A 55,652-nucleotide genomic window follows, 5' to 3' on the forward strand; every position below is an offset into this window, starting at 1 on the left:
GCCACCTGGAGATGCCCAACGAAGAATGGACGGCGTTCCTCGCCACCGCGGGGCGCACCTAGCGTTGTCGCCGCAGGGTGAACCGGACCCCGCCAGAGGAGTTGGCGGGGTCCGTCTCCATGTCGGCCCGATCAGGCTATCCGCACCGGTGAGAACACCGCCAGGGCCAAAGGCCCCGGGACCGACCGGCCGGACGCCCGGAATCGGACAGGCTCGTCTGCACCGGGTTCTCGGCCCCGACCGGGTAACTGCTGAGTGTGGACCCCGGCCGGTCCAGTCGGACGCGAGGCCGCCCCCGCCTCGCACGAAGGGCGTAGCATCCTGCTCATGACGCGAGAAGACGGCGACGTGGACGGCCTGGTGCGCAAACGCCTCCGCGCCCTGCGGGTGGCCCAGGGCTGGTCCCTGGAGGAGTTGGCCGAACGCACCCACCTGAGCCAGTCCACGCTCAGCCGCATCGAGAACGGTCAGCGGCGCCTGGCCCTGGACAGTCTCGTGACTCTCGCCCGCGCGTTGGACACCACCCTGGACCAGCTTGTCGAGACCGCCTCCGACGACGTCGTCATCAGTCCGATGGTCGACGGCGCCCACGGTCTGATGCGCTGGCCCATCAAGGCCGATCCCGGGATGACCGTCATGCGGCAACGGCTCACCGAGCCGCCGCCTGACAACCCCGCGCGAATGCGGGCGCACCCGGGAAGGGAGTGGCTGGTGGTCCTCTCCGGCACCGCGGTCCTCATGCTGGGCCACCGGCGTTTCCGGGTCGGGACGAACCAGGCCGCCGAGTTCCCGACGATGCTGCCGCACGCCATCGGGGCCGAGGGCGGACCCTGCGAGATCCTGGGGATCTTCGACCGGGACGCGCGCCGCGGGCACCATCGGGGTGGGGGAGAGGCCGAAGGCACCCCTTCGTGACCTCCCGCGACCGTCGCTCTTGCGTGTGCGGCAGTGAGCACGGCCATTGTCTTGCATTTGGCGAAAGATCCTGTGCTATACGCGCATAACGCGTCTAGCGTGGCCGTATGAACCACACACACCAGGACACGCCCCGCCCCGACGTGCGGCACGGACACCGTCACCACGAGGCCGTCGACTCCCAGACGGAGATCCTCGACCTGGACGCGGAGGTCGTCACCGAGTACACCGACGCCATCACCGCCTGGCTGCCCCTGCGGACCGCTCCGCGCGAGATCGTCGACCTGGGTTGCGGAACCGGAGCCGGGACCTTCGCGCTCCTGGCACGCTTCCCGCAGGCACACGTCACCGCCGTCGACTCCTCGGACGAGCACCTTCAGCGCCTGCGGGAGAGGGCCCGTGCCGAGGGGCTGCAGGAGCGCGTGCGCACCGTGCGGGCCGACCTCGACCAGGAAGAATGGCCCGATCTCGGCACACCGGACCTGGTGTGGGCCTCGGCCTCGATGCACCACATGGCCGAGCCCGACCGCGCCCTGCGCAAGGTGCACGGCCTGCTCGCGCCCGGCGGCCTCTTCGCGGTGGTGGAACTGGCCGGTTTCCCGCGTTTCCTGCCCGAGGGCGCCCCGGAGGAGCGGCCCGGTCTGGAGGAGCGCTGCCACGCCGCGAGTGACCGGATGCATGCCGCGCAGGTGTCCCACCGCGGTGCCGACTGGGGGCCGAAGCTGGTCACCGCCGGGTTCACCCTCCAGGGCGAACGCACGGTCGCCGTGCGCGTGGAGGGTGCGGGGAACGCGTCGGTCGGCGCGTACGCCCTCAGTGGCCTGCGGCGTATCCGGCACGGCGTCGCCCACACACTGTCCGCCGAGGACCTCGCCGCGCTGGACCGGCTGCTCGACACCGGGGGTCCGCACAGCCTCCTGGGCCGCGCGGACCTGGTCATGCGGACCGAGCGCTCTGTCTGGGCTGCTCGACGCGAGAACTGAATCCAGGCCCCTCCGTGTCCCTCCGCGTCCGGCCGGGCACGGAGGGAGTCGACGCCGTCCGGGACAGCGGGGGCGTCGGGCCGACGGGGACGGCCGGCGGAGGTGGCGAACATTCTGTGGGGTGTGGACCGAACGGGGGCGGGACCGTTGGTCCACCGGCTCCGGTTCCGGTGGAACGGCTGAGGCTGGAACCACGCACGCGGGGCGCCCCGCAGGCGGTGACGGCCCGGGGGCGGTGGGCGCGGGCGCCCGTGGCGGCGGGGGTGTTCGGCCGAACACCCCCGCCTGTGCTCAGTCCAGCGAGTACACGCGGACGTAGTCGACCCGCATCTCCTGCGGGAACTGGGTGCTCCCGTCCGGGTAGCCGGGCCAGTTACCGCCCACGGCGACGTTGAGGATCATGAAGAACGGCTGGTCGTACACCCACGGGTTCCCCCCGGTGTCCTGCCAGGTGTAGGTCTGGTAGGCGTTGCCGTCCACCGACCAGGTCACCGAGCCCGGCCGCCAGTCCACGGAGAAGACGTGGAAGGTGTCGGCGAAGGACCACGCCTGCGGGTGCATGTACGAGCCGGTCAGGGGGTTGCCGCCGGAGTATCCGGGCCCGTGGAGGCTGCCGTGCACCAGGTGGGGCTCACGCCCGATGTTCTCCATGATGTCGATCTCGCCGGAGTGCGGCCAGGGGGTCTGCGGGAAGTCCGAGCCCAGCATCCAGAAGGCGGGCCAGATGCCCTGGCCGCGCGGGATCTGGATGCGTGCCTCGATCCGGCCGTACTGGGGTTGGACCTTGTTCTGGGTGGTCATCCGGGCGGAGGTGTAGGAACCGTCCGCTTCCTGGCGGGCGGTGATCACCAGGTTGCCGTTGCCGTCCAGGGCGGAGTTGGCCCGGCTGTCGGTGTAGTTCTGGAGCTCGTTGTTTCCCCAGCCGTGGTTTCCGGTCTCGTGGTTCCAGTTGGCGGGGTCGGGGGCGGCTCCGGGCGGTCCGTCGAACTCGTCCGACCAGACGAGCGCCGCCGCGGCGGCGGACGCGTCCGGTGCCGTCGCCTCGGCGGAGGCGGTCCCGGGGGAGAGGAGGGCGGCCGCGGTGAGCAGGACCGCGGTCGCGGAGGTCAGGGTGCGCATGGCGTGCTCCGGGGGGAGTTGCGGGCGGAGTCGGGTTCCCTGCGGGTCACTTCAGCGGTGTGTTCCGAGTCGGTGACCCCTGGTATTGGAAAGTTACCTTACGTTTAGTTAAGCGGTCGGGCAAGGGGTGGAGCGTGATCTTCTTCGTGGTCACCGCAGATCCGGGGCTCCTGACTCGCCCTCCGTCCGGCGGTCCAGCAGGACCTCGGCCACCGCGCTGTCGGTCACCAGCGTCGACACCAGGCCGCTCCGGAGCGCCGCACCGATCGCCACGGCCTTGGCCTCGTCCCCGGCCCCGGCGACCGCCACCACCTCCGGGACCTCGCGCAGCCGCTCCGCGCTGATGCTGATCACCCGTTCGTCCAGGTCGCTGTGCACCTGCCGCCCCTGCGCGTCGAAGAGCTGGGCGGACAGTTCCGCGCACACGCCCATCCGGCTGTAGCGCTCCCGGTCCCGGGGGGACAGGGCCTGGTAGACGGTCGAGTTGCGCTCGTCCCAGCCGCCGATGGCCACCACCGCGGTCGTCAGCCGGTCGAAGAGCGCGAACGCCGCCGCGATGCCCGGATCGTCCCGCAGTGTCGCCGCGGTCGCGGCGTCCGGCAGGATGAGCGGCGCGTAGATCGGGTACGCCGGGCCGCCCGACAGGTCCGCCACCCGGCGCACCGTCTCCACCGACCCGCCCGCCTCGGTGTGCTCCGAGAGCACCCCGTTCAACTGGACCACCGTGCACCGGGGCAACTCGACCACCTCGGTGCCCATCGCCTGCAGGCTTCGGCTCCAGGCGAGCCCCAGCACCTCGTCCGGGCGCACGATCTCCGCCAGCAGCCGGGCCGTCACCGACCCCAGCGCCCGGCGCGTCTCCAGGGGGTCCTCCAGTGTGTCCACGACGATCGCCCTGCGCAGCCCGAAGGCCTCGCGCAGGCGCTCGGACAGTTCCCCGGCCAACCGCGCCAGAAGCCGGATGTCGATGCGCACGATCCCGCTGGCCCGGGCCGCGTCCAGGTCCCGGGCGATCTTGAACCTGCTCAGCCCGAACTCCTCGGCGATCTCCACCTTCGACCGCCCCTCCAGGTAGAACCTGCGGGCGATCGCGGCGAGCCGCACCATCTCCGCGGGACCGTTCGGGGCCGCTGTCTCACTACGCCGATCGCTCATATGGGCAGGAGTGTACTCGATTGTGCTCAGCCCATTGACACGGTGTTTCGGTTGGGTCTTCAATGAACCGACATATGTGACACAGGTCGCTCAAACGAGCACCTGAATCTTTCGGAAGGGTTCCAACCGTGCGCGCCGCCATCATCACCGAACCGGGCTCCCTCACCGTGGGCGACCGACCAGAGCCCGAACCCGCCCCGGACGGCGTCGTGGTCCGGGTCGGCGCCTGCGGGATCTGCGGAACCGACCTGCACATCGCCGACGGGGAGTTCCCGCCCAGCCCCTACCCGCTGGTGCCCGGCCACGAGTTCGCCGGAACGGTGACCGCCGTCGGCGACAGGGCCCCCGGCCAGCTGCGCCCGGGCGACCGGGTGGCCGTGGACCCCTCGCTGTTCTGCGGGCACTGCGGGTACTGCCGTGCCGGGCGCGGCAACCTGTGCGCCAACTGGGGGGCGATCGGCGACACCGTCGACGGGGCGTTCGCCGAGTACGTGGCGGTCCCCGCCGTCAACTGCCACCGCATCCCCGACTCGATGAGCATGCGCGAGGGCGCACTCGTGGAACCGCTCTCCTGCGCGGTCCACGGCGTCCGGCGCATCGGCGTCGAGGTCGGCGAACGCTTCCTGGTGGTGGGCGCGGGAACCATGGGCCTGCTCCTGCAGCAGCTGCTCCAGCGTTCCGGGGCGCGCGTCACCGTGGTCGACCGCAACACCCGCCGCCTGGCCCTGGCCGCCGACCTGGGCGCCGAGGCCACCTCGACCGACGCCGCCGAAGCCGGCGGCGAGGGCTTCGACGCCGCCGTGGACGTCACCGGCTCCCCCCAGGCCATCGAGGCCGCGTTCACCTCCCTGCGCAGGGGAGGGCGCCTGCTGGTCTTCGGTGTCGCCGACGAGGCCGCCCGGGTCTCGCTGTCGCCGTTCCGCATCTACAACGACGAGATCACCGTCGTGGGCTCCATGGCCGTGCTGAACAGCTACGGCGCGGCGGTCGACCTCCTCGCCTCCGGGGAGCTGCGGACGGCCCCGCTGCTCACCGACGCCCTGCCGCTGGAGAAGTTCCCCGAGGCGCTGGCCATGATGCGCTCGGGCGCCGGGGTGAAGATCCAGGTCGTCCCCGACACCTCCGCCTGAACAGGGAGTGCAGCACTGTGCGCACCACCGTCCCCCGAGTCACCGCCCCCCGCACCACCGCCGCCTCCGCACTGGCCCTCGCCGGGCTGCTGCTCACCGGCTGCGCCGGAGCGGGCGCCACCGGCTCCGACGACGAAACGGTCCGGCTGACCGTCGCCATCGTCTCCAACCCGCAGATGCAGGACGCCGTCTCCCTGCAGTCGCAGTTCCGCGCGGAGCACCCCGGCATCGAGGTCGACTTCGTGTCCCTGCCCGAGAACGAGGCCCGCGCCAAGATCACCACCTCCGTGGCGACCGGCGGGGGAGAGTTCGACGCGGTCATGATCAGTAACTACGAGACCCGCCAGTGGGCCGAGTACGGCTGGCTGGAGAACCTGCAACCCTTCATCGACGCCTCCGCGGACTACGACCACGAGGACTTCATCCCCTCCCTGCGGGAGGACCTGTCCCTGGAGGGCGACATGTACTCGGTTCCCTTCTACGGGGAGTCCTCCTTCCTCGCCTACCGCACGGACCTGTTCGAACAGGCCGGTGTCGAGATGCCCGCCGAACCCACCTGGGACGAGGTCGCCGAGCTCGCCGCCGAACTCGACGGGGTCGAACCCGGCGTCTCCGGGATCTGCCTGCGCGGCCTCGCTGGCTGGGGCGAGGTCCTCAGCCCGTTCAACAGCATCCTCAACACCTTCGGCGGGCGCTGGTACGACCAGGAGTGGAACGCCGAACTCGACTCACCCGAGTTCCGGCGCACGGCCGACTTCTACGTGGACCTGGTCCGCGAGCACGGCCAGCCGGGCGCCGCCAACAGCGGCTTCGGGGACTGCCTGAACCACTACGCCCAGGGGCGGGCCGCCATGTTCTACGACTCCACCTCCATGGTCAGCACCATCGAGGACGACAGCACCGCCACCGTGGCCGGGCTCAACGGCTACGCGCCGGCCCCGGTGGCCGAGAGCGACTACGGCGGCTGGCTCTACGCCTGGACCCTGGGGATCCCCGCCACCTCCGAGCACAAGGACGAGGCCTGGGCCTTCCTGGAGTGGATGACCGACCGGGACTACGTGCGCACGGTCGCCGAGGAGTACGGCTGGCAGCGGGTCCCGCCGGGCAACCGGCTCTCCACCTTCGAGGTCCCCGAGTACCAGGAGGCCGCGCAGGCCTACGCCGAACCCATGCTCCAGGGCATCGAGGGGGCCGACCCGCAGAACCCGGGCACGCGCCCGGTGCCCTACGAGGGCATCGGCTTCCTCGCCATCCCCGAGTTCCAGGACCTGGGCACCAGGGTCAGCCAGCAGCTCAGCGCGGCCGTGGCCGGACGGATCACCGTCGAGGAGGCGCTCGCGCAGAGCCAGGAGTACGCCGAGGTCGTCGGCGACACCTACAAGGAGGAAGGCCGATGAGTACGGCGACAGCACCGCCGCCCGAGGCGCCCGCGAAACCGGCGCGGTCCGCTCCGGCCAGGCGCGGCGGACGCGCCGCCGGATGGGCGCGCCGGGCACCACTGCTGCCCGCGCTGGTGTTCATGCTGGTCGTCACCCAGCTGCCGTTCCTGGCGACCGTCGTGTACTCGCTCCGGTCGTGGAACCTGCTGCGTCCCGACTCCCAGGCATGGGTCGGTCTGGCCAACTACGCGGCGGTCTTCACCGACCGCCAGTTCCTCGGCGCCGCGGCCAACACCGTGCTCATCACCGCGTCCTGCGTGGTGGCGGCGATGCTGCTCGGCCTCGGGCTGGCCCTGCTGCTGGACCGGGGGTTCTGGGGGCAGGGCGTGGTGCGCACGCTCGTCATCACCCCGTTCCTGGTACTGCCGGTGGCCACGGCGCTGCTGTGGAAGCACATCATGTTCGAGCCGGTCTTCGGCCTGGTCAACTTCGTGCTCTCGCCGCTGGGCGTGGACACCTTCGACTGGGTCTCGCAGATGCCGGTGGCGTCGGTGGTGGTCGCACTGGTGTGGCAGTGGACGCCGTTCATGATGCTGCTGGTGCTGGCGGGGCTGCAGAGCCAGAACACCGACGCGTTGGAGGCGGCCCAGGTCGACGGCGCGTCCAAGTGGCAGATCTTCCTCTGGATCACCCTGCCGCACCTGCGCCGCTACATCGAACTGGGGGTGCTGCTGGGGTCGGTGTACGTGGTCAACACCTTCGACACCATCTACATGATGACCCAGGGCGGCCCCGGCACCGCCAGCGCCAACCTGCCCTTCTACGTCTACCAGCGGACCTTCCTCGGGTTCGACATCGGCCAGTCGGCGGCGATGGGCGTCGTGGTGGTGGTCGGCACCATCATCGTGGCGATGCTGGCCCTGCGACTGATCTTCCGCACGTTCATGAACGCACAGGAGGCGCACTCGTGACCGCCCCAGCCCCCGAACACACGGCGGACACGGCTCCGGCCCCCGCCCGGGCGCCGCACCGTCGGCGCCGCTCCGCAGCCGGTGCGGGCGGTCCCGTCCTGACCGCCCTCACCTGGCTCATCGGCCTGCTGTTCGTCTCCCCGGTGCTGTGGCTGGTGCTGACGGCGTTCAAGGAGGAGAACCAGGCCGCGACCGACCCTCCGACGCTCTTCTTCCAACCCACCCTGGACCGGTTCGCCGCGGTGCTGGGGGCGGACTTCCTGCCGTACCTGGGCAACTCTGCGGTCGCCACCCTGGCGTCCACGCTGCTGGTGCTGCTGCTGGGCCTGCCCGCCGCCTACGCGCTGTCGGTGGCCCCGGTCAAACGTACCCAGGACGTGCTGTTCTTCTTCATCTCGACCAAGATGCTGCCGGTCGTGGCTGTCGTGGTGCCGATCTACGTCGCCGCCGCACACCTGTCGATGCTGGACAACGTGTGGACCCTGGTCGTGCTGTACACGGCGATGAACCTGCCCATCGCGGTGTGGATGCTGCGCTCGTTCTTCCTGGAGGTGCCCAAGGCGCTGGTGGAGGCCGCCCGGATGGAGGGCGCGGGACTGCCCCGGGTGCTGTGGTCGGTGATGGTGCCGATCATGGCGCCGGGCATCGCGGCCACCGCCCTGATCTGCATGATCTTCGCGTGGAACGAGTTCTTCTTTGCGGTGAACCTGACCGCGGCCCGGGCCGCCACGGTCCCGGTGTTCCTGACCGGGTTCATCACCAGTGAGGGACTGTTCGTGGCGCAGTTGTCGGCGGCCGTGGTCATGGCCTCGCTGCCCATCGTGGTGATCGGCTGGACGGCCCAGCGCCAGCTGGTGCGCGGGCTCTCCATGGGCGCCGTGAAGTAGGCGCGGCCCCGCCGCCGGGCCCGGTCCCCGCGACCGGGGGCGGGCCGGGAACGGAGCCCGGTGGTGGCCGCCGCGTCCGCGGCGGCCACCACCGGGTCCGCGGACCGGCGTCCGCCTGTTGGACTTGCCTCCGCCCGGCCTCTAACGTGAGCGCCCGACCGGAAGGAAGACCGTGAAGACCTTCACCCTGCCCGGGACGGACATCACCGCCCCCAACGTCGTGCTCGGCCTGATGCGCATCGCCGACAAGTCCGACGACCAGATCCGTGCCCTGGTACGCGCCGCCCGCGAGGCGGGCGTCGACTTCGTCGACCACGCCGACATCTACGGGCCGACGACGCACGCCTGCGAACGCCGCTTCGCCGAGGCGATGCGGCTGACCCCGGCCGAACGCGACGCCCTCACCATCCAGACCAAGGCGGGCATCGTCCCGGAGGGGCCCTACTTCGACCACTCCCACGAACACATCGTCGCCTCGGTCGAGGGCTCGCTGCGCGCCCTGGGCACCGACTACGTCGACCTCCTGCTGCTGCACCGGCCCGACGCGCTCGTCGAACCCGAGGAGGTCGCCCGAGCCTTCGACGACCTGGAGTCGGCCGGGAAGGTGCGCGCCTTCGGGGTCTCCAACCACACGCCCCGCCAGGTCGACCTGCTGCGCCGGTACGTGCGCCAACCGATCGTGGTGAACCAGCTCCAGCTCTCGCTCACCCACGCCCCGATCATCACGCAGGGGCTGGCCGCGAACATGGTCGGCGAACCGCAGTCGGCCACCCTGGACGGCGGCGGGGTGCTCGACCACGCCCGGTTGCACGACATCACCGTGCAGGCATGGTCGCCGTTCCAGGCGGGCTTCTTCAGCGGCGTGTTCCTGGACTCGCCCGAGTACGCCGAGCTCAACGCGGTCATCGACCGCCTCGCCGAGCGGTACGGGGTGCCGCCGACCGCCGTCGCCACCGCGTGGATCACCCGGCACCCCGCCCGGATGCAGGTCGTGCTCGGCACCACCACCCCGGAACGGGTGACCGGGGCGGCCCAGGGGTCGGAGCTCCCCCTGACCCGCCCCGAGTGGTACGAGCTGACCCGCGCCGCGGGCCACCGCGTCCCCTGAACCCGGTGGACCCGGCCCCGGGGCCCGAGCGCTCCGGGAGGGCCCGGAGCCGGGGACGGGGACGGCGCGGAGCCCGGGCGGCCGCGGCCGCCCGGGCCTCACCCGGGAGGGTCGCCCATCTGCCAGGTGCGCAGACGGCCGCACATGCCGAAACGGCGCGGGCCGGGGTGGGGCTCGGGGCGCGCCACCGCCGCCTCGCCCATGATCCCGGGCTCTCCCCGGGCCAGGTCGGTGAGCTGTTCCCGGGTGCGCTCGGTCTCCCGGGCCACACTCTCCTCCCAGATCCGCCGCCAACGGTCCACCTGCGGCCGGACCAGGGCCGCGGCCGAACGGTGGAACGCCTCCAGTGCGGCTGGCCCCTCGGAGCGCACCGCCGAGACGAGGTGGAGGTAGCCGCGCATCGCCAGGTCCCTGCGCGCCCGCGCCGCCTGCGCCAGGTGTTCCTCCGGCGCGTCCCGGGGGAGCCGGACCGCCTCGGCGTACCTGTCGGGGTCGGCCAGTACCTCCGCAGGGAAGGTCAGTACGGCGTCCCCCGCCTCGGGCAGCCCGGAGTTCTGCATCACCACCACGAGTTCCAGCCCGCCGGAGTTGACCAGCCGGTGCACCGTCCCCGGGCCGAACCACAGCAGGGAACCGGGGGAGAGGGCGTCCACGGCCTCCCCCTCGGGGGCGAGGGTGTGCACCTGCCCGGTCCCGGCGGTCACCACATAGGCCTCGGAGGAGGCGGTGTGCAGGTGGGGGGTGCCCCCGCACAGCCCGTCCTCGGCTTCCCAGTCGTACACCCGCAGCCTGCTGACGGCGGTGCTTCCGGGGAAACGCGGTGCTGTCACGGCGTGTGCTCCTTCGCGAGCGCGGCGGCCTCGTCGGGGGTGCAGATCCGGTCGACGAACACCAGCCGGTGGTTCAGGCCGAGGGTGTCGCCGGGGGCGAGGGTGATCTCCTCGGCGAAGGCGGGGGAGGGGCAGAACACGGGGAAGGGCTCGGAGCGCACGAACCACCGCACGGGGACGGCGCCGCTGCTGGTCCCGGCGTAGGCGATGACGGTCGCGCCGCCGTCGATCCCGTCGTGCTGCCCGCTGAAGGCGATCCAGTCGGCTTCGGTTCCCATGACGTCCGCCCCGGTCCGGCCGGTCGCGCTGGTCACCGCACCTCCGGTCCAGGAGCGCGGGCCGCGCCAGAAGAGCCCGGTGTACCCGGCGTTCGGCCGCCCGTGTGTGGTGGGGCTGCCCAGTTCCAGAGCCCGGCCCCGGCGGTTGGTGAGCGAGGTGGAGAAGTCCAGCGCCCACAGGCCCCGGCCGTGGTCCACCGAGTGGAAGCGGTGGCTCCGGGTCTCTTCGACCCACCGCTCCCCGACCGAGCTCACCCAGGTCAGCGATTCGGTGACCGTCACCTCCCCGCCCTGCCCGGTCAGGGTGTCGAACCCTTCGTGGCGCATGCTCCCGACGTTGTCGAGCCACTGGTAGTCCCGGCCGCGTACGAAGGTGGGGCCGCCCCAGAAGTTCTGCCCCGACACGTGGGACCAGGTCATCTGGAGTCCCTTGTGCCAGCGGTGGTCCCAGGGCCGGTAACCGGTCAGGGGGGCTCCGCTCAGGGTGCGCAGCGGGTGGAGGTAGGGCTTGGGGGCCTCGACGGCGGGAGCTTCGGGGCGGGTGACGTAACGGGCGATCCCGACGTCGCCCACCAGCACGGTGAGGGCGTCCTCGTCGCGGACGATCCGCGGGTGGTCAGACATGGGCGGTGGCCTCCGGGCGGGTCAGGGCTGCGGTGGCGGCGGTCGGATCCGCCCCGTACATCGCGTGGTAGAAGGGGTCGTCCGGGGTGAGCTCCGATCGCCGTACGGTGGTGCCGGTCAGCGCGGAGCGGTACATCCCGGCCACGAGCTCGAGTGCTCGGCGGCCGTCGTGGCCGCTGGCCGGCGGGCGCTGCCCGCGGTCCATGGCGTCCAGGAGCGCCGCCAGCTGCCGCCGGTGGGAACTCGGCCGGTCCGCCGGGGGCGGCCACGGCCCGGTGCCCGGGGAGGGTTCGCCGTCCGGGGCGGGCGTCCAGCGCCAGTGCGAGTTGTCGTGGCCGTACAGGTGCTCCAACTCGACGGTGGCGTGTTCGAAGTCGAAGCGCAGGTAGCTGGTCTCCCGGGGGGAGAGCAGGCTGTTGACCACCGACACGGTCGCCCCCGACTCCAGGCGCACGATCGCCATCGACACGTCCTCGGTCCGGGTGGCGCGCGCGGTGGTGCTCATGACGGCGGTCACCTCGGACCAGTCCCCGAGCAGGGAGAACATCAGGTCCATCTGGTGGATGCCGTGGCCCATGCTCGGGCCGCCGCCCTCGGTGTCCCAACGGCCGCGCCAGGGGGCCTCGAAGTAGGCCTCGTCCCGGTACCACAGGGTGTTGCACACACCCACGAGCGGACGCCCCAGCACCCCCCGTTCGACGAGGGAGCGCAGGTGTTCGGCGCCCGACCCGAAGCGCTGCTGGAACACGTAGGAGGCGAAGGGGCCCCGCTCGCCTTCGTGCGCGCGGACCTGGTCGTACTCCGCGAGGGAGAGGGCCGGGGGCTTCTCGCACCAGACCCAGGCGCCGGCGTCCAGGCTCGCGATCACCGTGTCCTTGTGCGCGGCCGGCGGTGTGCACACGACGACCAGGTCCGGGGACTCCGCGCAGAGCATGTCCGCGACGCCGGTGTAGCGGCCGGGCACGCCCCACTCGTCGGCGGTGGTTTCCAGCAGGGCGGCGTCCAGGTCGACCAGGGCGACCAGGCGGGCCCGGCCGTGCTGGTCGGCCAGGGCCGGCAGGTGGCTGCCGCGGCTGATGCCGCCGCAGCCGACCACCGCGACCCGTCGCGGCGGTGCGGGAGACGGGGGTGGTGCGGGGGGAGTGGCCATGGGGAGGCTCCTCGCTCGGAACAATAAAGTGAACGTTCACTTTTTCTGTGCCGTTACGGTAGTGACCATTCGCGAGCAGTGTCAACACTCCCCCAGGCGAGAAGGACGGGCCCATGACAGAGCCGAGCGCGGCGAGGCCGAGACCGACCATGGTGGACGTCGCACGCCAGGCCGGTGTCTCCCACCAGACCGTCTCGCGGTATCTGCGCTCGGGCGGGGCCGGTCTCAAGGAGGCGACCCGTGTCCGCGTCCAGGCGGCGATCACCGAACTCGGCTACCGCCCCAACCTGGTGGCCCGCTCCATGCGCACCCGCAGGACCGGTCGGCTGGCGATCCTGCTGCCGGGGGTGAACTTCCCCAGCCCCAACCGGGTGATCGCCGGTGCGGTGGAGAGCGCGCACGCCGAGGGCTATGTCGTGGAGGTGCTCAGCCTGGAGGGCGGCCCCGCGGCCCGTGCCGAACGGATGGCCGAACTCCGTGACTCCGGGCAGGTGGAGGGCATCCTGGCCCTGGCCCCGGTCGCGGCCGACAGCGGCAGCCGGACCGGCGGGGGACCGGCGGTGGTCGTGTCGGCCGACTACGACGACCGGATGCGGGGGCTCGGCGAGATCGCCGACGGTTCCGCCGTGCGCGAGCTCGTCGAGGGGCTGGCCGGGGCGGGCCACCGCAGGTTCCTGCACGTGTCGGGGCCCCGGGAGTTCGCCTCCGCCCGCGGTCGCAGGCGGTCCTACCTGCGGGCGGTGGAGGAGTTCGGGCTGCAGTCCCACGGGGTGGCCGAGGGCGACTGGTCGGCCGCCTCGGGAACGGAGGCCGTGCGCTCCCTCGCCCCGGACAGCGGTGTCACGGCGGTCGTCGCGGCCAACGACGTGGTGGCCGCCGGCGTGGTGCGCGGGGCGGCCGAACGCGGCTGGCGGGTGCCCGCGGACCTCAGTGTGACCGGCTGGGACAACGACCCGGTGGGCGCCTGTATGCCGCCCTCCCTCACCACGGTCGACGTTGACCTGGAGGCGCTGGGCGCCCGCGCGATGCGGCGCCTGGTCTGCGCCGTCCGGGGTACCGCCCCGCCGCCGGCCGACGGACCGTTCCACCGGGTGCTCTGGCGCGAGTCCACCGGGCCGGTGCCCTCGCGTTCCGACTGACCTCCCCGGCGGCACCCGCGCAGGTCCGCCGCCCGCCTTGTCCGCTCCGCCCCGGGCGGCCGGAAGCCGCCCGGGCACACGCCCCGTTCAGGGCCGACCGTGCTTCAGGGCCGCTCGCGCGGACGGCGGCGTGCTCCGCGTACGGTCGGCACCCGCCGTCCGGGCACGACCGTGTTGGACACGGTGCCGATGCCCTCCACGGTCAGCGTGACCGTGTCGCCCGGCGCCAGCGGGGGCGGGTCCTGGCGTCCGTTCCGCCCCCACAGCTCGGCCAGGCAGCCGCCGTTGCCGCAGGTGCCCGAACCGAGGACGTCGCCGGTGCGCACCCGGGTGCCCCGCGAGGCGTGGGCGAGCATCTCCTCGAAGGTCCAGCCCATGTTGGACAGCAGGTCGCTGCCGACCACCTCGCCGTTGACCTCGGCGGTCAGGGCCAGGCGCAGGAACCCGTCCGCGTCGCGGTAGGGCTCCAGCTCGTCCGCGGTGACCAGCCAGGGGCCCAGGGTGGCGGCCGCGTCCTTGCCCTTGCAGGGGCCGAGCCCCACCTGCATCTCCCGGGACTGCAGGTCGCGTGCCGACCAGTCGTTGAACACGGTGTAGCCGAAGATGTGCTCGCGGGCCCGCTCCGGGGTGAGGTCGCCCCCGGGCGGGCCGACCACGGCCGCCACCTCCAGTTCGTAGTCCAGCACCGAGGACCCCGGCGGGACCGGTACGTCCTCGTGCGCCCCCACCAGTGAGGCCGGGTTGGTGAAGTAGAAGGTGGGAGCGTCGTACCAGGCCTCCGGTACCCCCGCCTGCCCGCTCACACTGCGGCGCACGCCCTCGACGTGCTCCTCGAAGGTGACGAAGTCGCGCACCGACGGCGGCTCCAGCGGCGGGAGCAGCCGGACCGAGGACAGGGGCACCGGCGCCCCCGTCGCGGGGACGGGCGCGCCGCCGACGATGTCGAGCAGGCCGGTGCCCTCCGGGAAGGGCAGGACCTCCTCTCCCTCGACCGCGCCGCAGCGGCGCGCCCCCTCGTGCTCGTAGCTGGCCAGTCTCATGGGGCTCCGATCCGGGTTACAGGGGCGGGGCGATGAAGCAGCCGCGGTCGGGGTCGTTGAAGGACTCCTTGGCGACGAACTCGTCCATCGGGTTGGCGGTGCCCCACTGGTCGGTGACGTCGGGGTCGGAGAAGTCGTACATGTGCGGGTGCCAGGTGTCCTCGTCCAGGCGCTCCAGCTCGGTGGTGTACTCCAGGGTGTTGCCGTGCGGGTCCATGAAGTAGGAGAACGTGTTGTTGCCCGCCATGTGGCGCCCGGGCCCCCAGATCTTGCGGACGCCTCCGCGCAGCAGGCGCCCGGTGCCGCGCATGTACTCGTCGATGCCGCGCATCTCGAACGAGACGTGGTGCAGGGAGGTGTGCGGACCCTGCGCGATGGCGATGCTGTGGTGCGTGGAGTTGCACCGCATGAAGTGCATGACCCTGCCCATACGCGGGTGCATGAGGGTGTCGGAAAGTGCGAAGCCCAGGTGCCTCTCGTACCACAGGCGGGTGCGGTCCAGGTCCGGGGAGTTGAGCACCACGTGGGACAGGCGGACGGGGACGGACTCGGTCTCCTCCACCTTGCGGTGCTTGCGCACGGCCACGTCGGCGGAGACCTCGATGGTGCGCCCGTCCACGTCGAAGAAGCGGACGCCGTAGCCGCCGCCGGGGGTGTCCACGGGTCCGGGCTCGCTCACCATCCGCACACCCGCCTTGACCAGGCGTTCGGAGAGCGCGTCGACGTCGGCGGGCGAGGCGGCACCGAAGGACACCAGGTCGATGCGCTTCTCCTCCGCCCTGCGCAGCCGGACGACGTAGTTCTCGGGGGATCCCTCCGCGGCGAGGAAGGACAGGTCGGTGTCCTTCTCGGCCTCGGTCAGCTTCCACATGTCGGTGAAGAACTTCTGCTGCCTGTCGAAGTCGGGCACGGCGAGTGCGACGTGCCGCAGGTGGGTGATGAGCCGGTCGCTCATGTCTGCTCCTTGTCGGTGGGAGGGGTGGTCAGGTCGAACAGGGCGGCGGCGTTGCCGCCGCCGATCGCGGCGAGGGCGGCCGGGTCCAGCCCGGCTTCGCGCAGCGCCCCCAGGGGCGTGTCGGTGCCCATGTCGAAGGGGTGGTCCGAACCCAGGACGACGCGGTCGGCGCCCGCGGCCCCGACCAGGTGGCGCAGTACCGCCGGGTCGTGGACGAGGGAGTCGAACCACAGCTTCCGCAGGTAGGTGCTGGGCGGTTCCGCGCAGCCGCGGGCGTCGGGGCGCACCCGCCAGCCGTGGTCGGCGCGGCCCAGGTGGGTGGGCAGGTAGCCGCCGCCGTGGGCCGCCACGACCTTCAGGCCGGGGTGCCGGTCCAGCACGCCGGAGAAGATCAGGTGGGACAGGGCGACGGCGTTCTCGGTGGGCTGGCCGACGATGTTGGACAGGTACCAGCGGTCCAGGCGCTCGTCGAGCGTGCAGCCGAAGGGGTGCAGGAACAGCACGGCCCCGGTTTCGGCGGCCCGTGCCCACAGCGGTTCGTAGGCGGGGTCGGACAGTTCCCGGCCGGGGGCGTGGGAGGAGATCTCCACTCCCCTGAGGCCGAGGGACAGGGCGTGGTCGAGCAGTTCCACCGCCAGGTCCGGGTGCTGGAGCGGTACCAGGCCCAGGCCGGTCAGGCGCTCGGGTGCCCGGGCGCAGTGCTCGGCCACGCTCCGGTTGGCGAGCCGGTGCGCCCGTCCGGCCGTCCCGTGGTCCGCCCAGTAGTGGTAGTGGGACGGTGAGGGGCTGACGACCTGCACGTCCACCCCGGCTGCGTCCATGTCGGCCAGCCGGGCGCCGACCTCGGTGAGGCGGGGGAGGCGTTCCCCGATCATGGCGCCGCTGGTCCTGAGGGCCTCCGCGCCGTTGCGCCGGGCGTCCAGGGCCCTGTGTCCGGCGTGTCCGGGCCGGTCGGCGACCTCGGCCTCCACCTCGGGCAGCAGCAGGTGGGCGTGTACGTCGATGATCACGGCAGCTCCGAGACCAGCGCGGAGACCTTGCGCATCATGCCCGGGACGTCGGCGTCGCGTACCCCGTCGAGCTGCCACCGGGCCAGGGTCACCGACGACTCCACCACGGTGCGGGCGCGCTCGAAGCGCCTGTCCATGAAGGCGTCGAACAGGGACTGGTCGACGGTCTCGGCGGCCAGGACCAGTTCGGCCAGGACCAGGGCGTCCTCCAGCCCCTGCGCGGCGCCCTGGGCGAGAGTGGGCGGGCAGGCGTGCGCGGCGTCGCCGATGAGGACCACGCGGCCGCGGTTCCACGGGCGTTCCACCAGCAGGGACTCGAACCAGGTGTAGTTGACCCGGTCTGAGGAGACGATGTCGCTCCGGATCCGGTCCCAGACACCGCCGTAACCCTCGGACAGCGCGGCCATGTGCTCGGCCCGCTCGCGTTCGGTCAGGTCGGTGTGGGCCCGGGCCTCCTCCACCAGGTAGGCGTACATGGTGTCCGGCCCGGTGGGGCAGTAGCCCGCGATGAAGCAGGAGCCCCCGTAGACGAGATCGGTGCGTTCCACCTCGGCGGGTCGGCGGGTGTGGATACGCCAGATGCCCATGCCGTTGGGTTCGGGGCGGGTGTCGATCCCGATCATGCGGCGCACGGTCGAGCGGATCCCGTCCGCCCCCACGACCAGGTCGTAGCGCTCGGATCCGCCGTCGGACAGGTGGACCTCGACCCCGTCGGTCCCCTCGGTCAGGTCGCGCACGGTCAGCCCGTGGCGGATCCGGGCCCCGGCGGCCCGGGCCGCCCCGTCGAGGATCGCGGCCAGTTCGGGGCGGTTCATGCCCACGGTCGCGGGCAGGTCGGGGCCGCCGGTGCGCACGTCGGGGATCTCCGCGAGCAGGGAGCCGTCGGGGGCGCGCATGCCCAGGCTGTCGAAGGCGAAGCCCGCCTCGGCCACCTCCTCCCACACACCGAGCTCGCGCAGCACCCGCAGCGCGTTGCCCTGCACGGTGATGCCCGAACCGAGGGTGTCGGCGTCGGAACGGATCTCGGCGACGTCCACCCGCACGCCCTCGCGGGCGAGCAGGACGGCCAGTGCCAGGCCGGACGTGCCGGCTCCGATGACCAGGACGCTGGTGACGGCTTTCATGGGGGGCACCCTTACTACTTGACGGCGACGGGGTTGACTGGTGAGCCGACCGCTCCGGTGAACGGGATCGGCGCGGCGGTCAGGAAGAACTCGTGGACTCCGTCCGCGGCGCAGTGCGCCGCCAGGGCGTCCAGGTCCCACATCTCACCGATGAGCAGGCCGATGTGCGGGATGGCGACCTGGTGCAGGGGCTGGAAGGCGTCGTCGAACTCGTTCGGGCGCACCTCGAAACCCCAGGTGTCGGTGGCGATCGCCGCGATCTCGGTGGAGTGCAGCCATCCGGCGGCGGTGAAGGACAGCCCGGGCGCGGGTCCGCCGGCGTAGTCGCCCCAGCCCTGCCTGCGGGCGCGGGTGAGCTGGCCGGTCCGCACGCACACGATGTCGCCGCGGCCCACTGCCACGCCCTGGCCCCGGGCCGTGGCCTCCAGGTGTTCGGCGGTGACGGCGAAGCCGTCCGGCAGCTCCCCGTCCTCGCCCAGGGCCCGGCCCACGTCCAACAGCACGCCCCGCCCCGCCACGGGTGCGGCCAGGTGCTCGATCCCGGTGATCCGGTCGCCCGCGGAGGTGACCACCTCGGCCGCGTCCCGGCCGTTCCACGCCCTGCCGTGGTCGAAGATGTGGCCGAGTCCGTCCCACTGGGTGGAGCACTGCAGCGGCATGGACACGACGTCGTCGGCACCGCCGATGCCGTGCGGGAAGCCCTGGGTTCCCCGGGCGGCGTCCACACCGGTGTCGAGCATGGTGTGCACGGGGTTGGTCCGGCGCCGCCAGCCCTTCTGCGGGCCGTTCATGTCGAAGCTCTGGGACAGCGAGAAGCTCACGCCGAGGTTGACCAGCTCCGCGGCCGCGCGCCGCTCGTCCGGGGTGATGAAGTTGACGGTGCCCAGGACGTCGTCCGCTCCCCAGCGGCCCCAGTTGGAGTACGCGGCCGCGGCTTCGGCGACGGCCCCCTCGGGGTCGGTGCGGTCGAGCATCACGCCTCCTCCGCCACGCAGGTGTTGCGCTGGGTGCCCAGGCCGGTGATGGCGCCCTCCATGACGTCGCCGGCGCGCAGCAGCCGTCCCCAGTGCATGCCGTTCCCGGCGGGGCTGCCGGTCAGGACCAGGTCCCCGGGCAGTAGTTCGACGGTCTGGGAGATGTGGGAGACCAGGTGGGTGACGTCGAAGATCATGTCCTTGGTCGACTCGTCCTGCATCACCCGACCGTTGAGGCTCAGGGTGACCTGAAGGTCGCCGGGGTCGGTGACGAACTCGGCGGGGACCAGGTACGGGCCCAGGGGGGTGAAGGTGGGGGCGTTCTTGGCGCGCAGCCAGTCGGTGCCGATCTCGGGCATGTCCCGGCGGAAGACCAGTTCGCGTGCGGTGACGTCGTTGGCGATGGTGTAGGCGGCCACGTGTGCCCGGGCCTGCTCCGGTGAGACCCGGTAGGCGGGTTCGCCGATCACCGCGGCCAGCTCCAGTTCCCAGTCGGGCTTGGTGCACCAGGAGGGGATCACCACGTCGTCGTAGGGGCCGGTCACCGAGGAGGGCAGGCCGATGAACACGTACGGCTGGTCCTCGGCGGCCCGGCGGTCCATCATGGCCGCGACCTCGGCCCGCACCTGCTCGGCGGGGCGCCCGTCCTCGGGTTCGTGGGCGACGGCCAGGTCGATCACGTGGGTGCGGTAGTTGGCCCCCGACTGCAGGATCTGCCTGGGCTGGACGGGGGCGTGCACCCGCAGGTCCGCGAGCCGGTGCCGGGCGCCGGTGCCCTCCGCCGCGAGGTCGCGCAGTACGGGCAGGACCTCGTTCCAGCGCTCGAGCAGCTCACGTGTGTGCGGGTTCGCGCCCGGTGCGCTCCGCAGACCGGGCGCGGTCCGCAGGTCGAGGACGTCCTCCCCGGTGACCAGACCTGGAAAGGGAACGCCGCCGACGGGGGAGAAGGTCCCGAGGGCGAAGGCGGGTGCGGGTGACGGATCTGTTGCCACGGTGTTTCCTTCCGGTGTGATGCCACTAACATCGTTCACTCAGAAGGATTTGTGAAATAGATCTCTCATATGGATGGCATTCGTACGGTGGATAGCCCCGGAAGGGCGTAGGCGTGAACATCGCAAACCTGGACCTCAACCTGCTCGTCGTCCTGCGCGCCCTGCTGGAGGAACGCAACGTCACCAGGGCGGGGGAGCGCATCGGCCTGAGCCAGCCGGCGACCAGCGCCTCCCTGGCGCGGTTGCGCCGCCACTTCTCCGACGAACTCCTGGTACGCAGGGGCAACCGCTACGAGCTGACACCCCTGGGACACGCCCTGCGGGGACCCGCGGCCAACGCCTGCTCGGTCATGGAACGCCTCTTCAGCAGCCGCGCCCACTTCCACCCGGAGACCGAGCAGCGGGACTTCACCCTGCTGGCCTCGGACTACGCCATCACCGTCTTCGGAGCCGCACTCTCCCGCGCGCTGCACACCGAGGCGCCGGGCGTGCGGCTGCACTTCCGCCAGATGCCCCCGACGATCGTGGAGGCCACCGAGAGCGTGCTCGGCAGCGTGGACGGTGTCCTGATGCTGCACGGGGTGATCAGCGGATACCCCGCCGTGGAGCTGTACCGCGACGAATGGGTGTGCCTGGTCGACGCGGACAACGGCACCGTGGGCGAGGAGATCACCATGGAGGACCTGGCGCGGTTGCCGTGGGCCGTCTACCAGCGCCCCTACGACGTCCCGGTCGCCCACCAGCTGGGCATGCTGGGACTGGACCCGCGGGTGGAGGTCTCCGCGCACAGCTTCCGGATGCTTCCCGACCTGGTCCGCGGCACACACCGGGTGGCGCTGGTGCAACGGCGGCTGCTGGGAGCCCCGGCCGAGCACGCCGGGCTGCGCGCCCTGCCCTGCCCCTTCCCCGCGGCCCCGATCAGGGAGGCGCTGTGGTGGCATCCGGTGCACCGGTACGACGCCGCCCACACCTGGCTGCGCGAGACCGCGGCCAGGGTGGCGGCGGAACTGGACCCGGGAGCGGCACAGGCCGCGGAACGGGACTGAACGGGGCCGGCACCCCGATGCCGTCCGGGCGGCGGCCCGGCCCGCGCCGGGCCGCTCCACCCCATCGATGGGCGGGGCCGCGCATCGGCCCGTCCCGGAGCAGGAAGGGCAGGTAGGGACATGGCAGAGCCCTCCGGCGGAGAGTCCGTCATCACCCGGGCAGTCCGGATCCTCGACGCCTTCGGGCCGGAGACGACCGTCCTGAGCCTCAGCGAGGTCAGCCGCCGCGCCCGGCTCCCCCTCGCCACGACGGCCCGACTGGTCAAGGAGATGACGCGGCACGGGCTCCTCGACCGGGACGAGCACCGGCGGGTCCTGATCGGAACCCGCATGTGGGAGCTGGCCGAACGCGCCTCACCCGTCAAGGACCTCCGGGAGGCCGCCCTGCAGCACATGGGCGACCTGCACGCGGTGGTGGGCCACTCCACCCAGCTCGGGGTGCTGGAAGGGGAGGAGGTCCTGTTCGTCGAGCGCCTCACCGCCCCGGGGTCGGTCGTCAACGTCACGAAGATCGCGGGCCGCCTCCCGCTCAACGCCTCCTCGGCCGGTCTGGTCCTGCTGGCCCACGCCCCCGACGGCCTCCGGGAGCGCGTCCTCCGGGGTCCGCTGCGCTCGTACACCCCGCACACCCTCGACCGGGAGGCCGCGCTGCGCGCCGAACTCGCGGAGGTCCGGCGGCGCGGGTTCGCCTTCTGCCCGGGTCACATCCACCCCGAGGCGACGGGTGTCGCCGTGCCGGTGTACCGGGGCCGGCGGGTGGTCGCGGCCCTGGGACTGGTCGTGCCCAACGACGAGGAGGCCTGGGCGTTCAGCCGACCGCTCGTGCTCGCCGGACTTGCGCTGGGCCGGGCCCTGGAGCCGAACGGGGCGCGGACGGGGGAACGGGTCCTGCGCTCCGGACTCCGCTGAGGTGATTCCGGGGCCTCGCCAGGAACCCGCCTGCGGAGCCGGTGTGACCGGCGGCACCACAACCCTTCCACTGAGCGGAAACCCGCTGGTTTCGGCCGGGCGGCCCGTCCGATGCTCGACGGACACCCCCGCCGTCACGAGGAGTTTCCATGGTGATGAAGTCCTCCGCCGCGCCCGCCGCGAACAGCGGTACGGCCGCGGCGCTGTCGCTCAGAGTGGCACGCAGGGCCGAGGTGGCCGACGGCGTCGTCTCCCTGACGCTCACCCGCCCAGACGGGGGCCGGCTGCCCGACTGGACCCCGGGGGCCCACGTCGACCTGGTCCTGCCGGGCGGGTTCACCCGCCAGTACTCCCTGTGCGGTGACCGCTGGGACGCCCACAGCTACCGGGTGGCCGTACTGCGCGAACCCGGTGGGCGGGGCGGTTCCGCCTTCGTCCACGAGCACGTACGCGAGGGCGACCTGCTCGGGCTGGGCGGACCGCGCAACAACTTCGCCCTGGCCCCCGCCCGGGAGTACCACTTCGTGGCGGGCGGCATCGGCATCACACCGCTGATCCCGATGATCACCCAGGCCGAGCTGCTCGGTGTCCCCTGGCGCCTGCTCTACGGAGGCCGGACGCGTTCGTCGATGGCCTTCGCCGGGGAACTGGCCAGGGCCCACGGCGACCGTGTCCGGCTCCTCCCCGAGGACGAGTGCGGGCGCCCCGACCTCGCGGACTGGCTCCCCGGACCCGCCCCCGGAGCCAAGGTGTACGCCTGCGGCCCCGGCGGCCTGCTCGACGCGGTGCGCGGCGCCTGCGACCGCTGGCCTCCGGGGCAGGTGCGCACCGAGCGCTTCGTCGCCGCAGCGGCGGCGGACAGCACCGGCGGGCGCGAGTTCGAGGTGGAACTGCGCCGATCCGGCACCAGGCTCACCGTCGGCCGCGACCAGACCCTGCTCCAGGCGCTCGCGGGGGCGGGCACCCAGGTCCTGTCCTCCTGCCGGCAGGGCCTGTGCGGCACCTGCGAGACGACGGTGCTCGACGGCGTACCCGACCACCGGGACTCGATCCTCGACGAGACGGACCGGGCCGCCGGGGACTGCATGTTCGTCTGCGTCTCCCGCTCCCACTCCGAACGCCTCGTCCTGGACCTGTGACCCGCCTTTCCGAAGGAGCACACGATGACCGAGACCGACACCCCTCCCGTCACGGCGTCCCTGGACACCGACCCCTTCGCACCGGACGTCCTGGCCAACCCCCTCCCGCTACAGGCGCGGCTGCGCGACGCCGGGCCGGTGGTGTACCTGGAGTCCCACGGCGTCCACGCACTGGCCCGCTACGAACACGTTCACGCCGTCCTGTCCGACTGGCAGACCTTCCAGTCCGCCGCCGGTGTGGGGCTGGCCAACTTCCGCGAGGAGAAGCCGTGGCGCCCCCCGAGCCTGCTGCTGGAGGCCGACCCGCCCCTGCACGACGCGCCCCGCGCCGTCCTCTCCCGCGTCCTCGGCCCCCGGGCGCTGCGCGGGTTGCGCCAGGCCTGGGCGGAGGACGCCCGGGCCCTCGTGGACCAGGTCCTGCGCGACACGGAGTTCGACGCCGTCACCGCCCTCGCCCAGGCCTTCCCGCTACGGGTGTTCCCCGACGCCGTGGGTCTGGAGGAGGAGGGCAGACACCACCTGCTGCCCTACGGGGACCACGCCTTCAACGCCTTCGGGCCCCCGAACGCGCTGGTGGACAAGGGGGCCCCGCACATCGCCGGGCACGCGGAGTGGGTGAACGGCCAGTGCACCCGTGAACGCCTGGCCCCCGACGGGTTCGGCGCGGCGATCTGGGCGGCCGCCGACCGCGGCGACGTCACCGCCGAGCAGGCCCCGCTCATCGTCCGCTCCCTGCTCACCGCCGGGGTGGACACCACCGTGCACGCCCTCGGCGCCCTCCTGTACGCCTTCGCCACCCACCCCGAGCAGTGGCGGCGCCTGCGCGCCGACCCCGGCCTGGCACGGGTCGCCTTCGACGAGGCGGTGCGCTGGGAGTCGCCGGTGCAGACCTTCTTCCGCACCACCACCCGCGACGTCGAGATCGCCGGGACCACCGTCCCCGACGGCGGGAAGATCCTCACCTTCCTGGGGGCGGCCAACCGCGACCCGCGCCGCTGGGACGACCCCGACTCCTTCGACCTCACCCGCGACCCCTCCGCCCACGTGGGCTTCGGGATGGGGATCCACCAGTGCGTCGGGCAGCACGTGGCTCGGCTGGAGGCGGAGTCCCTGCTGACGGCCCTGGCCGAACGCGTCGAGGAGATCGAGTTGGCGGGCGCTCCCCGGCGCCACCTCAACAACACCCTGCGCGCCTGGGGTTCGATGCCGGTGCGTGTGCGCACGGTCTGACCGCCACCCGGCGGTCCCGGCGGCGGTGCCCGGAGGGGAAACCGGCGCTGTGCGGCCCGTTCTCGCCGCACGGCGCCGGGGAACGGCCCGGGCGGTCAGCGCCGGTGTTCGACGTGCTGGAGGGCGTGCGAGGAACCGGTCAGCCTCTGCGCGACCGCGTCCACGGCGAGGAAGGAACCGATCCCCAGCAGAATGCCCGTGCCGGCGGACAGGTAGTCAAGGGTGCTGGCCACCCGTCCCGTGCCCAGAAGAACCTGGGCGGTTTCGATGGCCAACGGGAACCCGAGTGCTGCCGCCGCAAGAATTCTGTAGTCCCTGGAGGCGGCTGCCACGGCAATTCCCAGGGGAACGAACAGAAGTCCGTAGAGCACGGACTGTTCTGCGGCGTTACTGAACGAAAGTGCCTTTTCGAGGTCGATTACCAGGCGTGGCGGGTAGGCGAGGATGTCGCCCCAACCAAGCCAGGGGCGGATCGCCGCGATCGTGTAGCAGGAAAGAAGGGTCCCGACCAGAACCACTGCGGCACGGCGGCTCAGGCCGCCCCGTGGGCGGAGGAGAATACTTGCCGACGCGGAAGCGATAACGCATGCCAGGAGGAAGAGGGGTGCGAAGACGAACGAGTCGGTGTTGTCGGCGAGCTCCGTCATGGTTCTCCTCTGCGTGACGACGTGATCGGGAATGTCGGCCCGGGGGCTGATGGTCTTCGCAGCGGCAGGCTAACTCACGGTCCTGCCGGAGAGGTTCTGACGGGTCAGGTGTTCTGCCGGGCCCGAGTTCGCGTAACGCGATCACCGGAGTCCACGGTTGCTGGCCGAGCACACGACCAGGTGAAGCCCGCCCCCGTGCCGGGGGAACGGCGAGGCCCGCGACCGGGAGGGTGTCCGGTCACGGGCCCGAGGCCGAACAACGGGCTAGTGGGCGACCCCGCTGAGCTCGTTGGGGGTCTCCTCCAGGGTCACCGAGCCGGTGACCTCACCGGAGGCCAGGTCCACGGCGTGCACCTGGTCGGTGGCCGTGTCGGTCACGTAGGCGGTGCCGCCGCGCACGAACAGGGCCGGGCGGGGCTGCTGCCACTCCAGGGGCTCCTCCCAGGACTCCATCAGCTCGATGCTCTCGGTGATCTCGCCCGCCTCGGGGTCGATCACGTGCAGGGCGCCGTCGGTGCCCAGCACCAGGGCCTCGCCGTCCGGCCCCCGGCCCAGGGAGCGGAACGTGTAGCTGGAGGGCAGGTCGACCAGGGACAGGGAGGCGTCGGTGGTGTCGACGAGGGCGATCCGCTCGGGACGCTCCAGTTCGGCGTCGGGGTCGGTCTTGTAGTCGCCGAGGACGATCGGGGAGCTGTCCGAACCAGCCTGGTTGCCGATCCGGCCGTAGTCGTCCTCGCTGTCCACCTTGGTGAACTCACCGTCCTGGTAGATCAGGACGCCGTCCTCACAGCCGATGACGACGGTCCCGCCCTCGGCCGTGCTCTCCCCGTGCACGCCGGGGCACTGCTCGTTGCGGGCGATCTCCTCCCGGTCCCCGTCCAGGACGAGGGCGCCCACGCGCTCCTCCTCGTCGCCGAGGGTGACGAGGAGTTCCCCGCCGGACAGTTCGACGGCCACACCGTGGTGGGCCTCCTCGGTGGTGTACACGTCGAGGTCCTCGGGGACGCCGTCGCCGAGCGCGCCGGTGTCGAAGGCGGTCACCTCGCCGGTGCCGTCGGCGAACAGCACGGTGCGGTCCGCGTGCCGGACGACGTGGCCGGGGGCCTCGGCGGCGAAGACGGTGTCGGTCAGCTCCGCGCCCGCCGCGTCCAGGACCTGGAAGCCCTCGGAGGTGGAGACGAGTACGTGCCGGTCGTCCCCGGCCGGGTTGATCCGGTTGAAGCCCTCCAGTTCGACGTCCTCGACCACCTCCAGGGTCTGGCCGTCCAGGATGTGGAGACCGCCGTCGTAGGTGGTGACGATCGGCTCGTTCACCGGGCCGGCGGTCTCCCCGGACTGCTCGGAGCCGGCTTCGGTGGCCGCGTCGTCCCCGCTGCCGCAGGCGGTCAGCAGCAGTCCCGCGGACAGCAGGACGGGCAGTGCCGCCTGACGGGGGTGGAGTCGTGTTCGCATGGTTCTCTTTCGGTTCTGGTGCGGGGTGGTCTGCCGCGGCGGTGGGGGTTTCCGCGGCCCGGGGGCCGGGGCCGGAGCCCCGGATCAGTCGCCGCCGAGTCCGGCGGCGATGGCTTCGGTGTTGGCGCGCATCATCTCCAGGTAGGTGGCGGCGCCCCCGCCCTCCCGGCTCAGGGACTCGGAGAAGAGCGGGACGACCTCGATCTCCACGCCCGCCTCCTCGGCCATGACGGTGACCAGCCGGTCGGGTTGGGAGGAGTCCGCGAAGACCGTGGAGACCCCGGCCTCCGCGACGGCGTCGGACAGGTCCTTCAGGTCGGAGGTGCTGGGGGAGGCCAGAGTGGTCCCGCTGGGGATGACGGCCCCGATCACCTCGAAGCCGTAGCGGTCGGCGAGGTAGCCGAAGACGTGGTGGTTGGTCACCAGCCTGCGGTTCTCCTCGGGCAGGGCCCCGAACTCCCCGGCCATCCAGGCGTCGAGTTCGGCCACCCGGACCGCGTAGGCCTCGGCGTTGGCGCGCACCGCCTCGGCGTCCACCCCCTCGACCTCCTCGACCACGTGTTCGGTGATCAGGTCGACGGCGGTGAGCACGCGTTCGGGATCGGTCCAGAAGTGTGGGTCCGGCTCGCCCTCGCTCTCGTCGGAGGCGTACGGGAGCGGGTCGACGTTCGCGCCGACCTCCAGGGCGGGCACCCCCGCCTCCTCGGCGGCGGCGACGTTGCGCGCGATCCCCTCCTCCAGGCCCAGGCCGTTGTGCACGACCAGGTCGGCGTTCTCCAGGGTCGCGGCCTCCCGCGCGGAGATCCCGAACGAGTGCGGGTCCGCGTCGGGTTTCATCAGGACGGTGACCGCGGCCTCCCCGCCGACGACCTCCCGGGTGATGTCGCCGAGGATGTTGGTGGTCACCACGATCCCCTCGCCGCCGGTGCCGGGGGCGCAGGCGGTCAGGGCGGCGAGGAGGCCGACGGCCGTGGCCGCGGCGCGGGCGCGGGCGGCCGGGGTGTGTCGCTGCAGCACGCCGGTCACCGTCCCGTCTCGACCATCAGGTGCGGCGCGATGCCCACCTCGAAGGTGCGGGCCGCCCGGAGGTCGTCGTTGTAGTCGATCTCGTGGACCAGCCCGGCTCCGGCGTCGTTGACGTAGGCGCGGGAGGTGTCCGCCTGGAGCGCGGGCGGCCGGTCGGGGTCGACCGAGTCCAGCAGCGGGGTGGCGGCCCTCTCCTGACCGGTCCCGGGGTCGAGGGAGTGCAGGGTGCCGTCGCCGTCCAGGGCGAGCACGGGTGCTCCTTCGCCGACGGCGGTCACCGCCACGGCGCCGGTGTGGTCGAGTTCGCGCCACTCGGCCGCCGCCAGGTCCAGGACCCACAGGTCGCCTTCGGTGGACAGCGAGGCCAGGACGGCCGACCCGGGCCGGTGCTGGAAGGACTCGGTCCGGCCGGTCCCCGGGTGGGGGAGGATCCCGGCGTCCAGCGAACCGTCCTCCTCGGTGACGTGCAGGGTGCCCTCCTCGCACCCCACGACCAGGCCGCGACGGGTGACGGCGGCCCCGCGCGGGGCGGTGCAGGTCTCGTCGAGGGTCTCGTTCCGCTCTCCGTCCCGGTCCACGGCACCGACCGCGCCGTCGGAGGCGTCGATGAGGAGCAGGCGTCCCGCGTAGGGCAGGGCGGTGGCCGCGTCCTCGGGGAGCGGGTCGGCGGCGGTGACCGTCCCCTCCTCCAGCTCCGCGCGGTCCAGGACCAGGGAGGCGCCCCCGGTGCCGGTGACCGAGGTCAGGGCGGTGTCGGTGACCACGTCGGAGGCGGTGGCGCCGTCCAGGGCGCCGACGTGTCCGGGGCCGGTCCGGTAGTAGTGGTCGTGGTCGCCGTGGTCCACGGTCCACACACCGCTGTCGAACACTTCAGTGGTCCCATCACCGGATGAATGAAGGTAAGCGAAACGGCCGTCGCCGGTGATGCCGTCCGCCCCCTCGGCCCGGCCCAGTTCGGTGACCTCCTCGGTCAGCAGATCCAGCAGGCGTACCTCCCCGCTGGCGGTGTCGGCCAGGACCAGGCGGGACTGGGGCTCGGCGGTCTCCTCGGCCCCCTCGACGTAGCCGTGCGGCGTCTCCTCGGACTCGGGCCCGCCCTCCTGTGGTGCGGGGCCGGAGCAACCGGCCAGGAGCAGGGCGCACAGCCCGGCGGCCCCCGCGGTCATGGTGGTCTTCTCGGGTCTCAAGGGGACACCGGCCTCTCTGGGTGATGGTGGTGGGAGGGGGTGTGCGGACGTTTTCGGTGTGCGGTCCGCGTGCGCAGGGCGGAGGCCGCCACCGAGACGAAGAACAGGGCCACGGCCGTCGCGGCGATGCTGGCTCCGGCCGCCGTCTCCCAGTGCCAGGAGGCCAGCAGCCCCACGAAGGTGGCGACCGACCCCAGCAGCGCCGCCAGGCACATGATCATCGGCACGCTCCGCGCCCACAGGACGGCGGCCGCCGGGGGTGCGATCAGCAGTCCGAACACCAGCAGGGTGCCGACGACGTGGAAGGAGGCGACCACCGCGAGGGTGACCAGGCCCAGTAGGGCGGCGTGCGCGGCGCGCGGTGCCAGGCCCAGGGTGTGGGCCTTGCGCGGGTCGAAGGCCAGGGCCATGAAGGCGCGGTGGCCCAGAGCCGCCACCGCCAGTGCCACCGCGAGGCAGAGCCCCAGGTGGAGCAGGTCGCGTTCGCGCACGGCGAGGACGTCGCCGAAGAGGAACGCGGTCAGGTCCACGGCGAACGTGGAGGAGTGGGAGACGACGATCACGCCGACGGCGAGCATCCCCACGAACAGCAGCCCGATGCTCGTGTCCCGGGACAGGCGGGGTGAGCGGCTCAGCAGGGTCACGCCCGCGGCCATGGCCCCGGCCGCCAGGGCGGCGCCGAGGAAGAGGCTCTGGCCGAGCAGGGCGGCCAGGGCCACCCCGGGGAGCATGCCGTGCGACATCGCGTCCCCGAGGAACGCCATCCCGCGCAGGACCACCCAGGTCCCCGCGATCGCGCAGATCAGGGAGACGAGGATGCCTCCCCACAGCGCGCGCTGGACGAAGGTGACCCCGAACGGGTCGATCAGTGCTTCCATGGTGCGACACTCTACAACGATAACCATTATCATTTGCACATTGGGTCGGAGGCGGACGAGTGCGGAGGGAACGGATGATCCACACCGAGTTGCGGGGCGTGTACGCGGGCTACGGGGGCGAGGACGTGCTGAGGGGGATCGACGCCCGCCTCCCGCGGGGAGGGGTCACCGCGCTGGTCGGCTCCAACGGCGCGGGCAAGTCCACCCTCCTCGCGGTTCTGGCGGGCACGCTCCGGCCCCGGGCCGGGGAGGTGTCCGGCCCCTCCCGGCCCCGACCGGCCTTCGTCCTGCAGCGCAGCGCGGTCCCGGACACCCTGCCCCTGACCGTGCGCGACACCGTCTCGATGGGGCGTTGGGCACATCGCGGCCCGTGGCGGCCGCTGGCCCGGCACGACCGCACCGTGGTGGAGCGCTCGATGGAGCGGGTGGGCATCACCGGCCTGGCCGGACGCCAACTGGGAGAGCTCTCCGGCGGGCAACGGCAACGGGTGCTGATCGCCCAGGGCCTGGCCCAGGAAGCCGACCTGTTGCTGTTGGACGAGCCCTCCGCCGGGCTGGACCGGGAGGCCAGGGAGCAGATCGCGCGGGTGCTGGCCTCGCTCGGGGGGCAGGTCACCGTGGTGCACGCCACGCACTTCTCCGACGAGGCGGCCGAGGCCGACCACCGCCTGGTCCTGGATCAGGGCCGGGTGGTCGGCTCGGGGTCCCCGGAAGCCACCGCGCCGTCGGCCGGGGGCGTACCCTCGGTGCGGTGAGTCCGCCCGGGCCCGGGCGAGCCGATCGGCGGCCGGGGGGCGCGGAACCCCGGCCCTACTCCTTCTCCCGAAGCACCCGGTACAGGCCCGCCTCGGGCGGGCCGTGCGGCAGGACCCGCAGGCGGTGGGGCTCGGTCTCGGCTCGCAGCGCCTTCTCGGAGACCGTCCACCAGTCGTAGCGGACGTCGTCGCGGCTGACGAGCCGCTCGCCCTCGTGGACCTCGTAGGTCATGTGCCAGGAGATCCGTTCCGACCCGGTTGGTTCGGCACCCGCCCATCCCACGTAGGAGCGGGCGCCGATCCGCAGCTCGGTCATCCTGGTGCGCGCCACATGCTCCGGTTCGACCGGCGCGGGCAGGTTGAGCAGCGCGAACGCCCCCGGTGCCAGGCGGGTAGCCAGGTCCCCCAGAGCCGGTCGCGCTCGTGCGGGCCGAGGTGGCCGATGAGGTTGGCCGCCACCAGACCGCCGATCCGGTCCGGCAGGCGGGCGGCCAGCAGGTCGTCGCCGTCCACGCTCACCCGTGTGCGCAGGTCCGGGTCCTCGAACACACGGGCCAGCAGGACCGACCTCAGCAGGAGCGAGGGTTCGACCGCCAGCACGTGTGCGTCGGGGAGGGTGCGGGCGATCAGCCCGGTGCCCCGGCCGCCGCCGGCTCCCGCGTCGACCACCGGACCCGCGTCGGCGGGCAGGTCCTTCAGGGCTTCGGCGACGGTCGCGCCGTTGTGCTCCCACCAGGTAGCGATCATGAGGTCGAGGAACTGGCCGGAGCGGTCGTAGGGGTCGTCGTGTTCGGACAAGGTGAACCTCCTGGACGGGATCACTTCAGTGGGCGGGCAGGGGCGTGCCGAATGCCGCCGTATTTTTGGAAATCCGGCGCCCCTCGGACGCCGTCGCGGATTCCGGTGCTTCTTCCGGGGGGTGATAATGGTTTCCGTATTCGCAAAATGCGGTGTGAGCTTTGGCCTCGGGTGCTCTGGGCGGTGGGGCGGGCCCGGTGTTGGTTCAAATGGGGGTTAAAACATCAACATGGCTTCCGCTCCTTCTTGAAGCGGCCTGTTTTTGACGGATACGTTGTTCTTGTTTCCGGGGGAACCGACGGGTGCAGAAAAACTGGGGGAGACATGGCCGTCACGCATTCCGTGCACGAGGACCACACGCACGAGCACGGGCAGGGCTGCGGGCACGTGGCCGTGCCGCACCAGGGCCATGTGGACTACGTTCACGACGGTCACCTCCACCGTGAGCACGACGGGCACTGGGACGAGTGCCGTGCCGAGGGGTGCGCCGTGCACGAGGACCACGCGCACGAGCACGGGCAGGGCTGCGGGCACGTGGCCGTGCCGCACGAGGACCACGTGGACTACGTTCACGACGGTCACCTCCACCGTGAGCACGACGGGCACTGGGACGAGCACTCGGAGCACTGACCCCGCCCAGGACGGGGGCGGCTCCGCCGAACCCTCGGGTCGGCCGGATCGCGAACGGTCGTCCCGGTCCTGTGTCCGGGCCCGCCCACGGGGTGTCCCCGAGTCGGCACCCTTGTTCGGAAATGAAAATCGTTTCCATGCTGTACGCCGATCCAGGAGGCTTCGCCCGCCCCGGGCGGGATCGGCCTGTGCGTGCTATGTTACTGATAATCATTTTCAGACAACCGAGTCGTGATCACCCCAGGAGTTCTCCCCGTGTTCGAAGGGCGATGCCGGTACCGGGTCGGCCCCCTGCCCGCAGCAGCGCCGTTCCGGGCAGCGTGCTGAGATGGTCAAGACCCCCAGGTACGAGGAGGCCGTACTCAAGGTTCTCGGGCACGGGGCGCGGTTCCTCAGCTGCCGTGAGATCCACCGGGAGATGGAACGGGCACTGCCCTCCGCTCCGGGCAGCCCGAGCCTGTCCACCATCTACCGCACGGTCCACCGGATGGCGCAGGAGGAGCTGCTTGACACCGTCCACTCCCCGGACGGGGAGCGCCTGTACCGCCGATGCCGGACCCCGGCCCGGCACCACCATCTGTTCTGCCGACTCTGCGGGAGGGTGGAGGAGATCGTCCACCTCGCCGAGCTCGCCGAGGTCGCGGAGAGGGTCCGGGGCACGAGCGGGTTCGGGGAGCTCGACTACTCCTTCGAACTGACGGGTGTCTGTCCGCGCTGCCGCTGAACCGTCCGCGGTCCGCCGCTGCCCCGTCGGCCCCTCAGACTCGCCCCGGCCGGTCCCGGCGGGGCTCCGCGATCACCTCTCGACGCGGTAGGCGCGGGCCTGGATTCCGTACAGTTCGGCGTAGCGCCCGCCGAGCTCCATCAGTTCGGCGTGGGTGCCCTGCTCGCAGATCCGGGCCCCGTCCATGACGACGATGTGGTCGGCCATGCGCACGGTGGAGAAGCGGTGCGAGACCAGGAGTGTGATGTGGTCCCGGTCCCTGAGGGCACGGGCGCGCTCGGCGTACTGCTCGAACAACAGGTGCTCGGTCTCGGCGTCCAGGGCGGAGGCGGGCTCGTCCAGGAGCAGCAGCAGCGGGTGGTCGCGCATGTAGCCGCGGGCGAGCGCGACCTTCTGCCACTGGCCCTCGGACAGTTCGGCCCCCTGGGCCCAGGTGTTGCCGAGCTGGGTGTCCAGCCCCCGGTCGAGCCCCTCGACCAGGGTGCGGGCGTCGGCGCGCTCGACCGCCCGGCCGACGGCCTCTCCGTCCTCGGCGCGGGGCAGGTCGCCCAGGCCGATGGACAGCCGCAGCGGGTACTCCAAGCGCGCGAAGTCCTGGAAGGCCCCCGAGAGCCGTGCCCGCCAGGCCTCGGCCGACATGTCGGCGAGGGGGACGTCGTCGACCAGGATCCGCCCGGAGTCGGGTTCGTACATCTTGGCCAGCAGCTTGACCAGCGTGGACTTGCCCGCCCCGTTCTCACCGACGACGGCCACCACCGCTCCTGCGGGCAGGTGGAGCGTGACCTCGTCCAGAACCGGCCGGTCCGTCCCGGGGTAGCCGAACGAGACCCCCTCCAGGGTGATGCCCGAGCGCATCCGTTCCGGCGGGGGGACGGGGCCGCTCGCGGCCGAGGCGCGGGACAGTTCCTCCAGCCACAGCAGCCGGCGCCCTCCCTCCAACCAGATCGTGCGCAGGAAGTGGACCTGGTTGAGCGTCTGGCCGATGTACTGGGCCAGGCGGCTGCCGGCACTGAGGAGCAGGACGACCTCGGCCGCCGAACCGCCGCCCAGCGCCACCCAGGCGAGGGAGCCCATGAACGCGCCGCCGAAGACCGCCAGCGCCGCCGCCCGCCACGCCGTGGTGGTCCAGCGGGCCCGGGACATGGCCCGGTGGCGCGCGGCCCAGGCCTGGCTGCGTCCGGCGCGCACCCGTTCCCGGGTTCGACTGACCCGTAGTTCGCGCCCGGGGGAGGCCCTGGTGCCCAGCAGGAAGAAGTGTCGTGCCAGGCGCTCGTGGTGTCCGGTCCTCTCCTCCAGCGCGTGCTCCACCCCGCCCCGCCAGTGGGAGACCAGGGCGGTGGGCACGGCGAACAGACACAGCAGCCCGAGCAAGGGGTGGATGGCCATCAGCAGAGCCATGGTCAGGCCCAGGCGCAGGAGGGCTCCGATCGCCTGGAACAGGTACTGGTAGACCTCGCTGAGCGTGTCCGCGTGGTCGCGCAGCAGCTGGGCGCGGTTGACGTAGGCGGGGCGTTCGTGGTGCTCCAGGGAGGGGATGCCGCTCTGCAGCCGCACCACGTGCGCTTCCATGAACACCGCGGCACGGTCGGCGAAGCGGCGGTTGGCCCGCTCACTCACCACGCGCAACAGCCAGCTCAGAGCGGCCAGTGCGCCCAGGAGCACGGAAGCGGTGACCATGTCGACGGGGCCGCCGGAGACCACCGCCTCGGTGAGCATCGCCAGAACGGCGGCGATCAGCACGTCGGGCAGGGCGGCGCCGACCGTGGTGGCGAACGCGACGGCGATGAGACCGGGTGAGGCCGCCCAGCCCAACCGCAGCGTGCGTGCCAGTGCCCGCCAGGACGAGGGCAGCGGGTGGTCATCGGTCGGCATGGTCGGCTCCGTCCTGTTCCTCGTTGAACCGCGCGGCCTGCAGGTGGAAGAGCCGTGCGTAGGTGCCCTGGAGAGCCATGAGTTCGTCGTGGCTGCCGGTCTCGATCACCCGGCCCCGGTCCACGACGCAGATCCGGTCGGCGCGTCGGACCGTGGAGAAGCGGTGCGAGATCAGGACGGTGGTGCACCCGCGGGTGGCTTCCAGGACGCGGTCGAAGACCTCGGCCTCCCCGCGCACGTCCAGTTGGGCCGTGGGCTCGTCCAGGACCACCACGCCCGCGCCCCGGTTCACCGCGCACAGGACCCGGGCCAGGGCGACCCGCTGCCACTGTCCTCCGGACAGGTCGGTGCCGTTGGCGTACCCGGGGGAGAGCACCGTGTCCAGATCGCGCAGGTCCGTGGCGCCGGCGGTCGCCAGGGCTTCGAGGACCTGTTCGGGGGCGGCGCCCAGGGGGGCGACGTTGTCCCTGAGCGGCAGCTCGTAGCGGACGAAGTCCTGGAAGACGGCGCTGAGGCGGCGGCGCCAGGACTCCACGTCCAGGTCCCTCAGGTCGGTGCCGTCGACCTCGACCGTTCCCGAGACCGGGTCGTAGAGGCGGCACAGCAGCTTGACCAGGGTGGACTTGCCCGCACCGTTGACGCCGACCACGGCCAGCGAACCCCCGGCCGGAACGGTGAGGTCGAGGCCGTCCAGGACCGGTGTGGACATCCCCGGGTAGGAGAAGGTCACGTCGCGGAACCTGATCTGCGCTGCGGGCATGCCCTCCGCAGGGGCCCGGCCGGAGACCACGGCGCGGGCCGCGGCGCTGGCGGACATCGCCTGCTCCACCCGCAGCACCGACGCCACACCGTCGGCGGCCAGGGACAGGGCCCAGTTCAGGCCGCCGAAGGCCAGGGCGCTCGCGCCGACGGCCGCGTAGGCGAAGGTGCTCACCTGGCCCAGGCCGACGGCGCCCGAGGCGGCGTCCCGTCCCAGGGACCAGAAGAACAGCCCTCCCGAGACGATGAGGACCAGGACCGTCCAGCGCATCGGTTTCTGCCGCAGCCGGGTGGCGTGCCAGCGCAGTTCGATGAGGGCGCGCCGGTCCGCGGCGAAGCGGTCGGTCAGCCAGCTCGCGAGGCCGAAGAGCCGGATCTCCTTGGCGGCGGGGGAGTCCACCGCCAGCCGGTAGGAGTACTCGGCGCGGCGCTGGGCGTCGAGGACCTCACCGGTGTTGCGGTCCCACCGGGTGCTCTCGCGCAGCAGCCAGTGGGTGGAGAGCCAGGCCCCGCCGACCAGCAGCGGCGCCCACCAGGCGTAGGCGGCCAGGACCACCGCCTGTGCCAGGCCCGCGACGGCCTCCACCAGGCCGCCCGCGATGATGCCCATGGACAGGTGCAGGGGCGGGCCGGTCAGCCCGAGGTCGAAGTCGCGGGCGGCGGTCAGCTCGTCCATGCGCTCGCGGTCCTCCAGGTGCGCGACACCGTCCGGGGTGTTCGCGGCCACGAGCAGGCGGTCGTGCAGACGGTCGGAGACGTGCTCGCCCAGCAGGGAGCCGACCTGGGCGTGTAGGGGCGTCATGACCTGCATCAGGACGAAGACGACACCGATCAGGAGCAGTGGTGTCCGGAGCGGGGCCCCGTCGGCGACGGCACCGACGAGCACGCCGACCGCCACGACGAAGACGGCGGGAAGAACTCCCTGGAACAGGACCAGTGCCCACCACGCCACGGTCAGTGCCGGATGGGACTTCCACAGGGTGGCGAAGAAAACCCATTCCCTCCGTGCCCTGAACAGGGCCTTCGGGCTGCTCTTCTCGGGGCGCCCCACTTCTTCGGCGGCAGGGAGGGTCACCCTGTGCACCGTCCTTTCCCTCATTGGTTCTCGTTTTGCGGACAGGCCGTCTCGTGCGCCTGTCAGGCGCGGGAAAGGAGAGCAGTGTAAGGCGGCCACCCCTTGATGGATCAGCGACGTGCGAACCTATCTTCGCTTCCGTCCCGGGGTCAATCAGATATATTCGGCAAATGGCTTAGGGAGCGCTCCCACCAGGCATGCGAAGTTTTCTGAATTCCTGGTGCGTACCCTTCGGCCCCGCGGAGTGGCCAGGCGCGCCCGGGCGCGCGGGCGGAGAGTTCGGAGGAGCGTTCCGCGGAGGGGTCGGGCGGCGCGGGCCGCGCACGGGTAATGCTCACCGCCGCCGGTGGGCACCGCCCGCGGGGGGTGGGGCGGGCTCCCAGCGGAGCCCCGGGGCTACTCCCCGGCGCCGTGGTCGTTGTAGGCGCCGACGCGTTCCTGCCCGGTGAGGTCGCCGATGGCGTCCATGATCCGGTCGGTGATGACCCGGCGGGCCTTGGCCGCAGCCAGGTGGTCGAACCCGGTGGAGAAGTCCATCGGTTCGCCGAAACGCACGGTGAAGGGGCGGGGGCGCGGCATGTTCGCCCCGATCGGTTGGACCTCCTGGGTGCCGCTGAGCCCCACCGGCACGACCACGGCCTTGGACTCCAGGGCGAGGTGGGCGACGCCGGTGCGGCCGCGGTAGAGGCGGCCGTCGCGGGAACGGGTGCCCTCGGGGTAGACCACGCAGGCCTCGCCGGCGTTGAGCCGGTCCAGCATCATCTCCAGCGACACCATGGCGTCGCGCGCGTTGCCGCGCCGGACCGGCATGGCCCCCAGGGAGCTGAACACGGTCTTGCTGAGCCTCCCCTTGACGCCGGGGGTCTCGAAGTAGTCGGACTTGGCGAGGAAGCGTACCCGGCGCTGGGTGACCGAGAGGGGGATGACGACGCTGTCCACGAAGGACAGGTGGTTGCTGGCAAGGAGTACCGGTCCGGTGGAGGGGACGTTGTCACGGCCCTCGATGGTCGGCCGGCACAGGGTCCGGGCGAGGACCGCCGCGGTCTGCCGCAACGCACCGTAGAGCACGTGTTCTCCCTTTTATCGTCGGACGGAGCCGACCTCAATGTAACGGTGACCGGGCAGTAACAATGACTTGCCGCACACGGAGTGCGCTGCGTCACCAGGCTAAACGGAGGGCTCCGAAAGGAGGGACACCGGCCCCCCGGGGGCCAGCCCCGTACACCTGCCCGACACCCGCGCGCCCGGCTCCGTCCGCGGCCGAACGCGCGCCCGCCGACCTCAGCCGGACAGCCGCCAGTCGGCGTTGGCGCCGCACACGACCAGGCACGGGTTCTCACCCGGAACGCGCCCGGCCAGCCAGGCGGCGAAGGGGACGGCCGCGGCGGGTTCGGTGGCGATGCGGAACTCCTGCCACAGGCGGGTCTGCGCGCTGATGATCTCGGCGTCGCTGACCAGCGCGGGCGTCACCGGATTCGCGCGCAGCACCTCGAAGGGCACCCGGCCCAGGGTGGCGGCACCCAGAGCGGAGGAGGCGACCGAGTCCACCGGCGTCCGGACCGGGTGGTCGGCGGCCAGCGCGGCGTGCATGCTCTGGCAGCCCTCGGGCTCGACCGCCACCACCCGGCGGCCCTCGGCGCCCAGGCGCACACCGGCGGCCAGGCCGCCACCGCCCACGGCGACCACGATCGAGTCGCACTCGGGCGCGTCGGCGGCGACCTCCAGGCCGACGGTCCCCTGGCCCGCGACCACGAGCGCGTCGTCGAAGGCGTGCAGGTAGCGCACGCCCTCGGCGTCGGCCCGCTCCAGGGCGGCCTCGGCGGCCACCGCGTAGTGCTCGCCGACCCGGACGATCTCCGCGCCGGTGGCCATCAGCGGCTCGGCCTTGGCCGCGGGCACCGTCTCGGGCACGTACACCGTGGCGCGCACACCCAGGATCCGCGCGGCCGTGGCCACCCCCAGGCCGTGGTTGCCGCCGGAGGCGGTGATCACCCGCTCGGCGGGCTCCCCGCCCATGAGGGCGTTGAGAGCGCCCCGCAGCTTGAACGCACCCGTGAGCTGGAGCTGCTCCAGTTTCAGGGTGAGGGGACGGCCGTCGATTTCGGTGCGCAGTACCGGGGTCCTGCGGGCGTGCGGGGCGATGCGCTCGGCGGCGGCGCGGACGTCGGTGGCCGTGGGCACGGCGGGCGCGGTCGTGGTGCTCATGTTCCCACTCTGCCGCTACCGAGCATTAACTTAAAGTTGGGTCTGCTAAAGAAGGTTAAGCAGATATTTGTGCCAGTGTTTGTCTTGGATCGAGGGGGTGGGACGTCCCGTGCTGGACGCCAACAGACTGCGGGTCCTGGTGGAGATCGCACACGCCGGATCGATCGCCGCCGCCGCGGACCGGCTCTCCTTCACCCCTCCGGCCCTGTCCCAACAGCTCACGAAACTGGAACGCGAGGTCGGTTGCGTCCTGGTCGAGCGCGGTCGTACCGGCGCCACCCTCACCGAGGCCGGACGGGTCCTGCTCGAACACGGCGAGCGCGTGCTGGGTGAGCTCCGTGACGCCGAGGCCGCGGTCCGAGCCGTGGCCGGCGACCGCCCCGGGCGCCTGTCCCTGGGCGCCTTCGCCAGCGCGGGCAAGGTCCTGCTCCCCGAGGCGCTCGCCGCCTTCGGCCACGAACACCCCCACGTGCGCCTGTCCCTGTCCGACATCGAACCGCCCGGCGGCCACGGCCTGGTCGCCTCCGGCGACCTCGACCTGCTCGTCACGCACCGCTACCCGGGGGTGCCCCTGCCCCGCAGTGGCGGTCTGCACCGCGAACGCCTCCTGGTGGACCCGCTCATGGCGGTGGCGCCCACCGGCCACCCGATCGCCGACAACGAACTCTCCCTGGCCGACCTGGCGGGGGAGGAGTGGATCTGCGGGGCGCCCGGCATCCACAACCGGATCAGTCTGGACACCGCCGCAGCGGCTGCCGGTGTGCGCCTGACCGTCGCCTACGAGACCCGCGACTACGAGGTCGCCCTCGCCCTCATCGAGGCGGGGGTCGGTGTCGCCCTGATCCCGCGGAGCATCCTCGGCGCGGCGCGCGGTGGCGGGTGGGTCAGCCGACCGCTGCGCGGCACCCGCCTGGCCCGGGAGATCTACACGGTGCACCGGAGCCGCCCGCCCGAACCGGTGCCCGCCATGGTCGCCACCCTGCGCCGCACCGCCGCCCGCGCTCTCCGGACGGGCCGGGCGCCGGAACCGCACGGAGGCGGGACCGGGCCCGACCCGCGATGAGTTTCACCGCGGCCGGGAGTCCGTAGGGGAGATGATGCCGTGTATCCCGGCGAACGGAGCAGCCCGTGTCCACGACCACCCGCAGCCCTTCCGTGGCACTGCCGATCGACGACCGGGCGAGGGCGATGGCCTTCTACCGCGAGGCCTTCGGTTTCGAGCCCCTCGGTGAACCCGCCGAGGACGGCGTGCCCGAGCCGCTCATGTTCCTGATCGACCAGCGCACCGTGCTGCTGCTCATCCCCAGGGGCGGTTTCGGCTGGGTCCTCGGCGACGACCGTGAACTCGCGCGGCCAGGCACCAGCGAGTGCCTCATGGGGATGGCCGTTGCCGACGAACGGGAGGTCGACGGCCTGGTCGAACGGGTCCGGGGCGCCGGGGGAGAGGTACTGGCCGAACCCGAGCGCAAACCCTGGGGCTACACGGCCCTGTGCGCCGACCCGGACGGGCACGTCTGGCAGGTCACGGTCCAGCCCTGACCGGGCCCCGTTCCGGGGCGCTACAGCGGCGGCGCCCCGGGCGGGCTCGGGGCGTTCCAGCGGTAGCGCAGGGACAGCACCCGCGTGCCGAAGCACACCAGCGCGCCCACGATCGCGATCCATCCGGCGGAGAACCCGGCCAGGTCCGCGGCGACCACGATCCCCGCCGCGAGCATCGCCGGGATCGCGTACAGGTGCGAGTTGGCGCTGAGCACCGTCGGTATCCGGTTGAGCAGGACGTCGCGGATGGTGCCCCCGCCCACCCCGGTGATGACACCCAGCAGGACGGCCTGGAGCGGGCCGAAGCCGAACTCCAGGGCCTTGGTCGCCCCGATCACCGCGAACAGGCTCAGCCCGGCGGCGTCGAACAGCAGGATCGGTTTGGACAGGTGGGTGAGCTGGCTGCTGAGGAAGAACGCCAGCGTCCCCCCGGCCAGCGCGGTCACCAGGTACCGCCAGTCCTGGAAGGTCGCCGGGGTCTCACCGAGCAGGACGTCGCGGATGATGCCGCCGCCGATGGCGGTCACCACCCCGAGCGCCATCACCCCGACGATGTCGACCCTCGCGGTGCGGATCGCGGTCAGCGCCCCGTCGAGGGCGAACGCGAAGATCCCCATGAGGTCGAGGAGGAGAATAATGTTCTGGGTGGACATGCGTGTGCGCCGGGGCGGCGGTTCCTTTCGGTTCGGGCCGGGTGCCAACCAAGAAGTACAGCACGGAAGCCACCCGATCGCCGCATGTCAGAGCTGTGAGGCGCCCCACCGGCCGACCCCGGCAGGCTCCACGGGCGAGCCGACGGGCCCGGTCCGGCCCCCAACATCCCTTTCCCGGGCCCGGCACCCGGGGCCCCGGGTGCGCGTGTCGGCTCTTCCCTTGGCACCCTCCCCGGGACACCATCGTGGTTGGCAGCCGGGACCGAGCCGGTGGCCCCTCGGGAGGACCTCATGGAGCACCTGGACGCGATCGTCATCGGTATGGGCCCGGGCGGTGAGACGGTCGCCGACCGTCTGATCACCGCGGGGCGGCGGGTGGCGGTGGTCGAACGCGACCTCGTCGGCGGCGAGTGCGGTTACTGGGCCTGCATCCCCACGAAGGTGCTGCTGCGCCCCCCGGAGGTGCGCGAGGAGGCGGTCGGAGCCGCCGGGGTCGGGGACCCCGCACTGGACTGGCCCGCCCTGCGTTCCTACCGGGACCAGATGATCCGCCACCTCGACGACTCCGCGCAGGTCGAGGGTTACCGGGAGCGCGGCGCCCTGGTACTGCGGGGCGCCGCGCGGATCGTGGGCCGCGACCCCTGGCGGGTGGCGGTCGGCGACACCGAGCACACCGCCGACCACGTGGTCGTGGCCACCGGGGCGAGCGTGCAGGTCCCACCGATCGACGGGCTGGACGGCCTCGGCCCCGACGTGCTGTGGACCAACCGCGAGGCGACCACCCTCACCGAGATCCCCGGGAGCGCCCTGGTGGTCGGCGGGAGCGCGGTCGGTGTCGAACTGGGCCAGTTCCTGGCCCGGATGGGCACCCGGGTCACGATCGTCCAGCGCGGGCCCCGGCTCCTGGACCGCGAGGATCCCCGGCTGTGCGAGCTCGTCAGCGACCAGTTCGACCGGGACGGGATCACCGTCCGCCTGGACAGCCAGGTCGAGTCGGTGTCCCGGGAGGGCGACGGCGTCGCCGCGGTCCTCTCCGGCGGTGAGCGGATCCGGACCGACGTGATGGTCCTGGCCGCCGGGCGCAGGTCCCGGGCCGGTGAGCTCGGCCTGGCCGAGCTCGGTGTGGAACTGGACGGCGCGGCGCTGCCGGTGGACGACCGCTGCCGGGCCGCCCCCGGGCTGTGGGCCGCCGGGGACGTCACCGCCCGGGCCATGTTCACCCACGTGGCCAAGTACCAGGGGCGGGTGATCGCCGACAACATCCTCGGCGCGGACCGGGCGGCCGACTACACGGCCGTGCCCCGGGTGGTGTTCTCCTATCCGGAGGTCGCGGCGGTCGGACTGACCGAGGCCCAGGCGAGGGAGCGGGGGATCGACGCCGTCACCGCCGAGACGGACCTGACCGCCGCCCTGGCCCGGCCCTGGACCATGGACACCGACCCGCGGGGCTCCCTGGGGCTGGTCGCCGACCGCGAGTACGGGGTCCTGGTGGGGGCCTGGGCGTTCGGCGCGCTGGCCTCGGAGTGGATCCACACGGCCGCGCTCGCGATCCGCATGGGCCTGCCGATCGCGGCCCTGCGCGACACGATCCCGCAGTTCCCGACCTTCAACGAGGGCTACCTGATCGCCCTGGAATCCCTGGACCTGTAAGCCGCGGGGACGGGGGCCGCATGCTGGGGACGGACACCCGGGGCTGCTGCTCAGCTGTGGAGGGCGGCGGCCTCCTCGGCCTCCACGCTCCGGTTCCACTCGGCCTTGGAGGCCTGCCAGCCGTCCTCGTCCCGGCCCAGACGCCAGTAGCCGGACACCGACAGGCGTTCCTTGGGCAGGGCGAGTTCGACGCGCAGCAGGCGGCGCAGGTCGCGGACGAAGCCGGCCTCGCCGTGCACGAACGCCTGGACGTCCCCGGACGGGAACTCCAGGGCGCGTACGGCCGGGACCAGCCGCGCCCCCGGGACGCCGCCGTCACGGTGCAGCCAGTGCACGCGGACACCCTCGGCCGCGGCCAGGGGCTGTTCCTCGCGGGCGTCCTCGACCTCGACGAACACGTGCGCCGGGCGCCCCTCGGGTAGCTGTTCGAGGGCCGCGGCGATGGCGGGCAGGGCGGTCTCGTCCCCGGCCAGCAGGTGCCAGTCGGCCTCGGGGTCGGGCGCGTAACCGCCACCGGGGCCGAGGAGGCGCAGCCGGTCGCCGGGCTCGGCCCCGGCGGCCCAGACCCCGGCCAGGCCGACCTCGCCGTGGTGGACGAAGTCGATGGTCAGTTCACGGGTGCCGGGGTCCCAGGAGCGCACGGTGTAGGTGCGGGTGACCGGCCACTCCGAGCGGGGGCGTTCGGCCCGGACCGCGTCGAGGTCGAAGGACTCGGGGTCGTTCGGACCGGGCGGTGGGAACAGCAGCTTGACGTAGCTGTCGGCGGCGCCGCCGGTGGCGAACTCCGACAGCCCCTCACCGCCCAGGACGACCCTGATCATGTGCGGGGTCAGCTGCTCCACGCTTTCGACCCGGCCGGTGTGCACGGTCCTCTTCGGACGCGCCTGCCGCTCCGTCACGGCGTCCCCTCTCGTCAAGGTTAGGTAAGCCTAACCAGACACACAGTAGGACACCGTGTCGGAGCTGGGCAAACCGGGGGACCGGGGCGGCCACCCGGCCCGGCCGCGATGTCAGCCGCTCAGGTCGGGACGACCACGCGCTCGGGCCGGGTGAAGGCCTCGTGCAGGCCCGGGTCGCGGTCCTCGGCCCCCGCGCCCAGCGCCGCCAGCCAGGCCGCACCTCCACAGGTGCACCCGGCCAGGATCACCGGGGCACCGGTCCCCATGGTGAGTTTGTGGGTCAGCGCCCCGCGGACCGGCGCCGAACGGGTGAGCACACCGCCGGACAGGACCACGGGCAGGGGCTCCCCGGGGACGCGTACCTGGTGCACCGACTGTGCGAGGTGGCCCGCGGCGGCGTTCACGATCACGGCGGCCGCCTCGTCGCCGGCCTCGTAGGCGTCGGTGACCAGCGGAGCGAGTTCGGCCAGACCGATCGGGGGAGCCTCGGTCAGGGCACGGGCGAAGTCACGCGCGTGCTCCTCGGGCCACTGGTCGGCGCCGCTCGGCCGCTGGCCGGGGATGACCTGCTTGGCCACCGTACGGGCCAGCGGACTGAGCTCACCGCCGCGGCTGAGCTGACGGACGGTCTCCCGGGCCGCCTGGTGGCCGATCCAGAAAGCCGAACCCTCGTCGCCGATCAGCCAGCCCATGCCGTCGGCCGACCTGCCGCGCCGCCGGTCCTCGATCCGGGTGGCGATCGCTCCGGTCCCCGCGATGAGGACGGTGCCGGAGCGCTCGGGGGTCCCGGAGGCGAAGGCGACGACGTCGTCACCGGTGAACTCCCGCCCGGTCGGTACCAGCCCGGCCTTGCCCAGAGCGCGCTCCAACCTGGCCCGGACGTTCCCGTCGCGCAGCGCGGAGTACCCGGCCAGCCCGACCACGCTTGCCGCCACGGCCTCGCGCGCACCGGGCCCGGCCCGGTCCAGGGCGGTACCGATCGCCTCGGTCAGCTGCTCGCCCGCCTGCTCGGGGCCGTGGGTGTTGGGGTTGGCTCCCCCCGCCCAGGCCTCGCCCAGGCGTTCGCCGCGAAGGGTGGTGACCAGGGCACGGGTGGTGGTGCCTCCGGCGTCCACCCCCACGACCAGTCCGGGGGCGTCGGGAGGCGTAGGGGTCTCTCGTGTCGTCACACCTGGAACCTGCCCCGGGCGGGACCGGCTTACTCGCCCTTGACCCGACAGGGGCGGCGCCGTGCCCCGAGCTGCCGCGGGGACCGACACCACGGGTAAAACCAGTGGCCGCCGCTCCGGGAGCGCTGGTATTCCTTGCCCTATGAGCGAGAACCAGAAGGCGGACCCCGCGGCACCGGCCCCGGGGTGGTCCGTGCGCCACAGCGACGCGGACGAGTTTCCCGAGGCGGCCAGGGTCTTCGGCCAGGCCCTCCTGTTCAGCGACGACGTCGACACCATGCTGGGCCTGATGCGCCCGCTCCACGACGCGCTGGGCTACGAGCGCCTCCTGGTGGCGGTGGACGACGGCGAGGGGGAGGAGGTCATCGGCACCGCCAACCACTTCCCCTTCGAGATGACCATGCCGGGCGGCCCCGTTCCGGTGGCCGGAGTGACCGGTGTGGGCGTGTGGCCGACCCACCGCCGCCGCGGAGTGCTGAGCTCGCTCATGCGCCGCCAACTCGCCGACATCCACGCCGACGGTGTGCGCTACGCCGCCCTGTGGGCCTCCGAGGGGTCCATCTACGAGCGCTTCGGCTACGGCAGCGCCTGCACGGAACTGTCGACGAGCGTCAGCCGCCCCCACGGGACCCTGCGCGCCGACGCCCCCCGCGACCCCGCCCTGCGGGTGGTCCTGCGCGAACCGGAGCGGGTGCGCGCCGACCTGGAGCGGGTGCACGCCGCCGTCGCCGCGACCCAGGTGGGCCAGTTCCGCCGCACCGGGCCCTGGTGGGACCGGAGCCTGCGCGACGACGCCGCCCAGCGAGGGGGCAGGAGTCCGCTGGTGGCCGCGGTCGTGGGCGGCCAGGACGGACCCGCGGGCTACGCCCTCTACCGCACCAGGAACAGGTGGGCCGACGACGGCGCCCAGGGCGAGGTGCACGTCCAGGAGATCACCGCGACGACCCCCGCCGCCTGGACCGCCCTGTTCGAGCACCTGTTCAGCCGGGACCTGGTCGTCAGGACCGTCTTCGACTCCCTTCCGGCGGACTGCCCGCTGCACCACCTGCTCACCGACCGGGGCCGGGCCGTCGCCCAGCACCACCCCTCCCTGTGGGTACGCCTGGTCGACATGGTCGGCGCCCTGTCGGAACGGCCCTACGCGGCCCCCTTCGAGGCCGTCCTGGAGGTCACCGACCGGTACGCGCCCTGGAACGCCGGGCGCTGGCGGCTCAAGGCCGGCGCCGAGGGCGCCCGCGTGGAGCCCGCCGACGGGGCCCCCGACCTCTCCCTCGACGTCCACCACCTCGGTGCCGCCCACCTCGGCCAGGCACCGCTCACCGGGTACCTGCGCGCGGGGCTGATCACCGAACACACCCCCGGGACGGTCGACGCCCTCGACACCGCCCTGCACCGGTTCGACGCACCCTTCTGCGGGGTCGTCTTCTAGCCCCGGTACCCGCGGAGAAGCCGGGGGAGCCCGGCCCCCGCCACGGCACACGGCCGAACAGAACGGAACGGTATGAGTCAGGCCAGGAAGTCGGAGCGAGTGGAACAGACGGAGCGGGAGCGCCCCGCCGAGCGCGGGTGGACGGTCCGCGCCGGCGGCAGGGAGGACTTCCCCGCCGTCGTCGAGGTCGTGGGGGAGGCCCTCCTGGCCTCGGACGAGCGCGAGGTCTCGCGTGAACGCCTCGCCCCGCTCCTGGCCGAGGACGGTTACGGGCGCCTGCTCCTGGCCGTCGAGGCGGACCGGGCCGGGAGGGGGGAACCCTCCGGGGACGAGCGGGCCGTCGGGGACGGCAGGGTCATCGGTTCGGTGAACGCCTTCTCCTTCCGGATGGCGGTTCCGGGCGGGATCCGGCCGGTGGCCGGGGTGACCGGTGTCGGGGTGTGGCCCACCCGCCGCCGACAGGGAGTGCTGACCGCCCTGATGCGCCGCCAGCTCGCCGACATCCGGGACCGGGGCGAGAACCTCGCCGCCCTGTGGGCCTCCGAGGGCGCCATCTACGGCCGTTTCGGCTACGCGCTCGCCAACAGCGAGTACCGGTCGAGCATCCGGGTCGAACACGCCCGACTGCGCCCGGACGCGCCCCGCGACCCCGGCCTGAGCACCGAACTCGTCCGCGCCTCCGGGGCCCGCGCCGACCTGGAGCGGGTGCACGCCACCGTGGCCTCGGTCCAGACCGGACGCCTCCAGCGGTCCCCGGCCTTCTGGGACGCCGCCCTGCGCGACACCCCCGACACCCGCGAGGGCAGGAGCTCCCTCAAGGCGGTCGTGGTCTCCGGGGCGGACGGCCCGCGGGGATACGCGCTGTACCGGACCCTGCGCAAGGGGGAGGACGGCAACCGGGCCTCCCTGCACGTGGAGGAGATCACCGCCACCTCCCCGGCCGCCTGGACCGCCCTGTACGAGCACCTCTTCACCCGCGACCTCGTCGCCCGGGTGGACTTCGCGAGCGTCGCCCAGGACGATCCGCTCCAGTACCTGCTCACCGACCCCACCCGGCTGGCCACCACCTTCGACGACGCCCTGTGGCTGCGCCTGGTGGACGTGCCCGCCGCGCTCGCGGAGCGCTCCTACGCGGCCCCGGTGGACGTGGTCCTGGAGGTGGCGGACCGGCACGCGCCCTGGAACGCGGGCCGCTGGCACCTGCGCGCGGACCGCTCGGGCGCCGCCTGCGAGGCCACCGTCGCCGCTCCCGACCTGTCCCTGGACGTGTCCCGCCTGGGCGCCGCCCACCTGGGAGGGAACGCACTCACCGGGTACCTGCGCACCGGCCTGCTCACCGAACACACCCCCGGTGCGGTGAACCTCCTCGACACCGCCCTGTCCCGTCCCGAAGCCCCCTTCTGCGACCAGGACTTCTAGGCCGGGTTCGGCCCCCTTCTCCCCGTGATCTTGCTACCAGGGGCAACTTCGGCGCTCATTTCGCCTCTGGTAGCAAGATCACGGGGGCACGCGGGTGTCGAAGCGGCGGACACGCCGGCCCGGGGGAGCTCCCGAGGGGGCCGGAACCGGGCATGTCGCGCGCTACCCGCCAGCGGCCGGCCGTGGCACGATCGGGGTGTCTTCCGTAACCGAACTCCAGGGGGAGCGATGTCCGTGAGTGACGTCCTGCAGGGCGAGTACGAGCCGAGCGCGTCCAGGTTCGTCCGCGAACAGGTGGAGCTGTACGAGCGCACCGGCGGACGCGAGGGCAACACCCTCATGGACACCGGCATGCCCGTGGTCATCGTGACCATGCGCGGCCGCAACAGCGGCAAGGTCCGCAAGATCGCCCTCATGCGGGTCGAGCACGACGGCGCGTACGCGCTGGTGGGCTCCCAGGGCGGGACGCCCGAGAACCCCGCGTGGGTGCACAACCTGCGCGCGGCCCCCGACGAGGTCGCCCTCCAGGACGGCCCCGAGCCCTTCGCCGTCCGCGTGCGGGAGGTCGGGGGCGAGGAGCGGCGGGTGTGGTGGGACCGCGCGGTGGCGGCCTACCCGCCCTACGCCGACTACCAGGAGAAGACCGACCGGGTCATCCCCGTGTTCGTCGCCGAACGGGCCGACTGACCGGGCCCACTGACCGGGGACGGCTCTCCGACGGGTGCGGGGCCCTCTTCTCCGGGGCGGTTCCGGCCCTCGTCCCGGCGTCCCCCGCCGTCCCGCCGGTTCCTCTGCGCTCCCGGGCCCGGCCGGCTCACCCGGCCAGGTGGGCGCGCAGGGCCTCAGCGGTCGCACCCGTACCCGAGGCCGCCATCCGGGCGGGCGTCCCCTCGAACACCACGCGGCCGCCCTCGCTGCCCGCCCCCGGGCCCAGGTCCACCACGTGGTCGGCCACGGCGACCACGTCCATCCGGTGCTCGACGACCACCACCGTCGCCCCCTCGCCCACCATCCGGTCGAACAGGGCGACCAGCCCGGCCACGTCGCCGCCGTGCAGCCCGGTCGTGGGCTCGTCCAGCACGTACAGCCGCGCGGACCCGGCCAGTTCCCGGGCCAACCGGAGCCGCTGGCGTTCGCCGCCCGACAGGGTGTCCAGGGACCTGCCCAGCCCGAGGTAGCCCAGGCCGACCCGCTCCAACCGCTCCAGGGCCCCGGTGACCACCGCCTCTCCGGGCGTCGGCCCCTCCCCGGACCCCGGTCCCCGGGCGGCGGACTCCGCCAGGAACCCGCCCCGGTCCGCCAGTTCCCTCGCCTCGGAGGCCGTCATCGCCAGCACCTGCGCGATGTTGCGGCCGTTCAGCGTGTACGACAGGGCCCTGGCGTTGAAGCGCAGCCCCGCGCAGTCCTCGCACACCGTCTCGACGTCGTCGAGGAAGGCCAGGTCGGTGACGATCACACCGAGACCGCGACAGGTCGGACAGGCCCCCTTCGAGTTGGCGCTGAACCACCCGGGCGCCACCCCGTGCTCCCGGGCGAACAGTCCGCGCAGGGCGTCCTGTACCCGGAGGTAGGTCACCGGCGTGGACCGGGGGCCGCCGTGCAGCGCCCCCTGGGTGAGCACCACCGCGTCCGGCCGGACCCGGGGCAGCTCCCCGTGCGCGAGTGAGCTCTTGCCCGAACCCGCCACCCCGGTGACCGCAGTCAGCACCCCGGTGGGGAACGACACGTCCACCCCGCGCAGGTTGTGCAGGCGGGCGTCGCGGATCCGCACGCTCCCGACGGGGGTGCGCGCGCGGTCCCGCACCGTCCGGGGGCGGCGCAGGTACCGGCCGGTGGGGGTGTCGGCCGCCCGCAAACCCTCGACCGAACCCTCGTGGACCACGCGGCCGCCCTCGCTGCCCGCCCCCGGGCCCAGGTCCACCACGTGGTCGGCCACGGCGATCACGTCCGGGTCGTGCTCGACCACCAGCACCGTGTTGCCCTTGTCGCGCAAACGTCGCAGCATCCCGGTCAGCCGGTGCACGTCGGCGGGGTGCAGCCCGGCGCTGGGCTCGTCCAGCACGTAGGTCAGCCCGGTCAGTGACCCGCCCAGGTGCCGCACCAGTCGCACCCGCTGCGCCTCACCGCCGGACAGCGTGCCCGAGGCCCGGTCCAGGCTGAGGTAGCCCAGCCCCACCTCCTCCAGGCCGCGGATCCGCTCCAGCAGCGAGGTGGTCACCGGCGCCACCCGCGGGTCGTCGATCTCCGCGACCGCGGCGCCCAACCCGGTGACGGGCAGCGCGCACAGGTCGGCGATGTTGCGCCCGTCGATCCGGCAGGCCAGCGCCGCCTGGTTCAGCCGCGCGCCGCCGCACCCCGGGCAGGGGCCCCGCCACACCACCCGCTCCAGCTCGTCGCGGTCGCGCTGGTTGAGCGCGACCGCGTCCAGCAGGCTGCGGGTGATCCGGGGGACCACCCCCTCGAACACCCCGGTGATCGGGAACTCCGGGTCCGGGTCGGGCGGGCGCACCCCCTCGGCGTACAGCAGCAGGTCGCGCTCCCTCGCGGTGAAGCGGCCCACCGGTCGGGTGCGGTCGAACAGTCCGGCGTGCACGTAACGCTTCCACCGCCACGAGCCGGGGGCGAAGGTACGCAACCTGATCGCACCCCCGTCCAGTGACAGGGCGGGGTCCAGCAGCGCGTCGGCGTCGATGCGCCGCACGGTGCCCAGCCCCTCGCACTCCGGGCACATCCCGGAGAGGTCGTTGAACGAGAAGGCGGGGGAGTAGCCCGCCCAGGGCTCACCGATCCGGGAGAACAGCAGCCGCAGCAGCGGGGCGAGGTCGGTGGCGGTGCCCACGGTCGATCGCGCGTTGCCGGTGAACCTGCGCTGGTCCACGGCGATGGTCACGGTGAGGTTCTCCAACCGGTCGGCGTCGGGCACGCCGAGGCGGGCCATCCGGTTGCGGGTGAAACTGTCGTGCGCCTCGTTGAGCTGGCGCTGGGACTCGGCGGCGATGGTGCCGTACACCAGGGAGGACTTGCCCGAACCCGACACCCCGGTGAACACGGTGAGCCGTTCCCGGGGCAGGGTCAGGTCCACCCCGCGCAGGTTGTTCTCCCGGGCTCCGACCACGGTGATCCCGGGTGTGGCTGTGCTGTCCTGTGGCGTCGTGAGGGTCATGGTGGCCACGCTAAGGAGGATTGTGGTCAGAATCCGGCCACAACCACCCGGAGTTCGGGAAGAATCCGGGGATGGCCGACACCAGTCAGCGAATGCTCCGCCTGCTCTCACTCCTCCAGGACGGGCGGGCCTGGTCCGGCGCGGACCTGACCGAGGCGCTGGGCACCAGTCCCCGGTCGGTGCGCCGCGACATCGACCGCCTGCGCGAGCTCGGCTACCCGGTGGAGAGTCTGCGCGGTCCCGGCGGCCACTACCGGTTGGTGGCGGGCAACGCCGTGCCGCCGCTGATGTTCGAGGACGACGAGGTGGTCACCGTGGCCCTGGGGCTGCGGATGGTCGCGGGCGGGCACAGCGGGGTCCAGGGCGTGGAGGACGGGGCCGAACGGGCCCTGGGCAAGATCGAACGGGTGCTCCCCTCCCGGCTGTCCCGCCGCGCCGGATCCCTGGCCACGGCGGTGGACCCGGGACGGCGGGTCTGGCCCGGCGCCCCGGCGGACGTGCTCACCGGCCTGGGGGAGGCGGTCGCCGCCGGGCACTGGGTACGGATGACCCACCGGGGCCGCGACGGCCTGGAGCGGCACCGGAGGGCGGACCCCTACCGGCTGGTCATGCTGGGACGGCGCTGGTACCTGTTCGCCTGGGACCGGGACCGCGAGGACTGGCGGTCCTTCCGGCTCGACCGGATCACCGGCCTCACCCCGACCCGGGCCGCGTTCACCCCCAGGGAGCTCCCGGCCGAGGACCTGGCCGCACACCTGGAGCGCGGGTTCGGAGCGGGGGAGGAGCGGCACACCGTCACAGTGCTGTTCCACGCCCCGGCGGCCGAGGTCGCCGCCCGCATCACCCGGGTGGACGGCTCCCTGGAGGCGGTCGGCCCGGACAGCTCCCGCTACACCGCCCGGGTGGACTCCTACGAGTGGATCTCCCTCGTACTGGCCCTGACCGGACTGGACTTCACCGTGGAGGAGCCCGGGGAACTCAGGCGGTACACGGCCGAACTCTCGGCTCGGCTGGGCCGTGCGGCCGGTCCCGCCGCCGACGGCCCCGGGGGCGGTGCCTGAGCCTCTCCCCGGCGCGCGCCGGAGCGGGGTCCGCACCCGGCCAGTACGGTCGGCTCCGGGATGCCGGATCCGGGGACGTGCTCCCAGGACCGCCCGGGTCCCGGAGCCGCACAGGAACGCGGTCCCGGCCTTCGCGGTGCAGCGTTCCGGGTGCTTCGTACCCTCCGCGGTCTTCTGACACCGTGCGGGGCCGTTTCCGTCCGGGCTGCCCCGGGGAGGGTGTGCGGGTGTGTCCGCGCGGGGAGCCGGGCAGGTCCTCCGAGTTGCCTCCGGTTTATTACTGGCTGGTAGGTTCACGTTGTTACCCATTGGTAGAAAGGCGAGGAGATCCGTGCACGAGGGCGCCCTGACCCGGCTCAGATCCGTTCCCCACAGCCGCTTCCGGCTCTTCGTCCTGCACCACGCGGGCGGCTCCCACCTGGGGTACCGGGGCTGGGTCCGGCACTTCCCCCCGGACTGGGAGATCTGCCTCCTGGACGCCCCCGGGCGGGCCCGCAGCTCCGGGGCCGAACCCGTCCGCGAGGCCCGAGCCCTGGCCGAGCGGATGCACGAGGTGATCCGCCCCGAACTCGACCGCCCCTTCGGGCTCTTCGGGCACAGCATGGGCGCGCTGGTGGCCTACGAACTCACCCGTCGCCTCACCGGCGCCGGCACCCCGCCGGTGTGGCTCGGCGCCTCCGCCTGGAGCCCGAAGCCCGGTCCCGAGCGCGCCGAGCCCCGCCACCTGGCCTCCGCCGACCGCCTGCGTGAGACCATCGTCCGCATGGGCGGGACCCCGCGGAGCGCGCTGGAGGACCCGGACCTGTGGTCCTACGTCGAACCCCTCATGCGCGCCGACCTGGAACTGGTCGACACCTGGAGCCCCGACCCGGACGCCGCGCCGCTGGAGGTCCCGCTGTCGGTCTTCGGCGGCGCCGACGACCGGGGGATGACCCCCGAACGCCTCGCGGGCTGGGCCGACCACGTTGGGGGTGACTTCGCGCACCACACCCTGCCCGGCGACCACTTCTACTTCACCGGCCGCACGGCCGAGGTGGTCGCCCGCATCACCAAGGACGTCGAGGCACTCCTGTGACCACCCGTGGGGGCGGGAGCGCCGCGCGCACCCGCCCCCACGGGCCCGTCCTGTCGGGCCACCGCTCCTAGCCCGCCTGGCGGACCCCCACGGCCACCAGGTATCCGGGGCCCCGGGCGGAGAGCTCCACCTTGTCCTCGAACCGGCCCCGCACCCCTCCGTCGCACTCCACGACCTCCAGCCCGGCGGCGTCCAGGTCGCCCGGCGCGGCCACCCGCTCACCGTGCGGGCCGTCGGTCAGGTGCACCAGGACCACCTGATCTCCCAGCGAGCGCAGGAACGTCATGTGGTGCTCGCCCGCGTCCAGCCAGCGCAGCCCGCCGGTCTGCAGCGCTGGCAGGCTCCGGTGCAGGGCGAGCAGCCGCCGGTGGGAGTCCAGGACCCGCCGGTCCCAGTCCTGGGGGCGGTGCCAGGGCATCGTGCGCCGCGAGTTCTCCCCGTCGCGTCCCTCCAGACCGATCTCGTCCCCGGCGAAGACGAACGGCACCCCCGGCAGCGTGGCCTGCGCGGCCACACCCACGGCCTGGAGCACCGGGTCGCCCACCACGGTCCGGAACCGTGCGGAGTCGTGGGTGCTGAGCGCGTTCACGCTGTGCGCACGCACCCGCCAGGGCAGCCCCGCGTTGGTGGTCCGCATCGCCCGGACCGCCTCCGCGGCACCGCTGCTCGGCAGCGGCGCCGCGGTGTGCGTGGCCGCGTACCGGACCCCTGCCGGGCCGGTGTTCAGCCAGGCCCACACCGGCCGGGTGAACCCGGCGTAGTTCATCACCCCGTGCCAGCCGTCGTGCCGGGTGTCGGGGCCCGCGTCGTAGAAGTGCTCGGCCAGCAACCACGCCTCGGGTGCGGCCTCGCGCATCCGGGCGGCGATCTCACCGGAGACCTCGTGGTTGACGTCCTGGGCTCCCAGGCGGCCGGTCATGTTGGCCACGTCGATCCGCCAGCCGTCCAGGCCCTCCTCGCCGCCCAGGCGGTCCACCAGCACCGAGTCGTCGGCGCCGTACACGCGCTCGCGCAGCGCCGCCGAGGAGTAGTCGAGCTTGGGCAGCGAGCCCACCCCCAGCCAGCTCACGTAACCGTCCGGGTGGTCGGTGAAGTAGTAGTAACCCGCCTCCTCCGAGTCCGGGTCGGACCGGGCGGCGCGGAACCACTCGTGTTCGTCGCCGGTGTGGTTCGTGGTGAGGTCGCCCATCACCCGCATGCCGCGCTCGTGCGCCTCCCGGGTCAGGGCGCGCAGGGCGGCGTCCCCGCCCAGCAGCGGGTCCACCTCGGTGAAGCTGGAGGCGTCGTAGCGGTGTGTGGACCGGGCGGGGAAGAACGGGGTCAGGTACACCACCTCGGCGCCGAGGCCGGCCAGGTGGTCCAGGTGGCGGCGCACCCCTTCCAGGGTTCCGCCGTAGTACTCCCCGGCGGCGGCCGGGCCGGAGCCCGCGGGCTCGTCGTCCCAGGCGCGGGGGTGTGCCCAGTCGGGGTGCTCGGCGAGGGGGCCGACGGAGTCGTCGTCGCGGGCGAACCGGTCCGGGAAGATCTGGTAGACGGTGGTCGCGGGCACCCAGGACGGCGGATTGGGTCCGGTGAGCAGGCGGAAGTCGCCGTCGTCGGTGACCTCGTGTTCGTGTGTGCCCGCCTGGTTGAGCCAGGTGTACCGGCGTCCGCGCACGATCGCGAACCGGTAGGGGGTCACCACGGGCAGGAGGGGGATCTCCACCGCGAACCAGCTCACCCCGTCCGCGGCGGACTCCGGTGCCCCCTCCACCAGTCGTGCCTCGCCGTCCTCCACCACGTACGCGTACACCGCGTCGGCGCCGCCGGGGACCCGGACGCGGAGCCGGGCGCGGTCGTCGTCGATCGTCACGTAGTCGGGTGACCCGTCGTGGTGGGGGTCGTGGCTGAACCGCATGCGGGGACGCTCCGTACATACCGATGAAAGGATCCCTCACATAATGGCAAGGAAACGGCATTCCTGCGAAAGTATTTTCGCTCCCTCCTTGCGAAGGGCGGCGCGGGACGCCCCGCGTCGGCGGACCGCTGCGGGCGATCTTCGGGCCATCGGGCCGGTTTGTGGTGGTGTGGCCACCCCTGGCCCATCCCCACCGAAACGGTTAACGTTGTGATATGAGCCTTGAGCTGCCAACCGAACGACTCCTGATCAGGGAGTGGGAGCTGGGCGATGCCGAGGCGGCCCTTCAGATCTACGGGGCCGAGGAGGTCGCGCACTGGCTGACGCCGGAGTGGCAACCGGTGACCGATATCAGCGCGATGCGCTCGGTGCTGCACGCCTGGATCGAGGCGGGACCGAACCTGATCCCGCCCGCCGGGCGCTGGGCGATCGTTCGCAGGGAGGACGGGCTGCTGGTGGGAGGGCTGTCGTTGAAGCTGCTCCCGCCCTTCGAGGAGGACTTCGAGCTGACCTGGGCGCTGCGCCCGGACGTGTGGGGGAAGGGATACGCCACCGAGGCGAGCCAGGCCATCATCGGTTGGGCCTTCAAGCAGGGGATCGAGGAGGTGTTCGCGGTCGCGCGCCCCCGCAACGAGCGGGCGATCGCCGTCGCGCGCAGGCTCGGGATGGAATGGGTCGGCGAGACGGAGAAGTACTACAACATGCGTCTGCAGGTCTTCCGCCTGCGCCCCGTCTAGCCCGCGTACCACTGAGGCCGCACAGGTGCGGGCCCGTGCGGGGCCACATCGGCGGGTCTCGGCCCGCCGATGTGCGACCCGGACCGCCTGCCTCGACCGACCCGGGCCGTTCCGGCCGCTCAGGCGAACAGCGGCGGGTCCAGTCGTGCGAAGCCCTCCTGGCGGCGGTACGGGTAGTAGGGGTAGGGCGCCTCGCGGCGGCTCACCGCGTCCAACCGTTCCACCTGCTCCGGGTCCAGCTCCCAGCCCACCGCCCCGAGGTTGTCGATGAGTTGCTCCTCGGTCCGGGCCCCGATGATCACCGAGGCCACGGTGGGACGCCGCAGCAGCCAGTTGATCGCCACCTGAGGGACGGTCCGTCCGGTCTCCGCGGCCACCTCGAGCAGCACGTCCACCACGTCGAACAGCAGCTCGTCCGCCACCGGCGGGCCGAAGCCGGAGGTGCGGTGCAGGCGGCTGCGCTCGGGCAGCGGCAGACCCCGGCGGATCCGGCCGGTGAGCCGCCCCCAGCCGAGCGGGCTCCACACCAGGGCGCCCACCCCCTGGTCCAGCCCCAGCGGCATCAGTTCCCACTCGTAGTCGCGCCCCACCGGCGAGTAGTACACCTGGTGGGCCACGTGCCTGGGCGTGTGCAGGCGGTCCGCGGCGGCCAGGGACTTCATCAGCTGCCAACCGGAGAAGTTGGAGGCCCCCACGTACCGCACCTTGCCGTCGCGGACCAACGCGTCCAGTGCGGACAGGGTCTCCTCCACCGGGGTCGAGGCGTCGAAGGCGTGCAGCTGCAGCAGGTCGATGCGGTCGGTCCGCAGCCGGCGCAGCGCGTCCTCGGTGGTGCGGATCAGCCGTGAACGCGAGGTCCCCGCGTC

The 55,652-nt window shown here is 72.7% G+C and carries 53 protein-coding genes (2 of these 53 cut by a window edge); 25 read left to right on the top strand and 28 right to left on the bottom strand.

All coding sequences use genetic code 11. The features are described 5' to 3' along the window. From IE195_RS08470 to IE195_RS08480, 3 genes are all read left to right on the top strand, one after another. Window positions 1-62 carry the final stretch of a DUF397 domain-containing protein gene (locus IE195_RS08470; protein WP_191269325.1) on the top strand. Its footprint begins 124 nt before the window's first position, so 62 of the gene's 186 nt are visible here — the last part of the coding sequence; the start codon falls outside the window, past its left edge; its stop codon occupies window positions 60-62. 265 nt (window positions 63-327) lie between these two features. Continuing rightward, window positions 328-915: a helix-turn-helix domain-containing protein gene (locus IE195_RS08475; RefSeq protein ID WP_191269328.1), complete on the top strand. Its 588-nt coding sequence runs from the start codon at window positions 328-330 to the stop codon at window positions 913-915. 107 nt (window positions 916-1,022) lie between these two features. Next, window positions 1,023-1,898, top strand: coding sequence for a class I SAM-dependent methyltransferase (locus IE195_RS08480; protein ID WP_191269330.1), 876 nt, complete (start codon window positions 1,023-1,025; stop codon window positions 1,896-1,898). 291 nt (window positions 1,899-2,189) lie between these two features. On the opposite strand, the gene IE195_RS08485 is transcribed toward IE195_RS08480, so the two are convergent. Beyond that, on the bottom strand, window positions 2,190-3,017 hold the full coding sequence (locus IE195_RS08485) for a glycoside hydrolase family 16 protein (protein WP_191269332.1): 828 nt from the start codon (window positions 3,015-3,017) through the stop codon (window positions 2,190-2,192). 150 nt (window positions 3,018-3,167) lie between these two features. Continuing rightward, window positions 3,168-4,124: a sugar-binding transcriptional regulator gene (locus IE195_RS08490; RefSeq protein WP_191270452.1), complete on the bottom strand. Its 957-nt coding sequence runs from the start codon at window positions 4,122-4,124 to the stop codon at window positions 3,168-3,170. Window positions 4,125-4,300: 176 nt separating this feature from the next. Here IE195_RS08490 and IE195_RS08495 point away from each other — a divergent pair, with 176 nt between their 5' ends. From IE195_RS08495 to IE195_RS08515, 5 genes are all read left to right on the top strand, one after another. Next, window positions 4,301-5,302 carry a zinc-dependent alcohol dehydrogenase family protein gene (locus IE195_RS08495; protein WP_191269334.1) on the top strand — a complete coding sequence of 334 codons (1,002 nt, stop codon included), beginning with the start codon at window positions 4,301-4,303 and terminating at the stop codon, window positions 5,300-5,302. A gap of 17 nt (window positions 5,303-5,319) precedes the next feature. Then, on the top strand, window positions 5,320-6,699 hold the full coding sequence (locus tag IE195_RS08500) for an ABC transporter substrate-binding protein (protein WP_373295643.1): 1,380 nt from the start codon (window positions 5,320-5,322) through the stop codon (window positions 6,697-6,699). Continuing rightward, on the top strand, window positions 6,696-7,652 hold the full coding sequence (locus IE195_RS08505; RefSeq protein WP_191269336.1) for a carbohydrate ABC transporter permease: 957 nt from the start codon (window positions 6,696-6,698) through the stop codon (window positions 7,650-7,652). Before IE195_RS08500 ends, IE195_RS08505 begins: the two co-directional genes overlap by 4 nt. After that, a complete protein-coding gene (locus IE195_RS08510) occupies window positions 7,649-8,539 on the top strand; it encodes a carbohydrate ABC transporter permease (RefSeq protein WP_191269338.1) in 891 nt (296 codons plus the stop codon). Before IE195_RS08505 ends, IE195_RS08510 begins: the two co-directional genes overlap by 4 nt. A 172-nt stretch (window positions 8,540-8,711) precedes the next feature. Further along, window positions 8,712-9,647, top strand: coding sequence for an aldo/keto reductase (locus IE195_RS08515; RefSeq protein ID WP_191269340.1), 936 nt, complete (start codon window positions 8,712-8,714; stop codon window positions 9,645-9,647). A 98-nt stretch (window positions 9,648-9,745) separates the two neighbouring features. On the opposite strand, the gene IE195_RS08520 is transcribed toward IE195_RS08515, so the two are convergent. From IE195_RS08520 to IE195_RS08530, 3 genes are read right to left on the bottom strand one after another with little or no spacing between them, the layout of a single operon-like run. Further along, the gene (locus IE195_RS08520; RefSeq protein ID WP_191269342.1) at window positions 9,746-10,477 is read right to left on the bottom strand and encodes a cupin domain-containing protein; all 732 of its coding nucleotides are present in this window, start codon (window positions 10,475-10,477) and stop codon (window positions 9,746-9,748) included. Next, on the bottom strand, window positions 10,474-11,379 hold the full coding sequence (locus IE195_RS08525; protein ID WP_191269344.1) for a DUF6807 domain-containing protein: 906 nt from the start codon (window positions 11,377-11,379) through the stop codon (window positions 10,474-10,476). The genes IE195_RS08520 and IE195_RS08525 overlap by 4 nt, the downstream gene beginning before the upstream one ends. Then, a complete protein-coding gene (locus tag IE195_RS08530) occupies window positions 11,372-12,529 on the bottom strand; it encodes a Gfo/Idh/MocA family protein (RefSeq protein ID WP_191269346.1) in 1,158 nt (385 codons plus the stop codon). The genes IE195_RS08525 and IE195_RS08530 overlap by 8 nt, the downstream gene beginning before the upstream one ends. 113 nt (window positions 12,530-12,642) lie before the next feature. On the opposite strand from IE195_RS08530, the gene IE195_RS08535 reads away from it, so the two are divergent. Next, window positions 12,643-13,668 carry a LacI family DNA-binding transcriptional regulator gene (locus tag IE195_RS08535; protein ID WP_191269348.1) on the top strand — a complete coding sequence of 342 codons (1,026 nt, stop codon included), beginning with the start codon at window positions 12,643-12,645 and terminating at the stop codon, window positions 13,666-13,668. 104 nt (window positions 13,669-13,772) lie between these two features. Here IE195_RS08535 and IE195_RS08540 read toward each other — a convergent pair whose 3' ends face one another. From IE195_RS08540 to IE195_RS08565, 6 genes are read right to left on the bottom strand one after another with little or no spacing between them, the layout of a single operon-like run. Beyond that, window positions 13,773-14,708 (bottom strand): fumarylacetoacetate hydrolase family protein, encoded by a 936-nt coding sequence (locus IE195_RS08540; RefSeq protein WP_191269350.1) that lies wholly within the window; start codon window positions 14,706-14,708, stop codon window positions 13,773-13,775. A gap of 16 nt (window positions 14,709-14,724) precedes the next feature. Continuing rightward, window positions 14,725-15,663, bottom strand: a complete 939-nt coding sequence (locus IE195_RS08545) for a VOC family protein (RefSeq protein WP_191269352.1) — start codon at window positions 15,661-15,663, stop codon at window positions 14,725-14,727. After that, complete coding sequence (locus tag IE195_RS08550; protein WP_191269354.1) at window positions 15,660-16,673, bottom strand: amidohydrolase family protein; 1,014 nt, start codon at window positions 16,671-16,673, stop codon at window positions 15,660-15,662. The genes IE195_RS08545 and IE195_RS08550 overlap by 4 nt, the downstream gene beginning before the upstream one ends. Beyond that, window positions 16,670-17,797 (bottom strand): FAD-dependent monooxygenase, encoded by a 1,128-nt coding sequence (locus IE195_RS08555; RefSeq protein WP_191269355.1) that lies wholly within the window; start codon window positions 17,795-17,797, stop codon window positions 16,670-16,672. Before IE195_RS08555 ends, IE195_RS08550 begins: the two co-directional genes overlap by 4 nt. 14 nt (window positions 17,798-17,811) lie before the next feature. Beyond that, window positions 17,812-18,771, bottom strand: coding sequence for a cyclase family protein (locus tag IE195_RS08560; protein ID WP_225942448.1), 960 nt, complete (start codon window positions 18,769-18,771; stop codon window positions 17,812-17,814). Further along, window positions 18,771-19,763, bottom strand: coding sequence for a fumarylacetoacetate hydrolase family protein (locus IE195_RS08565; RefSeq protein WP_191269359.1), 993 nt, complete (start codon window positions 19,761-19,763; stop codon window positions 18,771-18,773). The genes IE195_RS08560 and IE195_RS08565 overlap by 1 nt, the downstream gene beginning before the upstream one ends. Window positions 19,764-19,876: 113 nt before the next feature. Between IE195_RS08565 and IE195_RS08570 the strand changes: the two genes are divergently transcribed. From IE195_RS08570 to IE195_RS08585, 4 genes are all read left to right on the top strand, one after another. Then, window positions 19,877-20,809 (top strand): LysR family transcriptional regulator, encoded by a 933-nt coding sequence (locus IE195_RS08570; RefSeq protein ID WP_191269361.1) that lies wholly within the window; start codon window positions 19,877-19,879, stop codon window positions 20,807-20,809. A 120-nt stretch (window positions 20,810-20,929) separates the two neighbouring features. Continuing rightward, on the top strand, window positions 20,930-21,718 hold the full coding sequence (locus IE195_RS08575; protein WP_191269364.1) for an IclR family transcriptional regulator: 789 nt from the start codon (window positions 20,930-20,932) through the stop codon (window positions 21,716-21,718). A gap of 149 nt (window positions 21,719-21,867) precedes the next feature. Next, complete coding sequence (locus IE195_RS08580) at window positions 21,868-22,857, top strand: PDR/VanB family oxidoreductase (RefSeq protein ID WP_225942447.1); 990 nt, start codon at window positions 21,868-21,870, stop codon at window positions 22,855-22,857. Window positions 22,858-22,881: 24 nt separating this feature from the next. Further along, entirely contained in the window at window positions 22,882-24,087 is a 1,206-nt protein-coding gene (locus IE195_RS08585; RefSeq protein WP_191269366.1) for a cytochrome P450, read from the top strand. Window positions 24,088-24,182: 95 nt separating this feature from the next. On the opposite strand, the gene IE195_RS08590 is transcribed toward IE195_RS08585, so the two are convergent. From IE195_RS08590 to aztB, 5 genes are all read right to left on the bottom strand, one after another. Next, the gene (locus IE195_RS08590; RefSeq protein ID WP_191269369.1) at window positions 24,183-24,734 is read right to left on the bottom strand and encodes a VanZ family protein; all 552 of its coding nucleotides are present in this window, start codon (window positions 24,732-24,734) and stop codon (window positions 24,183-24,185) included. A 264-nt stretch (window positions 24,735-24,998) separates the two neighbouring features. Continuing rightward, window positions 24,999-26,186 carry a zinc metallochaperone AztD gene (aztD, locus tag IE195_RS08595; RefSeq protein WP_191269370.1) on the bottom strand — a complete coding sequence of 396 codons (1,188 nt, stop codon included), beginning with the start codon at window positions 26,184-26,186 and terminating at the stop codon, window positions 24,999-25,001. An 84-nt stretch (window positions 26,187-26,270) separates the two neighbouring features. Beyond that, window positions 26,271-27,212 carry a zinc ABC transporter substrate-binding protein AztC gene (aztC, locus tag IE195_RS08600; protein WP_191269372.1) on the bottom strand — a complete coding sequence of 314 codons (942 nt, stop codon included), beginning with the start codon at window positions 27,210-27,212 and terminating at the stop codon, window positions 26,271-26,273. Beyond that, window positions 27,209-28,399 carry an ABC transporter gene (locus tag IE195_RS08605; protein ID WP_373295644.1) on the bottom strand — a complete coding sequence of 397 codons (1,191 nt, stop codon included), beginning with the start codon at window positions 28,397-28,399 and terminating at the stop codon, window positions 27,209-27,211. The genes aztC and IE195_RS08605 overlap by 4 nt, the downstream gene beginning before the upstream one ends. After that, window positions 28,396-29,277: a zinc ABC transporter permease AztB gene (gene aztB, locus IE195_RS08610; protein WP_191269374.1), complete on the bottom strand. Its 882-nt coding sequence runs from the start codon at window positions 29,275-29,277 to the stop codon at window positions 28,396-28,398. The genes IE195_RS08605 and aztB overlap by 4 nt, the downstream gene beginning before the upstream one ends. 74 nt (window positions 29,278-29,351) lie before the next feature. Here aztB and aztA point away from each other — a divergent pair, with 74 nt between their 5' ends. Continuing rightward, window positions 29,352-30,032: a zinc ABC transporter ATP-binding protein AztA gene (gene aztA / locus IE195_RS08615; RefSeq protein ID WP_191269376.1), complete on the top strand. Its 681-nt coding sequence runs from the start codon at window positions 29,352-29,354 to the stop codon at window positions 30,030-30,032. 55 nt (window positions 30,033-30,087) lie between these two features. On the opposite strand, the gene IE195_RS26105 is transcribed toward aztA, so the two are convergent. Both IE195_RS26105 and IE195_RS08620 read right to left on the bottom strand, forming a co-directional pair. Continuing rightward, window positions 30,088-30,348: a hypothetical protein gene (locus IE195_RS26105; RefSeq protein WP_225942446.1), complete on the bottom strand. Its 261-nt coding sequence runs from the start codon at window positions 30,346-30,348 to the stop codon at window positions 30,088-30,090. Further along, window positions 30,345-30,830, bottom strand: a complete 486-nt coding sequence (locus IE195_RS08620) for a hypothetical protein (protein ID WP_225942445.1) — start codon at window positions 30,828-30,830, stop codon at window positions 30,345-30,347. The genes IE195_RS26105 and IE195_RS08620 overlap by 4 nt, the downstream gene beginning before the upstream one ends. A 324-nt stretch (window positions 30,831-31,154) precedes the next feature. On the opposite strand from IE195_RS08620, the gene IE195_RS08625 reads away from it, so the two are divergent. Further along, window positions 31,155-31,460: a threonine dehydratase gene (locus tag IE195_RS08625; protein WP_191269378.1), complete on the top strand. Its 306-nt coding sequence runs from the start codon at window positions 31,155-31,157 to the stop codon at window positions 31,458-31,460. Window positions 31,461-31,788: 328 nt separating this feature from the next. After that, window positions 31,789-32,184, top strand: coding sequence for a Fur family transcriptional regulator (locus IE195_RS08630; protein ID WP_191269380.1), 396 nt, complete (start codon window positions 31,789-31,791; stop codon window positions 32,182-32,184). A gap of 72 nt (window positions 32,185-32,256) precedes the next feature. Here IE195_RS08630 and IE195_RS08635 read toward each other — a convergent pair whose 3' ends face one another. From IE195_RS08635 to IE195_RS08650, 4 genes are all read right to left on the bottom strand, one after another. Next, window positions 32,257-34,056: an ABC transporter ATP-binding protein gene (locus IE195_RS08635; RefSeq protein ID WP_191269383.1), complete on the bottom strand. Its 1,800-nt coding sequence runs from the start codon at window positions 34,054-34,056 to the stop codon at window positions 32,257-32,259. Beyond that, window positions 34,043-35,890 (bottom strand): ABC transporter ATP-binding protein, encoded by a 1,848-nt coding sequence (locus IE195_RS08640; protein WP_229826140.1) that lies wholly within the window; start codon window positions 35,888-35,890, stop codon window positions 34,043-34,045. Before IE195_RS08640 ends, IE195_RS08635 begins: the two co-directional genes overlap by 14 nt. Before the next feature lie 396 nt (window positions 35,891-36,286). Continuing rightward, window positions 36,287-36,958, bottom strand: coding sequence for a lysophospholipid acyltransferase family protein (locus IE195_RS08645; RefSeq protein WP_191269386.1), 672 nt, complete (start codon window positions 36,956-36,958; stop codon window positions 36,287-36,289). Window positions 36,959-37,171: 213 nt separating this feature from the next. Further along, entirely contained in the window at window positions 37,172-38,095 is a 924-nt protein-coding gene (locus tag IE195_RS08650; protein WP_191269388.1) for a threonine/serine dehydratase, read from the bottom strand. A 109-nt stretch (window positions 38,096-38,204) separates the two neighbouring features. On the opposite strand from IE195_RS08650, the gene IE195_RS08655 reads away from it, so the two are divergent. Continuing rightward, the gene (locus IE195_RS08655; RefSeq protein WP_191270461.1) at window positions 38,205-39,158 is read left to right on the top strand and encodes a LysR substrate-binding domain-containing protein; all 954 of its coding nucleotides are present in this window, start codon (window positions 38,205-38,207) and stop codon (window positions 39,156-39,158) included. Window positions 39,159-39,223: 65 nt separating this feature from the next. Next, complete coding sequence (locus IE195_RS08660; protein WP_191269390.1) at window positions 39,224-39,634, top strand: VOC family protein; 411 nt, start codon at window positions 39,224-39,226, stop codon at window positions 39,632-39,634. Between the two features lie 20 nt (window positions 39,635-39,654). Here the strand turns inward: IE195_RS08660 and IE195_RS08665 are convergent, their stop codons facing one another. After that, a complete protein-coding gene (locus IE195_RS08665) occupies window positions 39,655-40,287 on the bottom strand; it encodes a trimeric intracellular cation channel family protein (protein WP_191269392.1) in 633 nt (210 codons plus the stop codon). Between the two features lie 291 nt (window positions 40,288-40,578). On the opposite strand from IE195_RS08665, the gene IE195_RS08670 reads away from it, so the two are divergent. Continuing rightward, entirely contained in the window at window positions 40,579-41,937 is a 1,359-nt protein-coding gene (locus IE195_RS08670) for a dihydrolipoyl dehydrogenase family protein (RefSeq protein ID WP_191270463.1), read from the top strand. Between the two features lie 50 nt (window positions 41,938-41,987). Here the strand turns inward: IE195_RS08670 and IE195_RS08675 are convergent, their stop codons facing one another. Next, on the bottom strand, window positions 41,988-42,836 hold the full coding sequence (locus tag IE195_RS08675) for a siderophore-interacting protein (protein WP_191269394.1): 849 nt from the start codon (window positions 42,834-42,836) through the stop codon (window positions 41,988-41,990). A 119-nt stretch (window positions 42,837-42,955) separates the two neighbouring features. Next, window positions 42,956-43,951: an N-acetylglucosamine kinase gene (locus tag IE195_RS08680; protein WP_191270465.1), complete on the bottom strand. Its 996-nt coding sequence runs from the start codon at window positions 43,949-43,951 to the stop codon at window positions 42,956-42,958. 196 nt (window positions 43,952-44,147) lie between these two features. Between IE195_RS08680 and IE195_RS08685 the strand changes: the two genes are divergently transcribed. The 3 genes from IE195_RS08685 (at window position 44,148) to IE195_RS08695 (ending at window position 47,540) form a co-directional block, all read left to right on the top strand. Further along, window positions 44,148-45,434, top strand: coding sequence for a GNAT family N-acetyltransferase (locus IE195_RS08685; protein WP_191269395.1), 1,287 nt, complete (start codon window positions 44,148-44,150; stop codon window positions 45,432-45,434). 72 nt (window positions 45,435-45,506) lie between these two features. Further along, complete coding sequence (locus IE195_RS08690; protein WP_191269397.1) at window positions 45,507-46,853, top strand: GNAT family N-acetyltransferase; 1,347 nt, start codon at window positions 45,507-45,509, stop codon at window positions 46,851-46,853. A 228-nt stretch (window positions 46,854-47,081) separates the two neighbouring features. Further along, window positions 47,082-47,540, top strand: a complete 459-nt coding sequence (locus tag IE195_RS08695) for a nitroreductase family deazaflavin-dependent oxidoreductase (RefSeq protein ID WP_191269399.1) — start codon at window positions 47,082-47,084, stop codon at window positions 47,538-47,540. Between the two features lie 127 nt (window positions 47,541-47,667). Here IE195_RS08695 and IE195_RS08700 read toward each other — a convergent pair whose 3' ends face one another. Then, entirely contained in the window at window positions 47,668-50,016 is a 2,349-nt protein-coding gene (locus IE195_RS08700; protein ID WP_191269401.1) for an ATP-binding cassette domain-containing protein, read from the bottom strand. 71 nt (window positions 50,017-50,087) lie between these two features. On the opposite strand from IE195_RS08700, the gene IE195_RS08705 reads away from it, so the two are divergent. Both IE195_RS08705 and IE195_RS08710 read left to right on the top strand, forming a co-directional pair. Continuing rightward, window positions 50,088-51,077, top strand: a complete 990-nt coding sequence (locus IE195_RS08705) for a helix-turn-helix transcriptional regulator (RefSeq protein ID WP_191269403.1) — start codon at window positions 50,088-50,090, stop codon at window positions 51,075-51,077. A 331-nt stretch (window positions 51,078-51,408) separates the two neighbouring features. Continuing rightward, a complete protein-coding gene (locus IE195_RS08710; RefSeq protein WP_191269406.1) occupies window positions 51,409-52,152 on the top strand; it encodes a thioesterase II family protein in 744 nt (247 codons plus the stop codon). Between the two features lie 67 nt (window positions 52,153-52,219). Here the strand turns inward: IE195_RS08710 and IE195_RS08715 are convergent, their stop codons facing one another. Then, window positions 52,220-54,049, bottom strand: coding sequence for a glycoside hydrolase family 13 protein (locus IE195_RS08715; RefSeq protein ID WP_191269408.1), 1,830 nt, complete (start codon window positions 54,047-54,049; stop codon window positions 52,220-52,222). Between the two features lie 215 nt (window positions 54,050-54,264). Between IE195_RS08715 and IE195_RS08720 the strand changes: the two genes are divergently transcribed. Continuing rightward, window positions 54,265-54,786 (top strand): GNAT family N-acetyltransferase, encoded by a 522-nt coding sequence (locus IE195_RS08720; RefSeq protein ID WP_191269410.1) that lies wholly within the window; start codon window positions 54,265-54,267, stop codon window positions 54,784-54,786. Window positions 54,787-54,905: 119 nt separating this feature from the next. On the opposite strand, the gene IE195_RS08725 is transcribed toward IE195_RS08720, so the two are convergent. Continuing rightward, on the bottom strand, window positions 54,906-55,652 hold the 3' portion of the coding sequence (locus IE195_RS08725; protein ID WP_191269412.1) for an aldo/keto reductase. 291 nt of this gene lie beyond the right edge of the window; the window shows 747 of its 1,038 coding nt (coding positions 292-1,038); its start codon lies beyond the right edge, outside the window; its stop codon occupies window positions 54,906-54,908.

The sequence above is a fragment of the Nocardiopsis terrae genome (assembly GCF_014651695.1).
Classification (GTDB): Bacteria; Actinomycetota; Actinomycetes; order Streptosporangiales; family Streptosporangiaceae; genus Nocardiopsis; species Nocardiopsis terrae.

What these genes read in the sequence shown, in the direction of transcription:
- IE195_RS08475 (WP_191269328.1), top strand. Translation starts at nt 328, where the DNA reads ATGACGCGAGAAGACGGCGACGTGGACGGCCTGGTGCGCAAACGCCTC.
- IE195_RS08480 (WP_191269330.1), top strand. Translation starts at nt 1,023, where the DNA reads ATGAACCACACACACCAGGACACGCCCCGCCCCGACGTGCGGCACGGA.
- IE195_RS08485 (WP_191269332.1), bottom strand. Translation starts at nt 3,017, where the DNA reads ATGCGCACCCTGACCTCCGCGACCGCGGTCCTGCTCACCGCGGCCGCC.
- IE195_RS08490 (WP_191270452.1), bottom strand. Translation starts at nt 4,124, where the DNA reads ATGGTGCGGCTCGCCGCGATCGCCCGCAGGTTCTACCTGGAGGGGCGG.
- IE195_RS08505 (WP_191269336.1), top strand. Translation starts at nt 6,696, where the DNA reads ATGAGTACGGCGACAGCACCGCCGCCCGAGGCGCCCGCGAAACCGGCG.
- IE195_RS08525 (WP_191269344.1), bottom strand. Translation starts at nt 11,379, where the DNA reads ATGTCTGACCACCCGCGGATCGTCCGCGACGAGGACGCCCTCACCGTG.
- IE195_RS08530 (WP_191269346.1), bottom strand. Translation starts at nt 12,529, where the DNA reads ATGGCCACTCCCCCCGCACCACCCCCGTCTCCCGCACCGCCGCGACGG.
- IE195_RS08535 (WP_191269348.1), top strand. Translation starts at nt 12,643, where the DNA reads ATGACAGAGCCGAGCGCGGCGAGGCCGAGACCGACCATGGTGGACGTC.
- IE195_RS08540 (WP_191269350.1), bottom strand. Translation starts at nt 14,708, where the DNA reads ATGAGACTGGCCAGCTACGAGCACGAGGGGGCGCGCCGCTGCGGCGCG.
- IE195_RS08545 (WP_191269352.1), bottom strand. Translation starts at nt 15,663, where the DNA reads ATGAGCGACCGGCTCATCACCCACCTGCGGCACGTCGCACTCGCCGTG.
- IE195_RS08555 (WP_191269355.1), bottom strand. Translation starts at nt 17,797, where the DNA reads ATGAAAGCCGTCACCAGCGTCCTGGTCATCGGAGCCGGCACGTCCGGC.
- IE195_RS08560 (WP_225942448.1), bottom strand. Translation starts at nt 18,771, where the DNA reads ATGCTCGACCGCACCGACCCCGAGGGGGCCGTCGCCGAAGCCGCGGCC.
- IE195_RS08575 (WP_191269364.1), top strand. Translation starts at nt 20,930, where the DNA reads ATGGCAGAGCCCTCCGGCGGAGAGTCCGTCATCACCCGGGCAGTCCGG.
- IE195_RS08580 (WP_225942447.1), top strand. Translation starts at nt 21,868, where the DNA reads ATGGTGATGAAGTCCTCCGCCGCGCCCGCCGCGAACAGCGGTACGGCC.
- IE195_RS08585 (WP_191269366.1), top strand. Translation starts at nt 22,882, where the DNA reads ATGACCGAGACCGACACCCCTCCCGTCACGGCGTCCCTGGACACCGAC.
- IE195_RS08590 (WP_191269369.1), bottom strand. Translation starts at nt 24,734, where the DNA reads ATGACGGAGCTCGCCGACAACACCGACTCGTTCGTCTTCGCACCCCTC.
- aztD (WP_191269370.1), bottom strand. Translation starts at nt 26,186, where the DNA reads ATGCGAACACGACTCCACCCCCGTCAGGCGGCACTGCCCGTCCTGCTG.
- aztB (WP_191269374.1), bottom strand. Translation starts at nt 29,277, where the DNA reads ATGGAAGCACTGATCGACCCGTTCGGGGTCACCTTCGTCCAGCGCGCG.
- aztA (WP_191269376.1), top strand. Translation starts at nt 29,352, where the DNA reads ATGATCCACACCGAGTTGCGGGGCGTGTACGCGGGCTACGGGGGCGAG.
- IE195_RS26105 (WP_225942446.1), bottom strand. Translation starts at nt 30,348, where the DNA reads ATGACCGAGCTGCGGATCGGCGCCCGCTCCTACGTGGGATGGGCGGGT.
- IE195_RS08625 (WP_191269378.1), top strand. Translation starts at nt 31,155, where the DNA reads ATGGCCGTCACGCATTCCGTGCACGAGGACCACACGCACGAGCACGGG.
- IE195_RS08630 (WP_191269380.1), top strand. Translation starts at nt 31,789, where the DNA reads ATGGTCAAGACCCCCAGGTACGAGGAGGCCGTACTCAAGGTTCTCGGG.
- IE195_RS08635 (WP_191269383.1), bottom strand. Translation starts at nt 34,056, where the DNA reads ATGCCGACCGATGACCACCCGCTGCCCTCGTCCTGGCGGGCACTGGCA.
- IE195_RS08650 (WP_191269388.1), bottom strand. Translation starts at nt 38,095, where the DNA reads ATGAGCACCACGACCGCGCCCGCCGTGCCCACGGCCACCGACGTCCGC.
- IE195_RS08665 (WP_191269392.1), bottom strand. Translation starts at nt 40,287, where the DNA reads ATGTCCACCCAGAACATTATTCTCCTCCTCGACCTCATGGGGATCTTC.
- IE195_RS08670 (WP_191270463.1), top strand. Translation starts at nt 40,579, where the DNA reads ATGGAGCACCTGGACGCGATCGTCATCGGTATGGGCCCGGGCGGTGAG.
- IE195_RS08685 (WP_191269395.1), top strand. Translation starts at nt 44,148, where the DNA reads ATGAGCGAGAACCAGAAGGCGGACCCCGCGGCACCGGCCCCGGGGTGG.
- IE195_RS08690 (WP_191269397.1), top strand. Translation starts at nt 45,507, where the DNA reads ATGAGTCAGGCCAGGAAGTCGGAGCGAGTGGAACAGACGGAGCGGGAG.
- IE195_RS08695 (WP_191269399.1), top strand. Translation starts at nt 47,082, where the DNA reads ATGTCCGTGAGTGACGTCCTGCAGGGCGAGTACGAGCCGAGCGCGTCC.
- IE195_RS08700 (WP_191269401.1), bottom strand. Translation starts at nt 50,016, where the DNA reads ATGACCCTCACGACGCCACAGGACAGCACAGCCACACCCGGGATCACC.
- IE195_RS08705 (WP_191269403.1), top strand. Translation starts at nt 50,088, where the DNA reads ATGGCCGACACCAGTCAGCGAATGCTCCGCCTGCTCTCACTCCTCCAG.
- IE195_RS08715 (WP_191269408.1), bottom strand. Translation starts at nt 54,049, where the DNA reads ATGCGGTTCAGCCACGACCCCCACCACGACGGGTCACCCGACTACGTG.
- IE195_RS08720 (WP_191269410.1), top strand. Translation starts at nt 54,265, where the DNA reads ATGAGCCTTGAGCTGCCAACCGAACGACTCCTGATCAGGGAGTGGGAG.